At 71.3% G+C, this 53973-nt stretch carries 60 protein-coding genes (2 of these 60 cut by a window edge); 43 read left to right on the forward strand and 17 right to left on the reverse strand.

Annotated features, from left to right (window positions below; translation table 11 throughout):
- The 10 genes from M6I34_RS01800 to M6I34_RS01845 all read left to right on the forward strand — a co-directional run.
- A protein-coding gene (locus tag M6I34_RS01800) for an acetyl-CoA C-acyltransferase (RefSeq protein WP_272484007.1) crosses the window boundary here: on the forward strand, window positions 1–669 show its 3' portion. It extends 510 nt beyond the left edge of the window; the window shows 669 of its 1179 coding nt (coding positions 511–1179); the start codon falls outside the window, past its left edge; the stop codon is at window positions 667–669.
- 107 nt (window positions 670–776) lie between these two features.
- Complete coding sequence (locus M6I34_RS01805; protein WP_272484008.1) at window positions 777–2639, forward strand: acyl-CoA dehydrogenase; 1863 nt, start codon at window positions 777–779, stop codon at window positions 2637–2639.
- 28 nt (window positions 2640–2667) lie between these two features.
- A complete protein-coding gene (locus tag M6I34_RS01810; protein WP_272484009.1) occupies window positions 2668–3150 on the forward strand; it encodes a PaaI family thioesterase in 483 nt (160 codons plus the stop codon).
- Window positions 3147–4145: an NADP-dependent oxidoreductase gene (locus tag M6I34_RS01815; protein ID WP_272484010.1), complete on the forward strand. Its 999-nt coding sequence runs from the start codon at window positions 3147–3149 to the stop codon at window positions 4143–4145. Before M6I34_RS01810 ends, M6I34_RS01815 begins: the two co-directional genes overlap by 4 nt.
- Before the next feature lie 100 nt (window positions 4146–4245).
- Complete coding sequence (locus M6I34_RS01820; RefSeq protein WP_272484011.1) at window positions 4246–5328, forward strand: fatty acid desaturase family protein; 1083 nt, start codon at window positions 4246–4248, stop codon at window positions 5326–5328.
- Between the two features lie 82 nt (window positions 5329–5410).
- Window positions 5411–6181 (forward strand): class II aldolase/adducin family protein, encoded by a 771-nt coding sequence (locus tag M6I34_RS01825; protein WP_272484012.1) that lies wholly within the window; start codon window positions 5411–5413, stop codon window positions 6179–6181.
- Between the two features lie 10 nt (window positions 6182–6191).
- Entirely contained in the window at window positions 6192–7064 is an 873-nt protein-coding gene (locus M6I34_RS01830; protein ID WP_272484013.1) for an SDR family oxidoreductase, read from the forward strand.
- Window positions 7061–8005 carry an alpha/beta fold hydrolase gene (locus M6I34_RS01835; protein WP_272484014.1) on the forward strand — a complete coding sequence of 315 codons (945 nt, stop codon included), beginning with the start codon at window positions 7061–7063 and terminating at the stop codon, window positions 8003–8005. Before M6I34_RS01830 ends, M6I34_RS01835 begins: the two co-directional genes overlap by 4 nt.
- Window positions 7995–8957 (forward strand): alpha/beta hydrolase, encoded by a 963-nt coding sequence (locus M6I34_RS01840; protein WP_272484015.1) that lies wholly within the window; start codon window positions 7995–7997, stop codon window positions 8955–8957. Before M6I34_RS01835 ends, M6I34_RS01840 begins: the two co-directional genes overlap by 11 nt.
- Window positions 8954–9487 carry a GNAT family N-acetyltransferase gene (locus M6I34_RS01845; protein ID WP_272484016.1) on the forward strand — a complete coding sequence of 178 codons (534 nt, stop codon included), beginning with the start codon at window positions 8954–8956 and terminating at the stop codon, window positions 9485–9487. The genes M6I34_RS01840 and M6I34_RS01845 overlap by 4 nt, the downstream gene beginning before the upstream one ends.
- A 16-nt stretch (window positions 9488–9503) precedes the next feature.
- On the opposite strand, the gene M6I34_RS01850 is transcribed toward M6I34_RS01845, so the two are convergent.
- The 3 genes from M6I34_RS01850 to ygfZ are packed head-to-tail and all read right to left on the reverse strand — an operon-like array spanning window position 9504 to window position 11801.
- Entirely contained in the window at window positions 9504–10298 is a 795-nt protein-coding gene (locus M6I34_RS01850; RefSeq protein WP_272484017.1) for an NRDE family protein, read from the reverse strand.
- Between the two features lie 4 nt (window positions 10299–10302).
- On the reverse strand, window positions 10303–10638 hold the full coding sequence (locus M6I34_RS01855) for a hypothetical protein (protein ID WP_272484018.1): 336 nt from the start codon (window positions 10636–10638) through the stop codon (window positions 10303–10305).
- Window positions 10635–11801, reverse strand: coding sequence for a CAF17-like 4Fe-4S cluster assembly/insertion protein YgfZ (gene ygfZ, locus M6I34_RS01860; protein WP_272484019.1), 1167 nt, complete (start codon window positions 11799–11801; stop codon window positions 10635–10637). Before ygfZ ends, M6I34_RS01855 begins: the two co-directional genes overlap by 4 nt.
- Before the next feature lie 58 nt (window positions 11802–11859).
- On the opposite strand from ygfZ, the gene mltG reads away from it, so the two are divergent.
- The 10 genes from mltG to M6I34_RS01910 all read left to right on the forward strand — a co-directional run bounded on the left by mltG (window position 11860) and on the right by M6I34_RS01910 (window position 22108).
- Complete coding sequence (mltG, locus tag M6I34_RS01865) at window positions 11860–12858, forward strand: endolytic transglycosylase MltG (protein ID WP_272484020.1); 999 nt, start codon at window positions 11860–11862, stop codon at window positions 12856–12858.
- A 37-nt stretch (window positions 12859–12895) separates the two neighbouring features.
- On the forward strand, window positions 12896–13507 hold the full coding sequence (gene tmk / locus M6I34_RS01870; RefSeq protein ID WP_272484021.1) for a dTMP kinase: 612 nt from the start codon (window positions 12896–12898) through the stop codon (window positions 13505–13507).
- A complete protein-coding gene (gene holB / locus M6I34_RS01875) occupies window positions 13508–14575 on the forward strand; it encodes a DNA polymerase III subunit delta' (RefSeq protein ID WP_272484022.1) in 1068 nt (355 codons plus the stop codon).
- Window positions 14576–14580: 5 nt separating this feature from the next.
- Window positions 14581–14958: a PilZ domain-containing protein gene (locus M6I34_RS01880; RefSeq protein WP_272484023.1), complete on the forward strand. Its 378-nt coding sequence runs from the start codon at window positions 14581–14583 to the stop codon at window positions 14956–14958.
- A complete protein-coding gene (locus tag M6I34_RS01885) occupies window positions 14958–15749 on the forward strand; it encodes a TatD family hydrolase (protein ID WP_272484024.1) in 792 nt (263 codons plus the stop codon). The genes M6I34_RS01880 and M6I34_RS01885 overlap by 1 nt, the downstream gene beginning before the upstream one ends.
- A 79-nt stretch (window positions 15750–15828) precedes the next feature.
- Window positions 15829–16962 (forward strand): ankyrin repeat domain-containing protein, encoded by a 1134-nt coding sequence (locus M6I34_RS01890; protein WP_272484025.1) that lies wholly within the window; start codon window positions 15829–15831, stop codon window positions 16960–16962.
- On the forward strand, window positions 16962–18704 hold the full coding sequence (locus M6I34_RS01895; protein ID WP_272484026.1) for an FAD-dependent oxidoreductase: 1743 nt from the start codon (window positions 16962–16964) through the stop codon (window positions 18702–18704). The genes M6I34_RS01890 and M6I34_RS01895 overlap by 1 nt, the downstream gene beginning before the upstream one ends.
- A 39-nt stretch (window positions 18705–18743) precedes the next feature.
- Complete coding sequence (locus M6I34_RS01900; protein ID WP_272484027.1) at window positions 18744–20042, forward strand: efflux RND transporter periplasmic adaptor subunit; 1299 nt, start codon at window positions 18744–18746, stop codon at window positions 20040–20042.
- Window positions 20042–20854 (forward strand): ABC transporter ATP-binding protein, encoded by an 813-nt coding sequence (locus tag M6I34_RS01905; RefSeq protein ID WP_272484028.1) that lies wholly within the window; start codon window positions 20042–20044, stop codon window positions 20852–20854. The genes M6I34_RS01900 and M6I34_RS01905 overlap by 1 nt, the downstream gene beginning before the upstream one ends.
- Window positions 20855–20875: 21 nt before the next feature.
- Window positions 20876–22108, forward strand: coding sequence for an ABC transporter permease (locus M6I34_RS01910; RefSeq protein WP_272484029.1), 1233 nt, complete (start codon window positions 20876–20878; stop codon window positions 22106–22108).
- Between the two features lie 12 nt (window positions 22109–22120).
- Here M6I34_RS01910 and M6I34_RS01915 read toward each other — a convergent pair whose 3' ends face one another.
- Window positions 22121–22933 (reverse strand): ZIP family metal transporter, encoded by an 813-nt coding sequence (locus M6I34_RS01915; protein ID WP_272484030.1) that lies wholly within the window; start codon window positions 22931–22933, stop codon window positions 22121–22123.
- 157 nt (window positions 22934–23090) lie between these two features.
- On the opposite strand from M6I34_RS01915, the gene M6I34_RS01920 reads away from it, so the two are divergent.
- From M6I34_RS01920 to M6I34_RS01960, 9 genes are all read left to right on the forward strand, one after another.
- Window positions 23091–23501 (forward strand): DoxX family protein, encoded by a 411-nt coding sequence (locus M6I34_RS01920; RefSeq protein ID WP_272484031.1) that lies wholly within the window; start codon window positions 23091–23093, stop codon window positions 23499–23501.
- Window positions 23502–23587: 86 nt separating this feature from the next.
- The gene (locus M6I34_RS01925; RefSeq protein WP_272484032.1) at window positions 23588–24469 is read left to right on the forward strand and encodes a helix-hairpin-helix domain-containing protein; all 882 of its coding nucleotides are present in this window, start codon (window positions 23588–23590) and stop codon (window positions 24467–24469) included.
- 256 nt (window positions 24470–24725) lie between these two features.
- Window positions 24726–25205: a GNAT family N-acetyltransferase gene (locus M6I34_RS01930; protein ID WP_272484033.1), complete on the forward strand. Its 480-nt coding sequence runs from the start codon at window positions 24726–24728 to the stop codon at window positions 25203–25205.
- Window positions 25206–25392: 187 nt separating this feature from the next.
- Window positions 25393–25863: a hypothetical protein gene (locus M6I34_RS01935; RefSeq protein ID WP_272484034.1), complete on the forward strand. Its 471-nt coding sequence runs from the start codon at window positions 25393–25395 to the stop codon at window positions 25861–25863.
- 383 nt (window positions 25864–26246) lie between these two features.
- Entirely contained in the window at window positions 26247–26780 is a 534-nt protein-coding gene (locus M6I34_RS01940; RefSeq protein WP_272484035.1) for a YeeE/YedE thiosulfate transporter family protein, read from the forward strand.
- Between the two features lies 1 nt (window position 26781).
- On the forward strand, window positions 26782–27408 hold the full coding sequence (locus M6I34_RS01945; RefSeq protein ID WP_272484036.1) for a DUF6691 family protein: 627 nt from the start codon (window positions 26782–26784) through the stop codon (window positions 27406–27408).
- 30 nt (window positions 27409–27438) lie between these two features.
- Window positions 27439–27753 carry a hypothetical protein gene (locus tag M6I34_RS01950; RefSeq protein ID WP_272484037.1) on the forward strand — a complete coding sequence of 105 codons (315 nt, stop codon included), beginning with the start codon at window positions 27439–27441 and terminating at the stop codon, window positions 27751–27753.
- The gene (locus tag M6I34_RS01955) at window positions 27732–28364 is read left to right on the forward strand and encodes a DUF6969 family protein (RefSeq protein WP_272484038.1); all 633 of its coding nucleotides are present in this window, start codon (window positions 27732–27734) and stop codon (window positions 28362–28364) included. The genes M6I34_RS01950 and M6I34_RS01955 overlap by 22 nt, the downstream gene beginning before the upstream one ends.
- Window positions 28365–28419: 55 nt before the next feature.
- Window positions 28420–29406 (forward strand): sulfurtransferase, encoded by a 987-nt coding sequence (locus tag M6I34_RS01960; RefSeq protein ID WP_272484039.1) that lies wholly within the window; start codon window positions 28420–28422, stop codon window positions 29404–29406.
- A gap of 94 nt (window positions 29407–29500) precedes the next feature.
- On the opposite strand, the gene M6I34_RS01965 is transcribed toward M6I34_RS01960, so the two are convergent.
- A complete protein-coding gene (locus M6I34_RS01965; protein WP_272484040.1) occupies window positions 29501–29779 on the reverse strand; it encodes a cupin domain-containing protein in 279 nt (92 codons plus the stop codon).
- A gap of 114 nt (window positions 29780–29893) precedes the next feature.
- Here M6I34_RS01965 and M6I34_RS01970 point away from each other — a divergent pair, with 114 nt between their 5' ends.
- The 4 genes from M6I34_RS01970 to M6I34_RS01985 are packed head-to-tail and all read left to right on the forward strand — an operon-like array spanning window position 29894 to window position 32561.
- On the forward strand, window positions 29894–30337 hold the full coding sequence (locus M6I34_RS01970) for a CBS domain-containing protein (protein WP_272484041.1): 444 nt from the start codon (window positions 29894–29896) through the stop codon (window positions 30335–30337).
- Between the two features lie 27 nt (window positions 30338–30364).
- Window positions 30365–31261 carry an alpha/beta fold hydrolase gene (locus tag M6I34_RS01975; RefSeq protein ID WP_272484042.1) on the forward strand — a complete coding sequence of 299 codons (897 nt, stop codon included), beginning with the start codon at window positions 30365–30367 and terminating at the stop codon, window positions 31259–31261.
- On the forward strand, window positions 31258–32304 hold the full coding sequence (gene rtcA, locus M6I34_RS01980; RefSeq protein WP_272484043.1) for an RNA 3'-terminal phosphate cyclase: 1047 nt from the start codon (window positions 31258–31260) through the stop codon (window positions 32302–32304). The genes M6I34_RS01975 and rtcA overlap by 4 nt, the downstream gene beginning before the upstream one ends.
- Window positions 32301–32561 (forward strand): DUF504 domain-containing protein, encoded by a 261-nt coding sequence (locus tag M6I34_RS01985; protein WP_272484044.1) that lies wholly within the window; start codon window positions 32301–32303, stop codon window positions 32559–32561. Before rtcA ends, M6I34_RS01985 begins: the two co-directional genes overlap by 4 nt.
- A gap of 49 nt (window positions 32562–32610) precedes the next feature.
- Here the strand turns inward: M6I34_RS01985 and M6I34_RS01990 are convergent, their stop codons facing one another.
- Window positions 32611–33087, reverse strand: coding sequence for a CBS domain-containing protein (locus M6I34_RS01990; RefSeq protein ID WP_272484045.1), 477 nt, complete (start codon window positions 33085–33087; stop codon window positions 32611–32613).
- Window positions 33088–33181: 94 nt separating this feature from the next.
- Between M6I34_RS01990 and M6I34_RS01995 the strand changes: the two genes are divergently transcribed.
- Complete coding sequence (locus M6I34_RS01995) at window positions 33182–34039, forward strand: Mut7-C RNAse domain-containing protein (protein ID WP_272484046.1); 858 nt, start codon at window positions 33182–33184, stop codon at window positions 34037–34039.
- Here M6I34_RS01995 and M6I34_RS02000 read toward each other — a convergent pair.
- Complete coding sequence (locus M6I34_RS02000) at window positions 34017–35360, reverse strand: NAD(P)-dependent malic enzyme (RefSeq protein ID WP_272484047.1); 1344 nt, start codon at window positions 35358–35360, stop codon at window positions 34017–34019. The genes M6I34_RS01995 and M6I34_RS02000 overlap by 23 nt on opposite strands.
- 90 nt (window positions 35361–35450) lie before the next feature.
- The gene (gene groL, locus M6I34_RS02005; RefSeq protein WP_272484048.1) at window positions 35451–37073 is read right to left on the reverse strand and encodes a chaperonin GroEL; all 1623 of its coding nucleotides are present in this window, start codon (window positions 37071–37073) and stop codon (window positions 35451–35453) included.
- Window positions 37074–37246: 173 nt separating this feature from the next.
- Between groL and M6I34_RS02010 the strand changes: the two genes are divergently transcribed.
- Window positions 37247–38284: an aldo/keto reductase gene (locus tag M6I34_RS02010; RefSeq protein WP_272484049.1), complete on the forward strand. Its 1038-nt coding sequence runs from the start codon at window positions 37247–37249 to the stop codon at window positions 38282–38284.
- A gap of 77 nt (window positions 38285–38361) precedes the next feature.
- On the opposite strand, the gene M6I34_RS02015 is transcribed toward M6I34_RS02010, so the two are convergent.
- Window positions 38362–39009 carry a SagB/ThcOx family dehydrogenase gene (locus M6I34_RS02015; RefSeq protein ID WP_272484050.1) on the reverse strand — a complete coding sequence of 216 codons (648 nt, stop codon included), beginning with the start codon at window positions 39007–39009 and terminating at the stop codon, window positions 38362–38364.
- Window positions 39006–39668: an alpha/beta hydrolase gene (locus tag M6I34_RS02020; RefSeq protein WP_272484051.1), complete on the reverse strand. Its 663-nt coding sequence runs from the start codon at window positions 39666–39668 to the stop codon at window positions 39006–39008. Before M6I34_RS02020 ends, M6I34_RS02015 begins: the two co-directional genes overlap by 4 nt.
- Before the next feature lie 222 nt (window positions 39669–39890).
- Here M6I34_RS02020 and M6I34_RS02025 point away from each other — a divergent pair, with 222 nt between their 5' ends.
- From M6I34_RS02025 to M6I34_RS02055, 7 genes are all read left to right on the forward strand, one after another.
- Complete coding sequence (locus M6I34_RS02025; protein ID WP_272484052.1) at window positions 39891–41432, forward strand: ABC transporter substrate-binding protein; 1542 nt, start codon at window positions 39891–39893, stop codon at window positions 41430–41432.
- Window positions 41433–41463: 31 nt separating this feature from the next.
- Window positions 41464–42381, forward strand: a complete 918-nt coding sequence (locus M6I34_RS02030) for an ABC transporter permease (RefSeq protein WP_272484053.1) — start codon at window positions 41464–41466, stop codon at window positions 42379–42381.
- Window positions 42382–42384: 3 nt separating this feature from the next.
- Complete coding sequence (locus tag M6I34_RS02035) at window positions 42385–43281, forward strand: ABC transporter permease (protein ID WP_418953422.1); 897 nt, start codon at window positions 42385–42387, stop codon at window positions 43279–43281.
- A gap of 2 nt (window positions 43282–43283) precedes the next feature.
- Window positions 43284–44285 carry an ABC transporter ATP-binding protein gene (locus M6I34_RS02040; protein WP_272484054.1) on the forward strand — a complete coding sequence of 334 codons (1002 nt, stop codon included), beginning with the start codon at window positions 43284–43286 and terminating at the stop codon, window positions 44283–44285.
- Window positions 44282–45295 (forward strand): ABC transporter ATP-binding protein, encoded by a 1014-nt coding sequence (locus tag M6I34_RS02045; protein ID WP_272484055.1) that lies wholly within the window; start codon window positions 44282–44284, stop codon window positions 45293–45295. Before M6I34_RS02040 ends, M6I34_RS02045 begins: the two co-directional genes overlap by 4 nt.
- A gap of 85 nt (window positions 45296–45380) precedes the next feature.
- On the forward strand, window positions 45381–46775 hold the full coding sequence (locus tag M6I34_RS02050; protein WP_272484056.1) for a M20 family metallopeptidase: 1395 nt from the start codon (window positions 45381–45383) through the stop codon (window positions 46773–46775).
- Window positions 46772–47974: a M20 aminoacylase family protein gene (locus tag M6I34_RS02055; protein WP_272484057.1), complete on the forward strand. Its 1203-nt coding sequence runs from the start codon at window positions 46772–46774 to the stop codon at window positions 47972–47974. Before M6I34_RS02050 ends, M6I34_RS02055 begins: the two co-directional genes overlap by 4 nt.
- A 10-nt stretch (window positions 47975–47984) precedes the next feature.
- Here the strand turns inward: M6I34_RS02055 and M6I34_RS02060 are convergent, their stop codons facing one another.
- The 3 genes from M6I34_RS02060 to M6I34_RS02070 form a co-directional block, all read right to left on the reverse strand.
- Window positions 47985–48815 carry a class I SAM-dependent methyltransferase gene (locus tag M6I34_RS02060; RefSeq protein WP_272484058.1) on the reverse strand — a complete coding sequence of 277 codons (831 nt, stop codon included), beginning with the start codon at window positions 48813–48815 and terminating at the stop codon, window positions 47985–47987.
- Between the two features lie 164 nt (window positions 48816–48979).
- Window positions 48980–49546, reverse strand: a complete 567-nt coding sequence (locus tag M6I34_RS02065) for a DUF4396 domain-containing protein (protein WP_272484059.1) — start codon at window positions 49544–49546, stop codon at window positions 48980–48982.
- A 117-nt stretch (window positions 49547–49663) separates the two neighbouring features.
- Window positions 49664–51052 carry a tetratricopeptide repeat protein gene (locus tag M6I34_RS02070; protein WP_272484060.1) on the reverse strand — a complete coding sequence of 463 codons (1389 nt, stop codon included), beginning with the start codon at window positions 51050–51052 and terminating at the stop codon, window positions 49664–49666.
- A gap of 143 nt (window positions 51053–51195) precedes the next feature.
- Here M6I34_RS02070 and M6I34_RS02075 point away from each other — a divergent pair, with 143 nt between their 5' ends.
- Window positions 51196–52263 (forward strand): GlxA family transcriptional regulator, encoded by a 1068-nt coding sequence (locus M6I34_RS02075; protein WP_272484061.1) that lies wholly within the window; start codon window positions 51196–51198, stop codon window positions 52261–52263.
- Here the strand turns inward: M6I34_RS02075 and M6I34_RS02080 are convergent.
- The 4 genes from M6I34_RS02080 to gshA form a co-directional block, all read right to left on the reverse strand.
- Window positions 52256–52612 carry a hypothetical protein gene (locus tag M6I34_RS02080; RefSeq protein WP_272484062.1) on the reverse strand — a complete coding sequence of 119 codons (357 nt, stop codon included), beginning with the start codon at window positions 52610–52612 and terminating at the stop codon, window positions 52256–52258. The genes M6I34_RS02075 and M6I34_RS02080 overlap by 8 nt on opposite strands.
- Entirely contained in the window at window positions 52609–52962 is a 354-nt protein-coding gene (locus tag M6I34_RS02085; RefSeq protein WP_272484063.1) for a GIY-YIG nuclease family protein, read from the reverse strand. Before M6I34_RS02085 ends, M6I34_RS02080 begins: the two co-directional genes overlap by 4 nt.
- Window positions 52959–53543 (reverse strand): DUF2239 family protein, encoded by a 585-nt coding sequence (locus M6I34_RS02090; protein ID WP_272484064.1) that lies wholly within the window; start codon window positions 53541–53543, stop codon window positions 52959–52961. Before M6I34_RS02090 ends, M6I34_RS02085 begins: the two co-directional genes overlap by 4 nt.
- Window positions 53544–53630: 87 nt before the next feature.
- Window positions 53631–53973, reverse strand: the 3' portion of a protein-coding gene (gene gshA / locus M6I34_RS02095) for a glutamate--cysteine ligase (protein ID WP_272484065.1). The gene runs 1253 nt beyond the window's last position; only the last 343 of its 1596 coding nucleotides appear in the window; the start codon falls outside the window, past its right edge; the stop codon is at window positions 53631–53633.

Raw genomic sequence — 53973 nt, forward strand, 5'->3', positions numbered from 1 at the left:
GTGCAGAGCCAGCAGCGCGCCTGCGCGGCGGCCGCGGCCGGCAAGTTCAAGGACGAGATCGTGCCGATCACGGTGAAGATGGCGGTGGCCGACAAGGCCTCCGGCCAGCTCGGCACCAAGGAAGTCACGCTGGCCGACGACGAGGGCCGGCGCGAGGGCACGACCTACGAGGCGGTGTCGCAGATCCGCTCGGCGCTGCCCGGTGGGGTGATCGCGGCGGGCAACGCCAGCCAGTTCTCCGACGGCGCCGGCGCCTGCGTGGTGATGGACGCGAAGCTGGCCGAGAAGAAGGGCCTGAAGCCGCTCGGCTATTTCCGCGGTTTCGCGGTCGCCGGCTGCGAGCCCGACGAGATGGGCATCGGCCCGGTCTTCGCGGTGCCCAAGCTGCTCGCGCGGGCGGGCCTGAAGGTCGACGACATCGACATCTGGGAGCTGAACGAGGCGTTCGCGGTGCAGGTGCTGTACTGCCGCGACAAGCTGGGCATCCCGAACGAGAAGCTCAACGTCAACGGCGGCGCGATCGCGGTCGGCCACCCGTACGGCGTGAGCGGCCAGCGCCTCACCGGCCACGCGCTGATCGAGGGCAAGCGGCGCGGCGGCAAGTGGGCGGTGGTCACGATGTGCATCGGCGGCGGCATGGGCGCTGCGGGCCTGTTCGAGATCGCCTGATCGGTCTCGCGCAAGCGGCGGGGCCCGGTTTCGGCCCCGTCCGCCGCGGGGCCGCGATCCGGCCCCGTTTTCGTTTTCAGCCGCCACCCAACCCCGGGCAAGTCACGATGGCCAAGGCCAGCATTCCCGTTCCGTCGAAGATCCTGTCGCGCCGCGACCTCGATTTCCTGCTCTACGAGTGGCTGGGCGCGGAGTCGCTGGCGCAGCGCGAGCGCTACGGCGACCACTCGCGCGAGACCTTCGACGCGGCGCTGGACACCTGCCAGAAGATCGCGACCGAGCATTTCTACCCGATCAACCGGCTGCTCGACCTGAACGAGCCGACCTTCGACGGCGAGCGGGTCCACACGCCGGCCGAGCTGAAGGCGGCGCTGAAGGTCTTCTGCGATGCCGGCCTGATGGCCGCCGGACAGGACTACGAACTGGGCGGCATGCAGCTGCCCTGCCTGGTCGAGAAGGCCTGCTTCGCCTGGTTCAAGGGCGCCAGCGTGGCGGCCTCCGGCTACCCGTTCCTGACGATCGGCAACGCGAACCTGCTGCTCGCGCACGGCACGCCCGAGCAGGTGGAGCGCTGGGTGCGGCCGATGATGGAAGGGCGCTTCTTCGGCACGATGTGCCTGTCCGAGCCGCAGGCGGGCTCGTCGCTTTCGGACATCCGCACCCGCGCCGAACCGCAGCCGGACGGCAGCTACCGCCTCTTCGGCAACAAGATGTGGATCTCGGGGGGCGAGCAGGACCTGTCCGAGAACATCGTGCACCTGGTGCTGGCGAAGATCCCGGGCCCGGACGGCAGGCCGGTGCCCGGCGTCAAGGGCATCTCGCTGTTCCTGGTGCCCAAGCTGCTGCTGAACGACGACGGCTCGCTCGGCGAACGCAACGACGTCGTGCTGGCCGGCCTGAACCACAAGATGGGCTATCGCGGCACGACCAACACGCTGCTCAACTTCGGCGAAGGCAGGTTCCGCCCCGGCGGCGAGGCCGGCGCGATCGGCTGGCTGGTCGGCGAGCCCGGCAAGGGGCTGGCCTGCATGTTCCACATGATGAACGAGGCCCGCATCGGGGTGGGACTGGGCGCGACGATGCTCGGCTACACCGGCTACCTGCACGCGCTCGAGTACGCGCGCAACCGGCCGCAGGGCAGGCCGCCGCAGGGCAAGGACCCTTCGGCGCCGCAGGTGCCGATCGTCGAGCATGCCGACGTCCGCCGGATGCTGCTCGCCCAGAAGGCGTGGGTCGAGGGGGCGCTGGCGCTGAACCTGTTCTGCGCGCGCCTGATCGACGACGAGCGCACGCACCCCGACGAGGCCGAGCGCGGCCGCGCCCACGCGTTGCTCGAGCTGCTCACGCCGGTCTGCAAGAGCTGGCCCTCGCAGTGGTGCCTCGAGGCCAACAGCCTGGCGATCCAGGTGCACGGCGGCTACGGCTACACCCGCGACTACAACGTCGAGCAGCACTATCGCGACAACCGGCTCAACCCGATCCACGAAGGCACGCACGGCATCCAGGGCCTGGACCTGCTCGGCCGCAAGGTGAGGCTGAACGACGGCGCGCTGCTGGCGGCCTTCGCGCGGCGGGTGCACGAGACGGTGGCGCGCGCCGCGCAGGCCGGCGACGAATGGCTGGCCGCAGGCCACGCCGTCGCCGAGACCGGCGAGCGGATCGCCGCGACCGTGTCGCGGCTCTACGGCGCCGGCGACCTCGACGTCACGCTCGCCAACGCCAGCGTGTTCCTCGAGGCCTTCGGCCACTGGGTCGTCGCGTGGACCTGGCTGGAGCAGGCGCTGGTCGCGCAGGCCGCGCTGGCCGCCGCCGGCGACGCCGCGCACGCGGCCGACCGCGACTTCTACCTCGGCAAGCTGCAGGCGGCCCGCTGGTTCATGCGCTGGGAGTTGCCGCGCGTGCGCCCGATGCTCGACCTGCTCGACTCCCTGGACACCACCACGCTCGCGATGCGCGACGAGTGGTTCTGACCGGGCACGAAACGCAACTCACGACATCATGTCCTCCAGCACGAAAGAGACCGAAGACCGGACCGGCGCCGATGCGCCGGGCGCCGGCGTGGCCGCGTCCGCCGAGTACCGCCCGCTGTCGCGGATTCCCTTCCTGGCCCACCTCGGGGCGCTCTGGCGCGACCTCGGCCCCGGGCGGTCCGAGCTGGTGCTCGACCAGCAGCCGCATCACTCCAACTCGCTCGACATGGCCCACGGCGGCGTGGTGATGACGCTGCTCGACGTGGCGATGGCGCGCGCCGGCAGCACGCTGGCCGACGCTTCGCGCGGCGAGCGCAGCACCCTGATCACGATCGAGATGAAGACGAGCTTCATGGCCCCTGCGATCGGCCGGATCCGCGCCGAAGGCAGGGTGCTGAAGCGGACCGCGTCGATGGCCTTCTGCGAGGCCGACCTTTTCGACTGCCACGGGCACCTGTCGGCCCGCGCGACCGGCACCTTCAAGTACCTGAAAGAGAGGAAGACCACATGACCGAGACCAACAAGCAGTTCCTGCTGGCGAGCAGGCCGCAGGGCCAGGTGAAGCCCGACAACTTCAGGCTGGTCGAGACGCCGGTTCCGGAGATCGGCGAGGGCGAGGTGCTGGTGCGCAACCACTACCTGTCGCTCGATCCCTACATGCGCGGGCGCATGGACGACGCGAAGTCCTACGCGGCGCCGCAGAAGCTCGACGAGGTGATGCAGGGCGGCACGGTCGGCAAGGTCGTCGCGAGCCGCAACCCGGCCTTCGCGGTCGGCGACGAGGTGCTCGGCATGCTCGGCTGGCAGCTGTACGGCAAGGCGCCCGGCAACGCGCTGCTCAAGCTGGACACCGGCAAGGTGCCGATGCAGGCCTTCCTCGGCTGCGTCGGCATGCCGGGCATCACCGGCTGGTACGGCCTGAACCGGATCATCGAGCCGAAGGCCGGCGAGACGATCGTGGTGTCGGCGGCCAGCGGCGCGGTCGGCTCGGTGGTGGGCCAGCTCGCGAAGCTGCAGGGCTGCCGGGTCGTCGGCGTGGCCGGCGGGCCGGACAAGTGCCGGGCGGTCACCGAGGAGTTCGGCTTCGACGCCTGCGTGGACTACAAGGCCGGCAACCTGCGGGCCGACCTGAAGGCGGCCACGCCCGACGGCATCGACGGATACTTCGAGAACGTGGGCGGTGAGGTGCTCGACGCGGTGCTGCGCCGGATGAACGCCTTCGGCCGGATCGCGGTCTGCGGGCTGATCGCAGGCTACGACGGCAATCCGATGCCGGTCAGCGAGTTCCGCTCGATCCTGATCAACCGGCTGAAGGTCCAGGGCTTCATCGTTTCCGAGCACATGGAGCTGTGGCCCCAGGCGCGCCGGGAGCTCGCGCAACTGGTCGGCGACGGCACGCTGAAGTATCGTGAGACGATCGCGCAGGGGTTGGAGTCGGCGCCCGAGGCCTTCATCGGTCTGCTGAAGGGGCGCAACTTCGGCAAGCAGCTGGTCAAGCTGGTCTGACGGCGCGCGAGCGGCCCCGGTACCGGACCGCTCGCAGAGGATCCTTCACGCGTTCGGGCAGCGGCGGCTGCGGCCGGCGATGTCCACGGGAGGCGAGGTCATGGAAGCGACGACGGAGCGGACCCGCGGCGAGGAGTTCCGCGAGGACCTGCGGGGCGCGACCGGCGCGGCCGTCCAGGGCCGCGCGACGCGGCGCCTGCTGAGCGCCGACGAGCTCGCGCCTTTCCTCGAGCTCGACGACCGGCGCTCGGCGCTCGCGGTGCTGCAGACCTTCGCGATCGCGGGCGGCGCGGTCGCGATCGCGCTGGCCGCCTGGGGCAACTGGTGGGTGGTCGCGGCCTGCGTGGCGGTGATCGCCACGCAGCAGCACGCGCTGTTCGTGCTGGCCCACGATGCCGCGCACTATCGGCTGTTCTCGTCGCGCCGCGTCAACGATGCTGTGGGGCGGCTGTGCGGCGTGCTGGGCGGCGTGTCGATGTGCACCTACCGCGTCACGCACCGCCTGCACCACAACCACCTTTACGGGCGCCAGGATCCGGACATCGCGCTGAACGGCGGCTATCCGCGCGGGCGCGCCTACCTGCTGAAGAAGCTCGCGGTGGACCTGACCGGCTGGACCGCGCCGAAGACCTTCGCGTACTTCTTCGGGGCGCCGTCGATCAACTCGGACACCAACGAGGCGCAGCGCCCGCTGAACGACACGTCGCCGGCGCTGCGGCAGGCGGCGCGTTCCGATCGCTGGCTGGTGGCGGGCTTCCACGTCGGCGCGCCGATCGCCTGCGCGGCGCTCGGCGGCTGGCCCGCGTTCTCGCGCTGGTTCGTGCTGTGGATGCTGCCGCTGCTCACGCTGCTGCAGCCCATCCTGCGCATGCGCGCGGTGGCCGAGCACGGCGCGCCGGCCGGATACGATTCGCCCTTGCGCGCCGCGCGCACCAACCTGCCCGGGCGCGGCCCGATGGGCTGGCTGGTGCGCGCCGTGTTCTTCCCGCATCACGTCAACTACCACGTGGAGCACCATCTCTATCCGGCCGTGCCGCACTACCGGCTGCCCGCGCTGCACCGCCTGCTGCGCGAGCGCGGCCTGCTCGACGAGGCCGAGGTGCGCCCGTTCGGCCAGACCCTGCGGCGGGTGTTCTCGCCGAGGGGTTCGATTCCGGAGGCGCTGCGCCCGGAGCGCGCCTGAGCCGGCGAGGCCGGCAGCGCGATGCGGGCAACGCCGGCCTCGCATTTCCCAGCATGCCAGACCAGACAACGAGGAGATTTCGATGAACGCCCCCCAGAAGACGATCCGCGAGCAGGTCAGCGCCGAGGAGTGGCAGCTGCGCGTTGACCTGGCCGCCTGCTACCGCGCGGTGGCGCTCTACGGCTGGGACGACCTGGTCTTCACCCACATCTCGGCCCGGATTCCCGGCCCAGAGCACCACTTCCTGATCAATCCCTACGGGATGATGTTCGAGGAGATCACCGCGTCCTCGCTGGTGAAGGTGGACATGGAGTGCCGGCCGCTGATCGACACGCCCTATCCGGTGAACCCGGCCGGCTTCGTGATCCACAGCGCGATCCACGCCGCGCGCGAGGACGTCGTCTGCGTGCTGCACACCCACACGCCGGCGGGCGTGGCGGTGGCCGCGCAGAAACAGGGCCTGCTGCCGATCTCGCAGCAGGCGAGCATCGCGCTGATGTCGCTGTCGTATCACGACTACGAGGGCATCGCGGTGCGCGACGACGAGAAGGCGCGGCTGCAGGCCGACCTCGGCGGCAGCATGAACTTCATCCTGCGCAACCACGGCCTGCTGACGGTCGGCTCCACGGTAGCCGACGCCTTCCTCGCGATGTTCAATCTCGAGCGTGCCTGCCAGATCCAGGTGATGGCCCAGTCGGGCGGTGCCGGGCTGGTGAACGTTACCCCCGAGGTGATGGGCGCGGTCGGCCAGGCCCTGACCGTGCAGCGCGTGGGTCAGGCGACGCCGGGCGGGCTGGCCTGGCCGGCGCTGCTGCGCAAGCTGGACCGGGTCAACCCCGGCTACGACGCCTGAGGAGCGCGCGATGAAGGATTTCGCAGGCAAGGTCGCGGTGATCACCGGCGCGGGCAGCGGCTTCGGTCGCGAGTTCGCCCGGATCGGCGCCTCGCTCGGCATGAAGCTGGTGCTGGCCGACATCCAGCCCGACGCGCTGGCAGCCACCGCGGACGAGCTGCGCGCGCGCGGCGTGGAGCTGATCGCCGAGCGGGTCGACGTCAGCAAGGCCGAGGACGTCGAGCGGCTGGCGCTGCGCACGAAGGAGGCCTTCGGCAAGGTCCACCTGCTGTTCAACAACGCCGGCGTGGCCGCCGGGGGCCTGGTCTGGGAGAACTCGGCGCGCGACTGGGAGTGGGTGCTCGGCGTGAACCTGTGGGGCGTGATCCACGGGGTGCGGTGCTTCGTGCCGATGATGCTGGAGCAGGGCGACGAGTGCCACGTGGTCAACACCGCGTCGGTGGCGGGCCTGCTGTCGACGCAGCTGATGGGCGTGTACAACGTCAGCAAGCACGGGGTGGTCACGCTCACCGAGACCCTGTACCACGACCTGCGGCTGAAGGGCGCGAACATCGGCGTGACGCTGCTGTGCCCGGCCTACGTGCCGACCAACATCAACCGCTCCGAGCGCAACCGGCCGGGCGGCGCCGAGGCCGAGGGCGAGCCCACCGAGTCGATGAAGGCCGCGCAGGCGGCGATGGACAAGGCGGTCACCTCGGGCCGGGTCAGCGCCGAGGACGTCGCGAAGATGACCTTCGACGCGATCCGCGAGAACCGCTTCTACGTGGTCACGCATCCGAAGATCCTGTCCTCGGTCGAGCTGAGGCTGCAGGACATCGTCGCGCAGCGCAACCCGAGCGACCCGTTCACGTTCAAGAAGGACGTGGCGGTGAAGAAGCTATGAGCGCGCCGGTGCCGTCGGGCGGGGCCTTTCCGGTCGTCGCGGGCCGCTTCGCCGAGGTGCAGCCCGGCGTCAGGCTGCACTACGCAAGTTGCGGCGACGCGTCGAAGCCGCTGATGCTGATGCTGCACGGATTTCCCGAGTTCTGGGGAGCGTGGCGGCACGTGATGCCGGCCTTCGCCGACGCCTTCCACGTGGTCGCGCCCGACCTGCGCGGCTACAACCTGTCGGACAAGCCGGCGGAGGTGGCCGACTACCGGCCCGGCAAGCTGATCGCCGACGTGGCCGGCCTGGTGCGCGCGCTCGGGCACGAACGCTGCGTGCTGGTGGCGCACGACTGGGGCGGCGCGATCGCATGGTCGGTCGCGATCGCGCACCCGGAGATCGTCGAGCGACTGGTGATCCTGAACGCGCCGCACCCGGTGCCGTTCGCGAAGGCGCTGGCCTCCGATCCTGCGCAGATCCAGGCCTCCCAGTACATGAACTGGCTGCGCCGGCCCGGCAGCGAGGCGCTGCTCGCCGAAGACGGCTTCAGGCGCCTGGAGGGCTTCTTCCTGAAGCTGGGCGGCCAGGCCTGGTTCGACGAGACGACTCGCGAGGCCTATCACGCGGCGTGGTCGCAACCCGGCGCGCTGACAGGCGGGGTCAACTGGTATCGCGCGTCGCCGCTGCATCCGGCCACCGAGTCCGAGCAGGGCGCGGCCAGGCTCGTGCTCGACCCGCAGGCCTTCGTCGTGCGAATGCCGACGCTGGTGGTCTGGGGCGACGGGGACACCGCGCTGCTGCCGGTGCTGCTCGAAGGGCTCGACGCGCTGGTGCCGGAGCTCAGGATCGTTCGCCTGCCCGAGGCCACCCACTGGCTGGTGCACGAGCAGCCGGCGCGCGTCGTGTCCGAGATCCGCGCTTTCCTGGGCCTGGGGCCCGGAGCGAACGATGCCGCTTGACCCGCAGGTCGAGAAGATCCTGCTCTGGGCCAAGCGCGCGAACGCACCGGCCTTCCACGAGATCGGCGCCGACGCGGCGCGGGCCCACTACGAGAAGATCGCCGGCACGCTGGACATCGTCGCGCCCGAGCTGCACGAGGTCGTCGACTTTCCGATGCCGCTGGCCGGCCGCACGCTGCGCGTGCGGCAGTACGCGCCCTGGCCGCACCACTGGGCCGAGCCGCGGCCGGCGCTCGTCTACTTCCACGGCGGCGGCTTCACGATCGGTTCGGTCGACACCCACGACCGGGTCTGTCGCGTGCTGGCGCGAGGCGGCGACTGCCTGGTCTTCTCGGTCGACTACCGGCTCGCGCCGCAGCACAAGTTCCCGGCCGCGGCCGACGACGCCTTCGACGCGCTGGCCTGGATCCGCGACGAGGCGGCCTCGCTGGGCGTGGACCCGGCCCGGATCGCGGTGGGCGGCGACAGCGCCGGCGGCACGCTGGCGGCGGCCTGCGCGATCCACGCCCGCGACCGAGGCTGGCCGCTCGCGCTGCAGCTGCTGATCTATCCGGGGCTGTCGCACGACCAGCAGACCGGGTCGCACCGCCGTTGCGCCAGCGGCTACCTGCTCGACGCCGAGACGGTCCAGTGGTTCTTCGCGCAGTACCTGCGCGGCCCGGAGGACCGCCTCGATTGGCGCTTCGCGCCGCTGATGGCGAAGGACCTCGCCGGTGTCGCGCCGGCCTGGATCGCGGCGGCCGAGTTCGACCCGCTGCACGACGAGGACCTCGCCTACGCCGAGCGGCTGCGCGAGGCCGGGGTGCCGGTCGAGCTGGTCGACTATCCGGGCATGATCCACTCGTTCTTCCAGCACGCCGGCTTCGTGCCTGCGGCCCGCCGCGCCCACGACGACGCCTGCGCTGCGCTGCGACGGGCCTTCGGCGGCTTCGACGACGACATCCTCGAATGAGCGGGGCGCCGGACCGGGCCGCGGCCGGGCGGCGCGCCGGGGCCGGCGAGTCGGCTTCGCTTGCCGCGGCGACGATCCGCTGCGGCGACTGGGCGAGCCTGCGCGACGCGGCGGCGGCGGTGCGCACCGCGGTCTTCATCGTCGAGCAGCGCATTCCGCCCGAGCTCGAATGGGACGAGGACGACCCGGTCTCGGTGCACTGCGTGGCCTTCGTCGACGGCGAGCCGGCGGCCACCGGGCGCCTGCTGCCGGACGGCCGGATCGGCCGGATGGCGGTGCTGTCGGCGAGGCGGGCGCAGGGGCTGGGCGGCGAGATCCTCGAGCGGCTGGTCGCGGTGGCGGCCGAGCGCGGGCACGCCCAGGTGCGCCTGAGCGCGCAGTGCCATGCCGAGGGCTTCTACCGGTGCCACGGCTTCGAGCCCGACGGCGCGGTCTTCGACGACGCGGGCATCCCGCACCTGCCGATGCGGCGAGCCCTGGCGCAGGCCGAGGGGCCGGGCGATCCGAAAGGGGGCGGCTCGAGCGGATGACCTCCGCTCGCGATCCTCAGCGCTCGTCCAGCGCGAAGGCGGCGCGCGATTCGCGCACCGGAGCGTCGCCGTCGGCCGACCAGGTCCGCTCGACGAACTCGACCCGCCCGTCGTGGCCGACCAGCACCAGCGTGGACGCCCGGGTGCCGTAGCCGTCGCCGCGTATCAGCGCCGGCGCGAGCAGCCGCTCGCGCGCCAGGCCGACGCCGGTGTCGGGCAGCTCGGCGTCGTCGGGGATGGCGCGGTCGGCCAGCGCCTCGAACAGCGGTCGCTCGGTCGCCGCGTCGTCGAGCGACGCGGCGACCCGTTCCCTGAGCCGGCGGACCTTGGGCCAGTCGGTGTCCAGCAGGTGATTGGAGACCGCGTGCACGCCGGGTTCGATCGCGGCCGGTACGTGCGATGCCCGATTGGACACGTAGCGCGCTCGCGGCGCCCGAGAGTCCTGCCGGCCGCCGAGATCGAACAGCAGCAGGTTGAAGCCCGACCACTGGCCGGCTTGCGCCGCCACGGCGCTCGCCCAGTCGTCGATGTCCTCGCTCGCGCCGACGAAGCCGGCGACCAGCTCGCCGCGCGAGCGCGGGCCCGGCGCGGCCCCGGGCTCGCGGAAGTTCGTGACCACGGCGAGTCGCCCGCGTCGGTCGAGCGCGAGCCAGCTGCCGCCGGCCTCGAGGTCGCGCCCGCCGAACACGCCGGGCGAGTCCGGCCACCAGGCGGCCGGCGCCGCGGGGCGGGCATGGAATTCGTCGCGGTTGCCGGCCAGCACCAGCCGCCAGCGCGGGTGGGCGAGCCAGGCGAAACCGATCAGGCACATCGCTTCAGCGCTCCCCGCCCAGCCATGCGAAGGACTCGACGTGCGCCTCGCCCTGCATCAGCGAGGGCAGGCCGGCGCTGCCGATCGCCTTGTGCAGGCGGTAGAGCAGGGCGTCGTAGCGCTCGGCCGGCACCGGCCCTGCGTCGAGCATCCAGGTCCGGTAGGGACGGTCTTCGTCGTGCCGGTGGCCGATGCGCGCGGCAGCGTCCGGGGAGATCGCGTCGACGACCCGGGCGAGGGCGCCGCGGACCGCCTCGTCGCTGGCGGGGTCGGCGCGGAACCAGAGCATCGCCGACACGCGCGTGGCATCGCCCGCCGACGTGACCGCGCCCTCGTTCATTGGGCGGCGGCCGGCGCGTCGGCTTCGAGCGGCAGCGGATAGGGCATCGGCAGGGGCTCCAGCGCGCGGCCGTCGGCGGCGCGCAGCCGTCCCTGCCGGGCCTCGTCGATCAGCGCTTCGTGCAGCACGACAAGGCCCGCCCCGTCGGGCGCCGGGGCGCTGGCCACCACCATGCCGGCCGGCTCGGCTGCGCCCTCGACCAGCAGGTCGGCGCCCGGCGCGGGCGCGGAGCCCGGCTCGCCGGCCAGCCTGGAGACGAAACTGCGCCGCTTCGGCTTGCCGCGATAGTGCATCCGGGCGACAACCTCCTGGCCCGGGTAGCAGCCCTTTCGGAAACTGACGCCGCCGATCAGCTCCCAGTTGACCGACTGGGGCACGAAGCTCTCGCTGGTGGCCGGCACGATCCGCGGCTCGCCGGCGAGGATTTCGCCGGCGCGCCACCAGGAAGACGAGGCCGGGGCGAGCCGCGCGGCCAGCCGGCGCCAGGTCTCGCCCAGCGTGTTCGAAGCCACGACCAGCCACCAGCGGGGGCCGATGCCCCCGACCGCCGGAAAACCGATCGCGAGCGGCCCGCCATCGCCGGCGCTCGCGCAGCGCATCGGCGCCGGCGGCTCCACGCCGAGCTCGCGCAGCGCGTCGGCCGCCGGCTCCCCGGTCAGCCCGAGGATCGCGAACGCATTCGACGCATCCTCGACCTTCGCCTTGGCCCGCAGCACGAACATCGACAGCCGCTTGCGCAACGGCTCGGCGAGCGGCCGCGACACCGCGAAGCGAAGGGCCTCGCCGTCGCGCCAGAGCGGGCCCGCTGCCAGCAGCCGGCCCTTCGGCGTGCAGTAGCCGTTCCAGCGGACCTCGTCGGCAGCCTGCGCCGCGACGTCGTTGGTGGTCTGGCCCTGCAGGAAGCTCACCGCGTCGGCCCCCGAGACCGACACCAGCCCCCAGTCGGCCAGCAGCGCGACGCGGCCGACCCCGGCGAGGGCAGTGGCCGGCGCGTCGCCGGCGGCGGTGGACGGGTCGCCGGCGGCGACAGGCGAGTCGCCGGCCGGTTGCGTCGGAAACTCGGCCTGCGGGCCGTGCGGATCGTCGCGAAAGCTCGCGCCGCACTGCGCGATCGCGTCGCGCACCGCGGATTCGTCGTAGGAAGGGGTCAGGATGCTGGTCATCGGTGGTGGCCCTGCTGTCAGGATTTATTATAGGGAGCTGTCGTAGTCCTCCCCGCCGATGCCCAGACTCAAGACCCTGTTGATCCTCGCCGTGTCGGCGGTCGCCGCGCTGCTCGCGGCCGGCTGGTACGCCTTCGAGCGGCACACGGTGCCGATGCCCGAGGGCGCGGTGCGGGTGCTGGTGCCCAAGGGCGCGAACGTGCGCTCGGCGGCCGCGGCGCTGCGCGAGCGCGGCATCGAGGTGTCGCCGACGCTGATGCTGCTGCGCTACCGACTGCGCGGGCTCGACGGGCAGCTGAAGGCCGGCACTTACGAGTTCGCTTCCCCGCAGACGATCGACTCGCTGCTCGACAAGATGGTCTCGGGCGACACGGTCGTCGAGACGATCCGCTTCATCGAGGGCTGGACCTTCCGGCAGATGCGCGCGGCGATCGACGCGCATCCGGAGCTGCAGCGAGACACCGCGGGCCTTTCCGACGCGGAGGTCCTGAAGCGCATCGGCGCGGAGGAAAGTCACCCGGAGGGCCTGTTCATGCCGGAAACCTACCGGTTCTCGCCCGGCGTGAGCGACCTGGAGATCTACCGCCAGGCCTACCGGCTGATGAAGCGAAAGCTGTCGGAGGCCTGGGAACGACGGCAGCCCGACCTGCCGATCGACAGCCCCTATGCGGCGCTGGTGCTCGCCTCGATCGTCGAGAAGGAGACCGGCAAGCCCGAGGAGCGTCCGAAGATCGCGGCGGTCTTCGTCAACCGGCTGCGGATCGGCATGATGCTGCAGAGCGACCCGACCACGATCTACGGTCTCGGGGATCGATTCGACGGCAACCTGCGCAAGCGTGACCTGCAGGCCGACACGCCGTACAACACCTACACCCGCGGCGGCCTGCCGCCCACGCCGATCGCGCTGCCCGGCCTGGCCTCGATCGAGGCGGTGCTCGCGCCGGCCGACATCAAGGCGCTGTACTTCGTCTCGCGGGGCGACGGGACCAGCGAGTTCTCGAACAACCTCGCCGATCACAACCGGGCGGTGGCCCGCTACCAACTGGGGCGCAAGTGAGAGCCGGGGCGCAGGCGCAGGCAAGGCGCGGGAAGGCATGAGCGGTCGCTTCGTCACCTTCGAGGGCATCGACGGCGCCGGCAAGAGCACGCACGTCGACTGGTACGTCGAGCGGCTGAAGGCCCGGGGGATCGACGCGATCCGCAGCCGCGAGCCCGGCGGCACGCCGCTCGCCGAGCGCTTGCGCGAGTTGCTGCTGACCCAGCCGATGTCGATGGACACCGAGCTGATGCTGATGTTCGCGGCGCGCCGCGATCACCTCGAACGGCTGATCCGGCCGGCGCTCGCGGCCGGGAAATGGGTGGTCTGCGACCGCTTCACCGACTCCACCTGGGCCTACCAGGGCGGCGGGCGGCGCGGGCCGGCCGAGCGGATCGCGTGGCTCGAGGCCTGGGTCCACGGCGACCTGCAACCCGACCGGACCTACCTGTTCGACCTGCCGGCCGGCATGGCCGCGCAGCGAAGGGCGGCCGCGCGCGACGCCGACCGCTTCGAGCGCGAGGACGAGGCCTTCTTCGAGCGGGTTCGCGAGGCCTATCGGGGGCGCGCCGGGCAGGCGCCCGAGCGCTTCCGGCTGATCGACGGCCGCCTGCCGATCGAGGATATTCGAAAAATACTCGAAGAAGACATCGCAAGTATCGGAAATTGAATGATTTATCCGTGGCATGAAGAAATCTTTCTTCGGCTGGTCGGAAGCGGCGGCCGGCGTCATCACGCCCTGCTGCTGAGCGGGCCGGCCGGCACCGGAAAGGCCGAGCTCGCGATGGAACTGGCCCGTGCGCGGCTGTGCGAAAGCCCGGCGGCGAGCGGAGCCGCGTGCGGGCGCTGCGATGCCTGCGGCTGGTTCGATGCCGGCAACCACCCCGACTTCAGGCTGCTGGCGCCCGCCGGCGACGAGCGGTCAGCCGCGGACGGCGAGGAGCCGGCGCCCGGCGCCGCGGAAAAGGGCGGCAAGGGCCGCGGCGGCAAGGCCTCGCGCGAGATCAAGGTCGAGCAGGTGCGCGCGCTCGATGGTTTCCTCGACGTCGGCGCGCACCGGGGCGGGCAGAGGGTGATCGTCGTCGATCCGGCCGACGCGATGAACGCGGTGGCCGCCAACGCACTGCTCAAGCGCCTGGAAGAGCCTCCGCCCGAGACCGGCTTCATCCTGGTGGCGAGCCGTCCGGCGGCCTTGCTGGCGACGATCCGCTCGCGCTGCCGAAAGGTTTCGCTGCCGCTGCCGCCGGCCGCGAAGGCGCTCGCGTGGCTGGTCGCCGAGACCGGCGGCTCGACCGAGCAGGCCGGGCTGTGGCTCGCGGCGGCCGGCGGCGCACCGCTCCAGGCGCGCCGCCTGGCGATGGACGGCGACGCCGCGGTGTACAGGCGGGTCGTCGATGCCTTCGCCGGCCTGCCCGAGACTGGTATCGTAGCGACGGCCGATGCGTTGAACGGCGTAGAGCCGCCCGACTGGGCCGGCGCCGCGCAGACCTGGGCGGCCGATCTCGCCAGGGTGCGCGCCGGGGCTCTGCCGCGGCGGCACGTCGACCGGGTCGAGCGCCTGCGCCGCGTGGCGGCCGGCACGACGCTGGAGCGCCTGGCCGGGCTCGAGGCCAGGCTCCGGGCGCTGCCGCGCGAGGCCTCGCACCCGCTGAACGCGCGCCTGCTTCTCGAGGACGTGCTGCTCGATTACCTTCGCGCGCTGGCAGTGCCGCAGCGCGGCCGACCGAGGACTGGCTGATCACGATGAGCAACGAACCGTCACCGAACACCGCGATCGGCGGAGGCGCCCGGCCCGGCGTCATCCAGCTGTCGATCAAGGAGAAGGCGGCGCTGTACGCCGCGTACATGCCCTTCATCGACGGGGGCGGACTGTTCGTGCCCACCACCCGTCCTGCCAGCCTCGGCGACGAGATCTACCTGATCCTGCAGCTGATCGACGACCCGAACCGGATGCCGGTCACCGGCAAGGTCGTCTGGATCACCCCGGCCGGCACGCCGGGGCGCCAGCAGGGGCTGGGCATCCAGTTCTCGAAGGACGAGGCCGGCGCCCAGGTCCGCGACCGGATCGAGACGCTGCTCGGCGGCGCGATGAAGGCCAATCGTCCGACCCATAGCCTCTGATGTTCGTAGATTCCCACTGCCACCTGGACTTCCCCGGGCTGGCCGAGCGCCTCGACGACGTCCTCGAGAACATGGCCGCCAACGACGTCGGCCGCGCCTTGTGCATCAGCGTCACGCTGCCCGACTTCCCGCGGGTGCTGGCGCTGGCCGAGCGCGATGCGCGGCTGCACGCGTCGGTCGGCGTGCATCCGGACTCCGAAGACACCGAGGAGCCCGATGCCGAGACGCTGGTCCGGCTCGCCGATCACCCGAAGATCGTCGCGATCGGGGAAACCGGGCTCGACTACTACCGCGAGCCGCGCGACGATCCCGATGCCTGCCGCAGGTTGCGCGAGCGGCAGCAGCAGCGCTTTCGCGCCCACATCCGCGCGGCCCGGCAGACCGGCAAGCCGCTGGTCGTGCACACCCGCTCGGCCTCGGCCGACACGATCCGCCTGCTGCGGGAAGAGGGCGCCGATGCCTGCGGTGGCGTGCTGCACTGCTTCACCGAGGACTGGGAGACCGCCAGGGCCGGACTGGACCTCGGCTTCTACGTTTCCTTCTCCGGCATCGTGACCTTCCGCAACGCCGAGCCGCTGCGCGAGGTGGCGGCCCGGGTGCCGATCGAGCGCATGCTGATCGAGACCGATTCGCCCTATCTGGCGCCGGTGCCGTTTCGCGGCAAGACGAACGAGCCGGCCTTCGTCCGCTATGTGGCCGAGCGGATCGCCGAGCTCAAGGGCTTGCCCCTCGCGCAGGTTGCCGAGAGAACGACGGAAAATTATTTTCGTCTTTTCAAGATCTTGAACTAGATTTCTGATGTCGATTCTTGGACTTGTCGATCGGCGTTCCGGCTGCCCTCCGACGCGGCCCGGCGGCGCTGCCGCAGCGGTGCGGCGGCGCTCGATCGCGTCCGCGCTCGTCTTCGCGCTGGTCGCCGCCTGCGCGGCCTGCCTGCTGCCCGGGGTCGGCACCGCCTGGGCGCAGTCCTCCGGCCCGGCCGCCTCCCAGGGTTTCTGGGAAGCGATCCGGCTCGACGACGTGAAGGCGATGGAGACCGAGATGCTGCGTGGCTCGAGCGCGAACGCGGTCCACCCGGAATTCGGGCCGGCGATCGTCGTTGCCGCGCGCGAGCGCTCCCCCAGGGCGCTCGCCTACCTCGCGCGACTGGCCGGCACCCGGATCGACGCGACCAACCGGGGCGACGAGACCGCGCTGATGCTGGTCGCGCTGCAGGGGGACCTGACGAGCGCGCGTCTGCTGGTGCAACGCGGCGCCGAGGTCAACCGGCCCGGCTGGACGCCGCTGCACTATGCCGCGTCCGGGGGGCATCTAGAGATGATCCGCTTCCTGCTCGACGAGAACGCCTACATCGATGCGCAGTCTCCGAACCGCACGACGCCGCTCATGATGGCCGCTCGCCAGAAGCACACGAACGCGGTCCGCCTGCTGGTCGAGGCCGGCGCCGACCCCACCCAGCGCAACGAGGCGGGACTGGGCGCGATCGAGTACATGGAGCGGCATGGCGAGACCGAACAGGTACGCTGGCTCAAGGAGCGGGCGGCCGAGTTCGAGCGCCGCTACGGCACGATCGAACGGCCTCGGACGGCGCCTGCGCAAGCGGAGGGCGTGCCGCCGGCCGCTCAGCCGAAGCCGCAGGCCGCGCCGGCGGCGCCAGCCACGACAGCCCCGGCGCCTCGCGCGGCTCCGCCGGCTTCGGCACCTCGCGCGGCGCCGCCGGCCCCGGCGGGCGGCGCCGCAGCCGGGGTCGCGGTCCGCCCGGTGTCGCCGCCTGCCGCGGAAGCGCTGCCGCCCCCGAGCGAGCTGGCCGTGCCGGTCCCGCCGATCGAACCGGCGGCTCCGGCTCCTGCCACGCCGTCTTCTCGCCGGGAGTCCCCGGCGCCGATCGAACCGTCGCGCGCGCTGCAGCCTGCGAAGGGTGCGACGCCCCTGCGGGCCGCGCCGCAGCAGGCGCCGATCCGGTCTTCGCAGCCCGTTCCCCCCCTGCCCGGCATGCGCGATTGATGGCCACGCCCTCCGAAGCGACCTTCGAGGTCGCGATCGCCGGCGGCGGTCCGGTCGGCCTGATGCTGGCGATCGAACTCGGCCGGCGCGGCGTGCGAACCCTGCTGCTCAACGATCGGCCCGACACTTCGCCGCACCCGCAGGCCAACGCCACGCAGGCGCGGACCATGGAGCACTACCGCCGGCTGGGTTTCGCCGACCGGATCCGCGCCACCGGCCTGCCGCCCGACTACCCGACCGACATCTGCTACTTCACCCGCTACGCGAAGCACGAGCTGGCGCGTTTCTCGCTGCCGTCCTCGCGCGACGCCCGGGCGATCGTCAGGCAGCTCGGCGGGTCCTGGAGCGCGGCCGAGTTGCCGCACCGGGGTTCGCAGATGTTCATCGAACGGGTGCTGCTCGACGAAGCGGGAAAGCTGCCTTCGGTGTCGCTTCGCTTCGGCTGGCGGTTGGCCGATTTCGAGCAGCGGGGCGACACCGTGGTCCTGGCGGCGGAACCGGTCGCCGGGGCGGCCATCGCCGGGTCGGCCGGGTCGGCTTCCGTCGCGACGGAAGCCCCTGGGCCGCAGCGCTTCGAGGCCGCCTGGCTGGTCGCCTGCGACGGCGCCCGAAGCGGAGTGCGCCGCGCGCTGGGCATCGGCTGGACCGGCGAGACCGGCGTGCAGCGTGATTTCATGGGCGGCAGGATGATGGCGATGTACTTCCGCTCGCCCGACCTGTACGCGCGGATCGCCCGCCCGCCGGCCTGGATGTACTGGACCTTCAACGCCGGTCGCCGCAGCTTCATGGCGGCGATCGACGGGGTCGACGCCTTCGTGTTCCACACCCAGCTTCGCGAGGGCGAGGATCCGGACCGGATCGACGACGAGATGCTGAAGGCGATGTTCTTCGAGACGCTCGGCGACCGCTGCCGGGTCGAGCTGCTGTCGCGCTCGTCCTGGCTCGCCGGACATGCGCTGGTCGCCGAACGCCTGCGCGATGGCCGCGTCTTCCTCGCCGGCGATGCCGCCCACCTGTTCACGCCGACCGGCGGCCTCGGCTACAACACCGGGGTCGAGGACGCGGTGAACCTCGGCTGGAAGCTCGCCGCGGTGATCCGCGACGGCGCGCCGCCTGCGCTTCTCGAAAGCTACGAGGCAGAGCGCAGGCCGGCCGCGATCCGCAACACCGGCTACGCCCGCGGCTTCGCCGACTCGATCGGCCTGTACCGGCCGGCCGAGGGGCTCGAGGACGAGGGCCCGCGCGGCGAGACGCTGCGCCGCGAGGCCGGCGAGCGGCTGCTCGCGCACGCCAGGGCCGAGTTCAACATCCCGGGCATCACCTTCGGCACCCGCTACGACGGCTCGCCGATCGTCGCGCCCGACGGCGAGGCGCCGCCGCCGGATCGCGCGGATGCCTACGTGCCGACCTCGATTCCTGGCGGGCGGGCGCCGCATGCGTGGCTGCCCGACGGCGCGTCGCTGTTCGACCGGTTCGGCTTCGGCTTCACGCTGCTCGAGGTCGCGCACGACGGGCGCGAACCGGTGCGCGACGCGCCCGGCGGGGAAGGGCTGGCGGTGCCAGCACTCCACGTTCCAGGCTTGAAGCACCTGCAGATCGACGGCGACGAGGCGCGGGCCGCCGGCCTGGAGGGCCTCTATCCGCGCCGCTACACGCTGATCCGCCCCGACCAGGTCGTCGCCTGGCGCGGCGACGATCTGCCCGGCGACGTGCGCCCCCTGATGTACGGCCCCGCCTGCTGAGCCCGGGTAAGCCGACTCGACGATTCGCGACCGCAGACGATGACCAAGACTGGAGTGGCAGGCCTGATCCTCGGCGCGGCGGTTCTCGCGGCCGGCGGCGCCTGGTGGTTCACGAAGAACGGGGGCGAGGTCGCCCCGCAGTACCGGACGGCGAGCGTCGAGCGAGGCCAGATCGTCGCGACGATCAGCGCGTCGGGAACGATCAACCCGGTGGGCAGCGTGTCGGTCGGCTCCCAGATCTCCGGCCAGCTGCGCGAGGTGCTGGTCGACTTCAACAGCGAGGTGCGCGCCGGCCAGGTGCTCGCGCGAATCGACCCGGAGACTTTCCGGCACCGGCTCGCCCAGGCCGAGGCCGATCTGCTCGCGACCCGGGCGCAGGTGGCCGTGCAGCAGGCCCAGATCGAGGCGCGCCGGGCCGAGCTCGCCCGCGTCGAGGTGAACCTCGACGAGTCGCGGCGCGACCTCGATCGCAAGCGCGACCTCGCGCAGCGCGGCTTCATCTCGACCGCCGAGGTCGACCGCGCGGCCGCGCTGGTGCGCGCCCAGCAGCAGGAGCTCGCCGCGGGCCGGGCGGCGATCGAGGTCGCGATCGCCCAGCGGCGCAACACCGAGGCGGTGGTGCGGCAGCGCGAGGCGGCGGTGGCGGCAGCCCGGGTGGATCTCGACCGCACCGTGATCCGCAGCCCGGTGGACGGCGTGGTGATCAAGCGCTCGGTCGACGCCGGGCAGACGGTGGCCGCCAGCCTGCAGGCGCCCGAGCTGTTCGTGATCGCCCGCAACCTGCGCGACATGCAGGTGGACACCAGCATCGACGAGACCGACATCGGCCGGATCGAGGTCGGCCAGAAGGCGAGCTTCACCGTCGACGCGCATCCCGGGCGCCGCTTCGAGGGCACGGTGTCCCAGCTGCGGATGGCCGCGACCAACGTGCAGAACGTGATCACCTACAACGTGATCGTCACCTTCTCGAACGCCGAGGGGCTGCTGCTGCCCGGCATGACCGCCAACGTGCGGGTCGTCGCCGAGCGGCGCGACGAGGTGCTGAAGGTTCCCAATGCGGCGCTGCGGCTGCGCATCCCCGGCCTCACCGATCGCGACACGGCTGAGGCGGGGCAGGGCGCCCGCAGCGGCGCTACGGGGCAAGGCGGGGCGCGCGGCCGCAGCGCGCGCCTGTGGCTGCTGGAAAACGGCGAGCCGCGGTCGATCGAGGTTCGGACCGGCCTCGGCGACGGCTCCAGCACCGAGGTGCATTCCCCCGAGCTCGCCGAGGGTGCGCAGGTGATCGTCGGCCTGCAGCCGGCGACCGGCCGCGGCCGGCCCGCGCTGCGGATGTTCTGATGCCGGCTGCGCTGATCGCGGTCCGCGACCTGGTCAAGACCTACCGGATCGGGGCGGGCGAGGTCAGGGCGCTCGACGGCGTGTCGCTCGAGATCGCGCGCGGCGAATGCGTGGCGGTCATGGGGCCGTCGGGTTCGGGCAAGTCGACCTTCATGAACGTGCTGGGCTGCCTCGACACGCCGGACTCGGGAAGCTACCGGCTCGACGGGCAGCAGGTCACGGGCCTGTCCGACGACGCGCTCGCCGCGATCCGCAACCGCAGCATCGGCTTCGTGTTCCAGCAGTTCAACCTGCTGGCGCGCACCCGGGCGATCGACAACGTCGCGCTGCCGATGCTCTACGCCGGCGTCGGACGCGCCGAGCGCGAGCGCCGCGCCCGCGCCCGGCTCGAGCAGGTCGGGCTCGGCGACCGGCTCGAGCACACCGCCGCCCAGCTGTCGGGCGGCCAGCAGCAGCGAGTGGCGATCGCCCGGGCGCTGGTCAACGACCCGCTGCTCCTGCTGGCCGACGAGCCCACCGGCGCGCTCGACACCCGGACCTCGCTCGAGGTGATGGCGCTGCTTCAGACCCTGAACCGGGCCGGACAGACGGTGGTGTTCGTCACGCACGAGGCCGAGGTCGCGCGCTTCGCGTCGCGGATCGTGCGTTTTCGCGACGGCCGCATCGAGAGCGACGAGCGCGCGGCGCCGGCCGATGCGGTGTCGCTCGCCGCCGCGCCCCGCCATGCGACCGGCGTCGAGCCGCGGACACCCGATGTCGAGCAGGGACCGGGCGGATCCAGCGTCGCGGCATCGGGCCGCGAGGCGAGCTGATCGGCTCGCCGGAGCTTAGCGATGGGATTCCTCGGAACGCTGGCGATCGCGCTGAAGGCGCTGGCCACGAACAAGCTGCGCTCGGCGCTCACCATGCTGGGCATCGTGATCGGCGTGGCCGCGGTGATCGCGATGATCGCGATCGGCCGCGGGGCGCAGCAGAGCGTCGCCGAGCAGCTTAGCGGGCTGGGCTCCAACGTGATCGTGGTCTGGCCGTCGTCGGCCAGCAGCGGCGGGATCCGGCTCGGCGCGAGCACCGCGCCCACGCTGTCGGAGGACGACGCGGCCGCGATCGCCCGCGAGGTGGCAGGCGTGCAGGTGGCGGCGCCGCTGGTCAGGGCGAACCAGCAGATCATCGTCGGCAACACCAACTGGCAGTCCAGCGTCCACGGCATCACCAACGATTACCTGGAGGCGCGCGACTGGTACCTGGCCGCGGGCAGGGCCTTCGAGCCCGGCGAGCTGAGCGGCTCGGGCAAGGTGGCGATCATCGGCAGCACGGTGGCCCGCGAGCTGTTCGGCGACGCGGACCCGATCGATCGCCAGATGCGGATCGGCCGGGTGCCGGTGACCGTGATCGGCGTGCTTGCGCCGAAGGGCCAGAGCGCCTGGGGCAACGACCAGGACGACGTCGTGATGGTGCCGATCTCGACGATGCGCAACCGGGTGCAGGGCCAGCCGACCGGGCGGCTCAAGCGGGTCGGCTCGATCAGCATCAAGGCGGCCAGCGCCGAGGCGCTGCCCGGCGTCATGGAGGGCACGCGGGCGCTGCTGCGCCAGCGCCACCGCCTGCAGCCGGGGCAGGACGACGACTTCTCGATGCGCAACCTGACCGAGATCGCCGAGACCCGCGAGGCGGCGAGCCGCACGCTGTCCTGGCTGCTCGCGGCGGTGGCCGGCGTCAGCCTGCTGGTCGGCGGCATCGGCATCATGAACATCATGCTGGTCAGCGTGACCGAGCGCACCCGCGAGATCGGCCTGCGCCGGGCGGTCGGCGCGCGGGCGCGCGACATCCTGCTGCAGTTCCTGGTGGAGGCGACCACGCTGTCGGTCATCGGCGGGCTGCTCGGCACGCTGCTCGGGACGGCCGCGGCGATCGCGGTGGCCGAGTTCGTCGGCTGGCGCACGCTGCTGGGCGTGGACGCGATCGCGCTGGCCGTGGGCTTCGCCGCCGCGATCGGGATCTTCTTCGGCTTCTGGCCGGCCCGGAAGGCCTCGCGGCTGCAGCCGATCGAGGCGCTGCGGCACGAGTAGGGCGGCGCAGGCTCAGGCCAGCGCGACGTCGAGGAAGAACATCAGCCCGAAGCCGACGAACAGCGCCGCGGTGGCCGAATCGCCGAAGCCGGCCCGGTGGGTCTCGGGAATCACCTCGTCGCTGATCACGAACAGCATCGTGCCGCCGGCGAAGGCCAGCGCGAGCGGCAGCAGCGCCTGCGAGATCGACAGCAGGCCCGCGCCGGCCAGCGCGCCGGCGATCTCGACCAGGCCGGTCAGCGCCGCCACGCCGAGCGCCTGCAGGCGCGAATAGCCGAGGCCGGCGAGCGACATCGCCACCGCCAGTCCCTCGGGCAGGTTCTGCAGGCCGATGCCGAGCGTCACGCCCAGCCCGATTCGCTCGTCGCCGCTCGCGGCGCCCACGCCCATCGACAGGCCCTCGGGGAAGTTGTGCAGGGCGATCGCCATGACGAAGAGCCACACTCGCGCGAGCCGCGAGCGGCCCGGGCCCTCGTGGCCCTTCTCGAAGTGCTCGTGGGGCAGCATCCGGTGCAGGCCGAACATCGCGAGGCCGCCGGCCATCATCGCCGCCACGACGGCCCCGGCGCCGGACTTCGGGCCGCCGAACAGCGGTTCGGCCAGCTCCAGGCCCGGCAGCAACAGCGAGAAGACGGTCGCGGCGAGCATCACGCCGGCCGCGAAGGCGAGCATCGCGTTGGCGGCGCGCTCGGAGAGCCGGCCGACGAACAGGGCGGGCAGGGCGCCCGCGGTGGTGGCGAGGAAGCCGCCGACGGTGGCGGCCAGCGCCGCGGCGAGCAACGGCGACGAGGCGGAGATGGCGGCGAAACCGGCGAGCGGATCCATCCGGCGATTCTAGTCCCGGCGGCCTCCGCGCACGGATCGCGGCCGGCCGACCGACTTGTCATTGGGACCCGTCGAGTCGCATCCTCGGACTATCAGTACAGCGAAAACTGTCTATGATCTCGGGACATAACAAACATCACCAACGAGGAGCCGGAACATGGACGCAGTCAAGAATTTCGCCCCCCTGCTTGGTCGCTTCCTGATCGGGGCCTTCTTCATTCCCTATGGCTGGACCAAGCTCTTCGGCTACGCGGGCACGGTCGCCTTCGCGACCAAGGCCGGCCTGCCGATGCCCAGCCTGGGGGTCGCGGTGGCGATCGCCGTCGAGCTGCTGTGCGGGTTGGCCGTGCTGATCGGCTGGCAGACCCGGATCGCCGCGGCCATCCTCGCGGTGTTCACCGTCGTGGCTTCCCTGTACTTCCACGCCTACTGGAGCTTCCCGGTCGAGCAGCAGATGGTGCAGTCCTTGCTCTTCAAGAAGAACATGGCGATCGTCGGCGGCCTGCTGTTCCTGGTGGGCTGGGGCGCCGGCGCCTTCTCGGTCGACGGCAAGCGCAAGTCTGGCTGACGAACCGCGCGCCCGGCGGCGGCCGGCACCGCACCGGGCTTGCGCGCGGCCAAGGTCCGGCGCGCAGGCGCTGTTAGGCTGAGCGCATGTCAGAGCCGATTGCACGCCCCGGGGCGCCGACCAATGCGGAGGTGGCCGCGCAGTTGCGCGAGATGGCGCAGCTGCTCGAGTCGCAGCACGCCAATCCTTTCCGCGTCGCCGCCTATATTCGCGGCGCCGACACGATCGAATCGCTGTCGGAGCCCGTGGCGGGCATCTTCGAAGCCCGGGGGCCCGAAGGGCTCGACGCGCTGCCTGCGATCGGGGAGGGGCTCGCGGCGGCGATCGCCGAGATCCTGATTACCGGGTCATGGTCCCAGCTGGAACGCCTGCGCGGCAGCATCGACGCGGCGGCGGTCTTCGAGCAGGTTCCCGGCGTGGGCAGCGAGCTGGCGCACGCGATCCACGACACCCTGCACGTGGACACGCTTGAGGCGCTGGAACTCGCCTGCAAGGACGGCAGGCTGGAGCAGGTGCCGGGCGTGGGCGAACGCCGCGCTCAGGCGATCTGCGATTCGGTGTCGGCGATCCTGGACCGGCGGCGCGGCGCGCGACGCCGTGCCCGGCCAGTGCCCGCCAGCGAAGAGCCGCCGGTGCGCCTGCTGCTGGACGTCGATCGCGACTACCGGGAAAAGGCGGCCGCCGGCAAGCTGCCGAAGATCGCGCCGAAGCGGTTTAATCCCTCCGGCGAGGCCTGGTTGCCGATCATGCACGCCAACCGCGAGGGCTGGCATTTCACGGTGATGTACTCGAACACGGCGCGCGCGCACGATCTGCACAAGACCCACGACTGGGTCGTCATCTACTTCTACGACGACGAGCACGCCGAGCGGCAACACACGGTGGTCACCGAGACGCGGGGCAGCCTCGAAGGCCTGCGCGTGGTTCGCGGCCGCGAGGCGGATTGCCTGCGGGAAGCCCGGCGATGACCAGGCCGCGGCGCAGGTAGGTCGGGTGGTCGAGCGATCGAAGGCCGGACGAGGAGAAGTCGGTCGACCAGGCGGGCTCGGGGGCAGTGGCCAGATTGGCGTCGGTGATCAGGCCGCGGACGAAATCGACGAGTCGGTTCATGTCTGTCTCCTTTGCTGAGAAAGACTGTACGAAAAAACAGTATTCGCCGCAAGGGGCGGTGTTGGCTGCTGCGCCGTGCGGGCCGGCGGCGCTGGCGACGGGATCGGGGCTGCGATGAGGCCGGAAGCCGCGATCCGGGCCGCGGAGTTTCCGCCGGACGCCGCCACGGTTCGCGCGCTGTTCACCGAATACGCCGAAGGTCTGGGCGTCGATCTGTGCTTCCAGGGCTTCGACGAGGAACTGGCCGGGCTCCCCGGCAAGTACGCGAGGCCGGCCGGTTGCGTGCTGCTGGCCTGGTCCGGCCGCGAGGCCGTCGGCTGCGTGGCCATGCGGCCGATCGACGCCTCGCGCTGCGAGATGAAGCGGCTCTACGTGCGGCCGGGCGCCCGGGGCGGGCTGGGGCGGCAGCTTGTCGAGCGGGTCTGCGCGGAAGCGCGCGCGGCCGGGTACCGGCAGATCTGCCTCGACACATTGCCGAGCATGGTCGCCGCGGCCAGGCTGTACGAGAGCATGGGTTTCGCGCCGATCGATCCGTACGTGTTCAATCCGGTGGCCGGGGTGCGATTCCTCGGCCTGGAGCTGATGCAGGCCTGAATTGCGCATAATGTATATTATGTCAAATCAGCAATTGAGCACGCCCCAGTGCCGGATCGTCGCCCGGCTGGCGCCGCTCGTCGACCGATGCTTGGCCCCCTGCCTCGCGGTCCGGATATAACCGTTCTGGTGTCGCTTCGAACGGAGGCCATCGTTCCAGGCCTCGCAGCGGCAGTCGGAGTCGTCCGTGAATCCCGAAGGCCTTCAATTCGTACCCGTGAGTGTCGACGAGGCGCGCGATGCGCTCGATCGCTTCGTCGTCGAGCCCCGCCGATCGGTCGAGAATCCCGCGAAGATGCGCGCGCCCGAGGACCCGTCGGAACTCGTGCTCTCCGAGGTCGCCCTGCGCTGGCGCGCCGATCTCCCGGACCACGTCCGGCCGATCGCCCTCGTTCGCGATTTCGCGCGGATCACCAACCGCATCGCCCAGTTGTGGCCCGATGCGGCCCGATGCGTGCGATACCTCGACTCGCTGGTTTTCAGCGATCGCTCCGCGCGGCGTGGCTTCCCGGAGGAAGTCGGCCTCGAGATCGCGGTGCTGCGCGAGCACCGCATGTCTGCGGGCGGTTCGGGCACGGTCGGTCAGCCTTCCGATGCGTGGGCGCAGGTGGAGGGGTTCGAGCGGATCGACCGGCGAGGCGCGCCGAAGGGCGCCTGAGGCCCCTTCCCGCGCCGATCGGGGCGACACGCGAGCCGATCGCCTCGATGGCGCCCTCCTGGATGCCGTCCTAGGCGGGGGGCGGACCGGTTTCACGCTCGGGCACACGGATGGCTCGGGCAAGGATGCCTTGATCGGAATCGCGGCCCACCCCAGGCCGTCGACAGGCACCGCAGTCTCGGGAGTTCCGCCTCACCCCACGGTCACGAAGCGCTCCCGCGGCCCCGGGTCACGCCGCGCGGCGCCAGGCATGGCATCGCCGGGGTTCAAGGGCGGAGAGTGCCCGGGTCCGCCCGGTTCTGGATTCGGCAGCCTCCGCGGACCTTGTCATCGCGAACTTCGCTTCTGTATACTCTAAGGAGTATATGAAGCCAGGAGTTCCGATGTCGTACGCCGTTCCGTCCTCGGGCCACCGGCCCGTCAAGCCGTTCTGGCCGCCCTTTGCCGCAGGCGTGGCCCTCGGCCTGGTGCTGCTGCTCACTTTCGTTTTGACCGGCCACGGTCTCGGCGCCACAGGGGCGTCCACGCGCCTCGCCGCCTGGCTGGGCATGGAGGTCGCGCCGGCCGCGACCACGGCCAACGAGTACCTCGGCCCGATGACCGAGGGCGGTAACCCCCTCTCCTCCTGGATCAGCTGGCAGGTGGTCGGCGTGGCGATCGGCGCGCTGGTCGCCGCCTTCCTGGGCGGACGGCTGCGGATCCAGTTCGACGGCGCGCGCAGCGTCGGCACCGGCAAGCGCGTCGTCACCGCCCTGGTCGGCGGCCTGCTGTCGGGCTTCGGGGCACGGGTCGCGGCCGGCTGCACCAGCGGGCTCGGGCTGTCGGGCGCGGCCACGCTGGGCATCGCCGCCTTCGTGTTCCTCGGTACCTTCTTCGTGTTCGGCCTGGTCGTCAGCCGCCTGGTCAGGGGAGTCTGAGATGTTTCCTTTCTACGATGCGGGCGCGATCTCCGCGCTGGTGTGCGGTGCCCTGTTCGGCTTCGTGCTCGAGAACTCGGGCTTCGGCAGTCCCTGCAAGCTGACCGCGCAGTTCCGGCTGAGCGACTGGTCGGTGCTCAAGGTGATGTTCACCGCGATCGTCGTCGCAGCCACCGGCCTGTGGCTGATGCGAGTCGCCGGCCTGATGGAGGCCGACGCGGTCTACGTGCCCACCTCGCTGCTGGTCGCGTCGGCGATCGGCGGCGCGCTGGTCGGCGCCGGCTTCGCGGTGGGCGGCTACTGCCCCGGCACCTCGGTCGTCGGGATGTTTTCCGGACGGATCGACGCGCTGGTGTTCATCGTCGGCCTGGTGCTCGGCACATTCGTGTTCGCGGGGCTCTACGGCCCGGCGATCGAGGCGATCATGGCCATGGGCGAGGTCCAGACCGGCGACACCTTCAGCGATGCCTGGGGCATTCCCGACTGGTTGCTGATCGCGATCATGGCGGTCGCGCTGGTGGCGGTGTTCCATTTCGGCAGTTGGTTCGAGCGGCGCAGCCGCGGACCGGTCGCGGCCGACGAGGCGGTCGCCGGAGCCGGCCCGGCCGACGTCAGCGACCGTGCCTGATTTCTTTAATTACTCCAGGGAGTGTCACTCATGAGCAGGAAATCCTCGAGGCAGGGCCTCGCGCAGGCGCTTTCGGCCCTGACCGTGGCGGCGGCCATGGTCGCGCCCGCCCCGGCCGCGATGGCGCAGGCGCAGGCGCAGAGCCAGACCCAGACCCAGACCCAGACCCAGACGCAGGCCCAGGAAAAGGCCCGCACCCAGGCCCAGGAGCGCGAAGCCGCTTCCGGCAAGGCCGCCAACCCGTGCGGGCCGGCAAACCCCTGTGGCCCGGGCAAGAAAAAGAAGAAGAAGGGCTCGGACAACCCCTGCGGGCCGGGCAATCCGTGCGCGCCGAAGAAGAACTGAACGCCGGTCCGGCCGGCTGGGCGCGGACGGCCCTCGAGGTGCCGCTGCGGTACGCGAAGGCGGGCAGCAGCCTCGCGTGGGCCGCGCTGGCCGGCGCCCGCCGGTTCGACGAATTCGCGCATCACCCGCGCAACGACGTCGTGGACGCGCTCCATCGGACCCGCTTCTACTATCACGCGCACGACGCGCATCGGTGGAACCAGGCCGAGCACGGTCACTTCCACCTGTTCGTCGACGGCGACGCGCCTGGCGATTTCATGCACCTGGCCGCGCTGTCGCTCGACGCGCGAGGCCAGCCGCAGCGCTGGTTCTCGACCAACGGCTGGGTGACCGGCGAGCGCTGGCGGCCGGCCGACAAGGCGATCGCCGCGCTGAAGGACTTCCGTGTGTCGACCCCCGGCCGGCTCGCGCCGGTCGCGCGCTGGCTGACCGCGATGGTGGGCCTGTTCGCCACCGACCTCGAGGGCATGCTTCGCGCCCGAGATGCCCGGCTCGCCACGCGACTTTCGCGCGAGCCGATCGAGGCCGTCTGGTCCGATCGTTCGCTCGACGTCCTGAGCGAACGACCGGCAGGCCTGCAGCAGCGTCTGGCTGCGCTCGGCTTGGTCTGAGCGGCCGGCCCGTTCGATCGAATCCCGTCAACTCGTTCAGATGAGGAATCCCGACATGAAATCCTGGATACGCAAGATCGGCGCGGCCGCGGCCGTCGCCCTCAGCGCCTTCGGCGCGATGGCCGCCCCCCTTCCCGGCCCCTTGGTCGATGTGTCCTGGCTCGCCGAGAACGTCGACAAGGTGAAGGTCCTCGAGATGCGCCCGGATCGCGAAAGCTTCACGGTCGCGCCCGAGTACGTGGTGAACAAGAAGACCGGCAAGAAGGTCCTCTCGGAGGTGGGCGGGCACATCCCGGGCTCGGCCTGGGTCGACGGCTCGAAGATCCGCGTCGACGTCACGGTCGACGGCCAGAAGGTCCGCTACATGCTGCCCCCGAAGGCGGAATGGGAGAGGCTCGCGCAATCCTGGGGCGTGAACAAGGGCGATGCGATCGTGATCGTGTCGCTCGGCGAGAGCGTGGCCGACCTGAACGAGGCCGCCCGCCTCTACTGGCAGTTCAAGTACTACGGCGAGGACAATGTCGCGATCCTCAACGGCGGCTCGGTCGGCTGGCTCGCGGCGGAGAGGCCGGTCAGCACGACGATCGATGAGCCGAAGCCGGGCAACTGGACGGCCAGCGCGGAGCGCAGGGAGATCCTGGCGACCAGCGAGGAGGTCGCGGCCGCTTCCGAACAAGGGAAGTCGCAACTGGTCGATGCCCGCCCGATCGCTCAGTACTACGGGCTGAACAAGAGCGGCGCGGTCACGCATTTCGGCCACGTCGCGAACGCGAAGCTCGCGCCCCAGGAGCTGCTTTCCAGGGCCTCGGGACCGGCCTCGTTCTATATGGACGCGCAGACCTATCGCAACCTTTTCAAGGAGCTCGGCATCTCGACCACGGAGCCCACGGTCACGTACTGCAACACCGGCCACCAGGCCAGCGGCTTCTGGTTCCTGATGAGCGAGGTGCTCGGGAACACGCAGACCAAGCTCTACGACGGCTCGCTGCACCAGTGGACGCTGGAGAAGCGCCCCCTGGTCGGCGCGGTCCTGGCCAGGTAGGCCTGCCAACGGCCCAGCGTCATCGGCTTCCGGCGAAGCCGATGGCCCGAGCCCGCGGCGCCGGATGGGCTTCCGGCGCCGATCTTAGGCCGGCTCAGCCGGGGTGCCGCCGGCCCACCAGGAAGGTGTAGCCGTCGGGACCGTAGCGCTCGACGTGCTGCCGCCCGGCAGCCACCTCCAGCACGTCGCCCGGGCCGTACTCGCGCTCGGGCTCGCCGCTGCAGGCGATCCTGGCGGTGCCGGCCAGCACCAGCGCCCGCACGTCGTACGGATGGCTGTGCATGTCGATCACCAGGTTCGGCTCCATCGTCTTCTCGACGATCTCCAGGTAGCCGTCGGCCAGCAGCTGGCGCTTGAAGGCTTCGATGTCCATCGGCTCGATCTCCTGATTCCGGACTGTGGCGATCGCGCGAGCATATCGCGCGCGGGCCCGAAAAGCGGGAAGATCCCCTGATCGACACGTGCGCCCCGCGCGAAGGAGCCCGCCATGAAACCGGTATCCACGATCCTGAAGGCCAAGCCTGACAATACGGTGCACACGATCGGGCCCGGCGACTCCGTGCTGGACGCGATCACGAAGATGGCCAGCGAGAGCGTCGGGGCGCTGCTCGTCTGCGAGGAAGGCGGCCGGATCGCCGGCATCGTCACCGAGCGCGACTACGCCCGCAAGGTGATCCTGAAGGGGCGCTCGTCGAAGGACACCGCGGTCCGCGAGATCATGACCTCGCAGGTCATCTGCGTGAGCCCCGCGCACACCAACGAGCAGTGCATGGCGCTGATGACCGAGAACAGGCTGCGCCACCTGCCGGTCATCGACGGCGGCAGGCTGGCCGGGATGATCTCGATCGGCGACCTGGTCAAGGACATCATCTCGGAGCAGCAGTTCGTGATCGACCAGCTCCAGCACTACATCATGGGGGACCGGGCCTGACGCCCTTCCCCGCCGACAGGAGACTTCATGCCCTACGCCCCTTCCGACGGCGCCCGGATCTGGTACGAAGAGACCGGGGCCGGCCGGCCGATCGTGTTCGTCCACGAGTTCGGCGGCGACCTGCGAAGCTGGGAGCAGCAGGTCCGCCAGTTCTCGCGCGACTACCGCTGCATCCGCTTCAACGCGCGCGGCTATCCGCCTTCGGACGTGCCCGAGGCGGACTCGGCCTACGGCCAGGCGCACGCGGCCGACGACATCGCCGCGGTGCTGGACGCGCTGGCCATCGAGCGCGCGCACATCGTCGGCCTGAGCATGGGCGCTTTCGCCACGCTGCACTTCGGCCTGCGGCATCCGCAACGCGCCACGGCGCTGGTGGCCGCCGGGGTCGGTTCTGGCGCGCCGCGCGAGCAGCGCGCGGCCTTCGCCGAGCAGTCGCGGGCGGCCGCGCAGCGCTTCCTGGACGAGGGCAGCGCCGCCGTCGCGCCCGAGATGGGCATGAGCGCCACCCGGATCCAGTTGCGCAACAAGGACCCGCTCGGCTGGGCCGAGGCGATCGCCCAGCTCGCCGAGCACTCGGCGCTCGGCTCGGCGCTCACGCTGCGCAACTACCAGGCCTTGCGGCCCTCGCTGTACGACCTGGAGGCCGAGCTGGCCGCCTGCGCGATCCCCACGCTGCTGATCGTCGGTGACGAGGACGAGCCCTGTCTCGACGCGAACCTGTTCCTCAAGCGCACGATGCGCAGCGCGAACCTGCTGATGCTGCCCGGCACCGGCCACGCGGTGAACCTGGAGGAGCCCGCGGCCTTCAACGACGCGGTGGCCAGGTTCCTCGCCAGCGTCGAGCGCGGCAGCTGGCGCCCGCGGGACCCGCGCGCCGTGGTGGGCGGCGCCAGCCTGCCGATGGGGCGCGCCGCCGTCCGGTGACCGGTCCTCTGGAACTCGACGGCGCCACCGGCGAAGGCGGCGGCCAGCTGCTTCGCACCGCGGTCGCGCTGTCGGCGATCACCGGCCGCAGGCTGCGCCTGGGCCGGATCCGGGCCGGTCGTCCGAAGCCGGGGATGGCGCCGCAGCACCTCGCGGCAGTCCGGGCCGTGGCAGCGCTGTGCGGGGCTCGGGTCGAGGGGCTGGAGCCGGGCTCGCAGCGAATCGACTTCGATCCGGGCGCGTTGCGTGCCGGCGAGCACGTGTTCGAGATCGGCACCGCAGGCAGCGTCACGCTGGTGCTGCAGGCGCTGATGCCGGTGATGGCCTGCGGGCCCGGGCGCGCCAGGGTGAGGGTCGTCGGCGGCACCGACGTCCGCGATGCCCCGCCCTTCGACTACCTGGGCCTGGTGCTGCTGCCGTTGCTCGAGAGACTGGGACTGCGAGCGAAGCTCGACTGCCCACGGCGCGGCTACTACCCGCTCGGCAACGGCGAAGTCGCCTGCGAGATCGCGCCCTCCGCCCTTCTCGCGCAGGACCTGTCCGACCCGGGGCCGATCGAGGCCATCGCGATCCGGTCGCACGTCGGCAACCTGCCCGGGCATATCGCGCAGCGGATGGCCAGCGCGGCAGCCGACGGACTCGCCGGACTGCCCGAGCCCTCGCTGCGGGTGGACGCGCTGGGCCCCGACGCGGCCTGGGGTTCCGGCGGCGCGGTCGTGCTGACCGCCCGCACGGCGCGGTCGGTTCTGGGCGCCGGCCGGGTCGCGCTGCGCGGCGTGCCGGCCGAGCGGCTCGGCGCCGAGGCGGCGGCCGAGCTGCGCGCCGACCTGACCAGCGGCGCCGGGCTCGACGTCCACGCCGCCGACCAGTTGCTCGTCTGGATGGCGCTCGCAGGCCCGGGCGGGCGATTCACGGCCCGCGCGCTCAGCAGCCACGCCCGCACCGCGATCTGGCTGATCGAGCGCTTCCTGCCGGTGCGCTTCGTCGTCGAGCAAGGGCCGGGGCGCGTCAGCGTGACGGTTGCCGAGGCGGGCTCGCGATGATGCCGATCCACGAACTGCTTTCCCGGATCCGCTGGGACCCGGCATTCGGCAGCGCCGACTTCACGCTCGGCTACTGGGACCGGGTCCAGGAACGGATCGTGACCGTGCCGCTGCGCGAGGCGACGATCGACCCGCAGGACCACTTCGCCTTCGACGTGGTGGACGACGAGGGCGAGGTCCACCACGTGCCCTTTCACCGGGTCAGGCAGGTGTTCCGGAACGGGACCCTGATCTGGGAGCGCCCGGCGCCGCCCTGAGCGCGCCGGCGCTCGAGCGTCCGCGCGCCGCGATGGCGCGCGCCCGGGCTCAGCCTGCGTTGGCGCCGCGCGTGGCCCGCTCGCGCGTCTGTTCGGCCTTGATCACCCGCACCAGGCCGTCGACCTCCTCGGCCAGCACTTCCCACAGGTTGTCGGCGGACACGATGCCGCACAGCGCGCCGTCGGCCCCCACGACCGGCAGGCGGCGCACACCGCGCTCGCGCATCGTGGCGAGCACCGCCAGCAGGTCTTCGGTCTCGGTGGCGGTCGCCGGGTCGCCGCTCATGATGTCGCCGGCGGTCAGCGCGTCGGGCGCGGTCTCGAACGCGACGACCTCGATCGCGATGTCGCGGTCGGTCAGCATGCCGACCGGCACCTTGCGGCCGTTCTTCATCTCGATGACGACCAGGCTGCCGACGTGGGCGTCGTGCATCAGTTTTGCGCAGTCCACGATCGGCATGTCGCGGTCGACGGTGACGACCTCGCGGACGCAGTAATCGGCAACGGTGCTGCTTCGGGCTCGCATGGCGGATCTTCCTCGGAAAATGGGGGCGGCCGGTGCATGAACGGCCGAGGGGGCGGCCGACGCACGTCCGGTCGAGGCCGGCGGAGTGCCGACGATGCGCGAATGCTCGCACGCGGGCCGGTTCGGCGGCTTGAGAGCGGTCAACGCCGGGGCGATCGGCGCGACTTATCGTAAGCCGATGACCCGGATCCGCTTCCACGGCGAGCTCAACGACCTGGTTCCCCGCCGCGCCCGCAACCGGCCCTGCGAGTTCCGCAGCGCCGAGAACGCGACGCTGAAGCACGCGATCGAGGCCTTCGGGGTGCCGCACACCGAGGTCGGAACGGTGCTCGTGCACGGGGCGCCGGCCCCACTCGATCGCCGCGTGGAACCGGGCGACACGATCGACGTGCACCCCGCTCCTGCCGTCGAGCCTGCCGACGGGCCCCCGGAGTCGGCCGAGGCGCCGCTGGAGCCGGCCGGGGCGCGCGCCCAGCCTGCCGAACGCCCGGCCTTCCTGGCCGACGCGCACCTGGGCGGCCTGGCCCGCCGCCTGCGCCTGCTCGGCTTCGACACGCTGCTGGCCGACGACGCGCCCGACGAGATGCTGGCCGAGCGGGTCGACGGCGACGGCCGCGTGCTGCTCAGCCGCGATCGCGAGCTGCTCAAGCACCGCAAGGTGCTGCGCGGCCGCTACGTCCGCGCGCAGCGCACCGACGAGCAGGCGAAGGAGGTGATCCGGCATTTCGGGCTCGCTCCGCTCGCCCGGCCGTTCAGCCGCTGCCTCGAGTGCAACGCGCCGCTGCGGTCGGCCACGCGGCAGGAAGTGCTCGAGCGCCTGCCGCCCGACGTCGCGGCGACCCACGACGCCTTCACGTTCTGCACCGGTTGCGGACGGGTCTACTGGCCCGGCTCGCACTGGCGCCGGCTGCAGGCGGTCGTGCGGGCGCTCATTTCGGAGGCGCCGCGATGATCCCTTCGCGCATCAGCGCCTCGGTGGCCCGCCGGGCGTCGCCGATCACCCGCGTCGCGTGGTCGATCAGCGCGTCGCGGGTCGCGGAAAGTCGCGCCACGCCTTCCCCCTGGGCAGCCATGCCCGTCGCCGCGGCCACCCGGGGATAGACCGCCCACTCGCTCATCTTCGGCACGATGTCGGTCTCCGAGATGCCGCGCTCGCGCGCGAAGGCTGCCAGCTCGCGGGCCGCGGCGATCGCCATCGCGTCGCTGATCGTGCGGGCGCGCACGTCGAGCACGCCGCGGAAGATCGCCGGAAAGCAAAGCGAGTTGTTCACCTGATTCGGGAAGTCGCCGCGGCCGGTGGCCACGACCCGCGCGCCGGCTTCGCGGGCCGCGTCGGGCCAGATCTCTGGCACCGGGTTCGCGCAGGCGAACACGATCGCGTCGCGCGCCATGCCGCGCACCCACTCGGGCGCGATCGTGCCAGGCCCCGGCGTCGAGAAGGCCAGGCAGACGTCGGCGCCGCGCAGCGCCTCGGCGATGCCGCCCTGCACTCCCTCCGCATTCGATTCGAGGCAGATGCCCCACTTCTTGGCGAGCTCGACCGGCCTGGCGGCAATATCGGCCCGACCGCGGTGCAGCGTGCCGCCGGTGTCGCAGGCCACGATCCGGCCCGGGTCGACGCCGACCGCCTTCAGCAGCCGGTAGCTGGCGTTGTTGGCCGCGCCGATGCCGACCATCGCGATCCGGACCTGGTCGAGCCGCTTGCCGACGACCTCGAGCGCATTCAGCAGGCCGGCCAGCACGACCACCGCGGTGCCCTGCTGGTCGTCGTGCCAGACCGGGATGTCCATCGAGCCGCGCAGCGCGTCGAGGATCCGGAAGCAGCGCGGCTGGGCGATGTCCTCGAGGTTGATCGCGCCGAACGAGGGCTCGAGCATCCGCACCGCCCGAACGAACTCGTCGTCGTCGCGCGGGCGCAGGCACAGCGCGACCGCGTCGACGCCGCCGAGGTACTTGAACAGCAGCGCCTTGCCCTCCATGACCGGCAGCCCCGCCTCGGGCCCGATGTTGCCCAGGCCCAGCACGCGGCTGCCGTCGGAGACCACCGCGATCGTGTTGCCGCGGTTGGTGTGCGCCCAGACCTGCTCGGGGTCTCGCTGGATCGCCCGGCACGGCTCGGCGACGCCGGGGCTGTACCAGACCGAGAAATCCGCCGCGCCGCCGATAGGCACCTTGGGCAGCTGCTGGATCTTGCCGCCGTAGAACGGGTGCAGGCGCAGCGCCCGCTCGCCGGGCGACTCCGCCTTGGGCCGATCCTCGTTGTCCGGGCTCATTCGATTCTCTCCTCGTTCCGGTTGCTCGCATTCCCGCTCGTGCGCGGCCGTGCGCGCGTTTCCGCGCCCGCGCGGCGCCCCCGGCCCGCCCTACATCTCTGGCGCGCCCATCGGCATCTGCCCCGTGCCGGGCGGCTGCGGCTTGCGTGCCACCATGCAGGCCGTGGTCAGGATCAGCCCAGAGATCGACGCGGCGTTCTGCAGCGCGGTCCGGGTGACCTTGCACGGATCGAGCACGCCCATCTCGACCATGTCGCCGTACACGTCCTTCGCCGCGTTGTAGCCGAAGTTGCCCGATTCGCCTGCCACCCGGTTCACCACGACCGAGGCCTCGACGCCGGCGTTCTCGACGATCTGCCGCAGCGGATCCTCGAGCGCGCGGGCCACGATGCGGATGCCGGCGTCCTGGTCGAGGTTCTCGCCGCGCAGTTCGTCGAGCGCCGAGCGGGCGCGGATCAGCGCGATGCCGCCCCCCGGCAGGATGCCCTCCTCGACCGCCGCGTGCGTGGCGTGCAGCGCGTCCTCGACCCGCGACTTGCGCTCCTTCATCTCCATCTCGGTGGCCGCGCCGACCTTGACCACCGCCACGCCGCCGGCCAGCTTGGCCGCGCGGGCCTGCAGGCTCTCCTTGTCGTAGTCGCTGGTCGCTTCCTTGACCGCCTGCCGGATCGTGGCGATCCGCGCCTCGATCGCGGCCGCATCGCCGGTGCCGCCGATGATCGTCGTGTCGTCCTTGTCGATCTCGACCCGCTTGGCGCGGCCCAGGTCGTCGAGCTGCGCCTTCTCGAGGGACAGGCCGGCCTCCTCGGCGATCACCTTGCCGCCGGTCAGCACCGCGATGTCCTCGAGCATCGCCTTGCGCCGGTCGCCGAAGCCCGGCGCGCGCACCGCGCAGGCCTTCAGGATGCCGCGCAGCGCGTTGACGACCAGCGTGGCCAGCGCCTCGCCCTCGACCTCCTCGGCCACGACCAGCAGCGGGCGCCCCGACTTGGCCACCTGCTCCAGGACCGGCAGCATCTCGTGGATGCCGCTGATCTTCCGGTCGAACAGCAGGATGTACGGGTCCTCGAGCACCACCCGCTGCTTGTCGGCCACGTTGATGAAGTAAGGCGACAGGTAGCCGCGGTCGAACTGCATGCCCTCGACGACCTCGAGCTCGCTGGCCAGGCCCGAGCCGTCCTCCACGGTGATCACCCCGTCCTTGCCGACCTTCTCCATCGCGTCCGCGATCAGCGCCCCGATCGACGCGTCGTTGTTGGCCGAGATCGTGCCGACCTGGGCGATCTCGGTCTGGGTCTCGCAGGGTTTCGCCAGCCGCTTGAGCTCGGCGATCACCGCATCGACCGCCAGGTCGACGCCGCGCTTGAGGTCCATCGGGTTCAGGCCGGCGGCCACATGCTTCATGCCCTCCAGCACGATGCCGCGGGCGAGGATCGTGGCGGTCGTCGTGCCGTCGCCGGCGATCTCGGAGGTCCGGGCGGCCACCTGGCGCACCATCTGGGCGCCCATGTTCTCGAACGGGTCCTCGAGCTCGATCTCGCGGGCCACGATCACGCCGGAGTTGATGATCGTCGGCGGGCCGAAGCTGTTCTCGAGCACCACGGTGCGGGCCTTCGGGCCCAGCGTTACCTTGACCGCGTCGGACAGCGTGGTCACGCCGCGCACGATCTTCGAATGGGCATCCTCGTCGAAAAGAACGATCCTGGCGGGCATGTCGTCACCTCCTGCGCGGGCGTACCGGGACCGGGAAAACTTAGCAGCGCGCGCGCGCGGCAGGCTTGCGGCGCGTCAAGCCCCGCCCATGCCGGTTTCGGCGCGCCGCCGGCGGCCCGGACCGGCGATTTCGATTAGGCTTTCGCCTTTCAAGAGACTCCGGCCGACACGCGATGAAATACCGCACCCTGCCCAGCACGAACCTGAAGGTCTCCGAGGTCTGCCTCGGCACGATGACCTGGGGCCAGCAGAATTCCGAGGCCGAGGCCCACGAGCAGCTCGACTACGCGATCTCGCAGGGCATCAACTTCATCGACACCGCCGAGATGTACCCGGTGCCGCCCAACGCGACCACGCAGGGCCGCACCGAGACCTTCCTGGGCAGCTGGCTGGGCCGCCGTCCGCGCGGCGACCTGGTCATCGCCACCAAGATCGCCGGCCCGGGGCGGCGCGACTGGATCCGCAACGGCCGCACCGACGTCACGCCGGCCAACATCGCCGAGGCGGTCGACCTGAGCCTCGAGCGGCTGCGGATCGACTACATCGACATCTACCAGATCCACTGGCCGCAGCGGAACGTGCCGATGTTCGGGGCGGTCGAGTTCGATCCCTCGAAGGAGCGCGACGGCCCGTCGATTCGCGAGCAGGTCGAGGGCATGGCGGCGATGATCGAGGCCGGCAAGATCCGCCACTACGGGCTGTCCAACGAGACCACCTGGGGCGTGTGCGAGTTCCACCGGGTCGCGAAGGAACTCGGCGTGCCCGGTCCGGTCACGCTCCAGAACAGCTACAGCCTGGTCTCGCGCAACGTCGACGGCGACCTGGCCGAGGCGCTGTTCCGCGAGAGGATGTCGCTGCTCGCCTACAGCCCGCTGGCCGGCGGCATGCTGTCGGGCAAGTACCTGAACGGCGCGCTGCCGCCGAACACGCGCTTTGCGCTGTTCGACACGCTGGGCCAGCGCTTCCGCAAGCCGCAGGTGGTCGAGGCGATCGCCGCCTACGCGCAGCTCGCGGAGCAGCGGGGCATCACGATGGTCCAGCTCGCGCTCGGCTACGTGAAGAGCCGCTGGCACCTGGGCTCGTCGATCATCGGCGCGACGACGATGGCCCAGCTTCGCGAGGACATCGCGGCCGCGCAGTTCGAGCTCGACGCCGAGACCCTGAAGGAGATCGAGGCGATCCAGGCGCGCTTCCCGAACCCGGGCGCCTGAGAGGCGGCAGGGCCCTGCGCGCCGCCGGCCGGCGCCGGGCCTGGCCGGCCCGGGCGATCACTGGCCGGCCGGCGCGATCAGGCCTTCGGCAGGCCGACCGTCTGCGTGAGCACGATCTGCTGGTCGGGGCCGAGCGCCATCGCCCGCCCCAGCGCGCCGCGATCGAACCAGGCGCGGGTCACGGTGGCCAGTCCGGCCGACGCGCAGTACAGGTACAGGTTCTGCGCGATCGCGCCGGCCGCGACCGACGCATAGGCTTCGCGCTTCGACGCGGGCACCATCTTCATCCGGGCGTGGTCGGCCACCAGCACCAGGTCCAGCGGCGCCTCGTCCACGAAATCCTGGTAGCCGGTGACCCGGCGGACGTCGCTGGCCGCCACCCGGCGCAGCCGGTGCGCCACGGCCTCGTACAGGTACAGGCCGTCGGCCATCGCGGCGTACAGGTCGATCTCCTGCGCGTTCAGCGCGCTCGGCGCGGTGCGCCCGCCCAGCTCGGGACGATTGACGCCGAAGCCCGCCCAGAGCAGCCCGGACAGGGTCTGCGGCGGCAAGGGATCGGGGCGGAACTCCCGTTGCGACTGGCGCTTCGCCAGCGCCTCCATCAGCGGCAGGCCGCCGGCACGCTCCGGCTCCGGCAGTTCGATCACCGGCGCCGCGTCGTCGGGAGCGGGCCGCGGCCCGAGCTGGCCGAGCATTCCCAGCGCCAGTTTCGTCAAGGTGCTCATTGCAGGACCTCCAGCAGCCAGTGGTTCAGGTCGCCGACCTCTTCGGCGCAGACCTCGTGCTCCATCGGATATTCGTGCCATTCGACCGGATGGTCCAGCGCGCGAAGGATCTCGCGCGTCGCGTGCGCGCGGTCGATCGTCACGATCGGGTCGTGCGTGCCGTGGGCCAGGAAGATCGGCAGGCCCGAGTTGGCCTCGCTGCACTCCTCGGGGAGCGAATCGGCCAGCGGCAGGTAGCCCGACAGTCCTGCGATCCCGGCGAGCCGCTCGTCGAAGCGCAGGCCCGCCATCAGCGCCATCGCGCAACCCTGCGAGAAGCCCATCAGCACGATGCGCGAAGCGTCGATGCCGCGCGCCATCTCGTTGCGGATCAGCGATTCGACGATCGCCTGGGATTCGCGCAGCCCGTCCTCGTCCTCGCGCCGGTCGGCGCCGAGGTTCAGGATGTCGTACCAGGCGCGCATCCGGTAGCCGCCGTTGATCGTGACCGGCCGCACGGGCGCATGCGGCAAGACGAAGCGCACCGGCCCCGCCGCGGACAGGTCCAGCGCCTCGCAGACCGGCACGAAATCGTTGCCGTCGGCACCGAGGCCGTGCATGACGATGACCGACGCACCGGGATCGCTCCCGGACTGCAGTTCGACGACTTCGATGGACATCGGGTCTGGCTCCGATCGCACCCTCGGGGGGCGCGGGCGCGGTGGCAAGCGGGTTTCGAAATGGCGGTGCCCCGGCCGGGTGCGCAGGGCTGCCGCGGCACCGCAGCGCATGTTAACTTCCCGGCTCGCCCGTGCAGAGCGGCGGGCACAGCCCCCCGCGCAGCGCGCCGGGTACAACGCCCCGCGCAGCGCGCCGGGTCCAAGGATTCCAGGGAGGAAACGATGAAGCTCGAATCTCTGCGCCGCACGGGCGCCAGGCTCGCAGTCGGCTCGCTGTTCGCCGCGCTGCTGGCCGCCACCGGCCCGGCCCTCGCCGGCAAGAAGGACGACACGCTGCGCTTCGCCACCGACCAGGCGCCCGAGAGCGTCGACCCGTTCTTCAACAACGTCCGGATCGGCGTGATCCTCGGCGCGCAGATCTGGGACACCCTGGTCTACCGCAACCCGAAGACCAACGAGTACGTCGGCAACCTCGCAAAGAGCTGGAAGCAGATCGACGACCGCACGCTCGAGTTCGAGCTGCGCGAGGGCATCAAGTTCCACAACGGCGAGGAGTTCGACGCCGACTCGGTCGTCTACACGCTGAACTTCGTCGCCGACCGCGACAACAAGGTCACCACGCAGCAGAACGTCAACTGGATCGAGAAGGCCGAGAAGCTCGACAAGTACCGGGTGCGCGTGGTCTCGAAGAAGGTGTTCCCGGCGGCGATCGAGTACCTGGCGGGTCCGGTCGTGATCCACCCGGCCAAGTACTACGCCGAGGTGGGCCCGAAGGGCATGAACGCCAAGCCGGTCGGCACCGGGCCGTTCAAGGTCGCGGCCTACACGCCGGGCAAGTCGATCACGCTCGAGCGCAATGCCGACTACTTCAAGGATTCGCCCAAGGGCACGCCGAAGATCGGCAAGGTCGAGATCCGCTTCATTCCCGACCGCCAGACCCAGATGGCCGAGGTGCTGTCGGGCGGCGCCGACTTCATCATGCACGTGCCGAAGGACCAGGCCGAGCAGGCCAGGCAGGTGCCGCACCTGCAGGTGGTCAGCGGCGAGACGATGCGGATCGTGTTCCTGCAGATGAACACGAAGGACGACGCGCCGACCCCGGCGCTCAAGGACCTGCGCGTGCGGCAGGCGATCGCCCACGCGATCGACCGCGAGTCGATCGTCAAGAACATCGTCGGCGCGGGCTCGCGCGTGCTGCACACCCAGTGCTTCCCGTCGCAGTTCGGCTGCACCGACGAGGGCGCGCCGCGCTACGCCTACGACCCGGCCAAGGCCAAGAAGCTGCTGGCCGAGGCCGGCTTCCCGAACGGCTTCGAGACCGAGATCTTCGCCTACCGCGAGCGCAACCAGACCGAGGCGATCATCAACAACCTGCAGGCGGTCGGCATCAAGGCCAAGCTGACCTTCTCGCAGTACGCGGCGATGCGCGACGCGGTGCGGGCCGGCAAGTCCTCGCTGTCGCACCAGACCTGGGGCTCGTTCTCGGTCAACGACGTGTCGGCGTCCACGCCGGTGTACTTCACCTTCGAGGCCGACGACATCACCCGCGATCCCGAGGTGCGCGACCTGCTGGTCAAGGGCAACAACTCGGTGGACCCGAACGTGCGCAAGCAGGCCTACCAGCAGGCGCTCAAGCGGATCTCCGACAACGTGTACTCGGTGCCGCTGTGGTCGCTGCCGGTGTTCTACGTGGCCACCAAGGACCTCGCCTTCTCCGCCTATCCCGACGAGATGGTCCGGTTCTGGGAGATGAGTTGGAAGTGACGACGGCGCTTCGCCGAACCGGTTCTCGCCGATGTTCGCCTACGTCCTGAAGCGGCTGGGGCTGGCCGTGCTGGTCGCCCTGGCCGTGTCGATGATCGCCTTCCTGCTGCTGCGCCTGTCCGGCGATCCCGCGATCGCGATCGCCGGCGAGGGCGCGCAGCAGGCCGACATCGAGCTGATCCGCCAGACCTACGGCTTCGACCGGCCGCTGCCGGTCCAGTACGTCGACTGGCTGGGCAAGTCGCTGCGCGGCGACTTCGGCGACTCGATCTACTTCAAGACGCCGGCCGCGCCGCTGATCTTCGCCAAGCTGCAGACCACGCTGCTGCTCGGCTTTTTGGCGCTGGCCTTCGCGCTGTTCGTGTCGATCCCGCTCGGCGTGCTGGCGGCCATCTACCGCAACAGCTGGCTCGACCGGCTCTGCCTGGCGGTCGCGGTCGTGGGCCAGGCGCTGCCGAACTTCTTCTTCGCGCTGCTGCTGATCATGGTGTTCTCGATCTCGCTGCGCTGGCTGCCGGTGTCGGGCAGCGACAGCTGGGCGCACTTCGTGATGCCGATGATCGCGCTGGGCTACTACGTGGCGCCGGCCTTCATGCGCCTGATCCGCGCCGGCATGATCGAGGTGCTCGAGGCCGACTACATCCGCACCGCGCGCGCCAAGGGCCTGCCCGCGTCGGTCGTGGTCTTCAAGCACGCGCTGCGAAACGCGGTGGTGCCTGTCGTGGCGCTGGCCGCGGTTCAGCTCGGTTTCCTGCTGGGCGGCTCGGTCGTCGTCGAGACCATCTTCGCGCTCGACGGCCTGGGCTACCTCGCCTACCAGAGCATCACCTACAAGGATTTCCCGGTCATGCAGACGATCGTGCTGCTGCTGTCGGTCATCTACGTGGTGCTGACGCTGGCCTCCGACATCGCCAACGCGTGGCTCGACCCGCGCATCAGGGTGGCCTGAGCGATGGCCTCTTCCCTGCCCTCGACCACCGCCGCCGCGGTCTCCGTGGCCGGGCCCGGCATGCTGCGGCGGGTCTGGCGCAACAAGGCGGTCACCGTCGGGGTCGGCCTGCTGCTGCTGATCCTGCTGGTGGCGATCTTCGCGCCCTGGCTGTCGCCGCACGATCCCTACTTCCAGGACCTGACCAACCGCACCGTGCCGCCGATCTGGCACGAGAAGGGAACCTGGACGCATCCGCTGGGCACCGATCCGCTCGGGCGCGACTACCTGTCCCGCCTGCTCTACGGCGCGCGCATCTCGCTGCTGATCGGCGTGGCGGTCGCGCTGATCTCCGGCCTGATCGGCACGACCATGGGCATGCTGGCCGGCTACTTCGGCGGCAAGACCGACATGGTCGTGTCCTTCATGGTGACCACTCGCCTTTCGATGCCGGTCATCCTCGTGGCGCTGGCCACGGTGGCGCTGATCGGCGGCTCGCTGTGGGTCGTGATCATGGTGCTCGGCCTGCTCAAGTGGGACCGCTTCGCGGTCGTGATGCGAAGCGCCACCCAGCAGGTCCGCTCGCTCGACTACGTGGCCGCGGCGCAGGCCGCCGGCGCCTCGACGCCCCGCGTGCTGCTCGGCGAAGTCCTGCCCAACGTGCTGCCGCACCTGGTGGTCGTGGCCACGCTCGAGGCGGCCAGCGCGATCCTGCTCGAGGCCGCCCTCTCCTTCCTCGGGCTCGGCGTGCAGCCGCCGCTGCCGTCCTGGGGGCTGATGATCTCCGAGGCCAAGGCCTACATGTTCTTCTCGTTCTGGCTCATCGCGATTCCCGGCACCGCGCTGGCCCTGCTGATCTTCGCGATCAACCTGGCCGGCGACGGCCTGCGCGACCTGTTCTCGCCGGAAGGCAGGGCCTGAGCATGAGCGCGCAAGCCAATCCGCAGGTTGCCGCCGACCTGGTTCTCGACGTCGAGGGCCTGAGCGTGGACATCGCCACGCCGCGCGGCACGCTGCACGCGGTGCGCGACGTGTCCTTCCAGGTGCGCCGCGGCGAGACGCTTTGCATCGTCGGCGAGTCCGGCTGCGGCAAGTCGATCACCTCGCTGGCGATCATGAGCCTGCTGCCCAAGGCGGCCCGGCGCAGCGCCCGGCGGCTGGCCTTCCTCGGCGAGGACCTCGCCGCCGCCGGCCCCAGGCGCATCAACGCGCTGCGCGGCGACCGGATGGCGATGATCTTCCAGGAGCCGATGACCGCGCTGAACCCGGCCTACACGATCGGCAACCAGCTGATGGAGCCCTGGCTGCACCACCGGGGCGGCAGCAAGGCCGCGGCCCGCGAGCGGGCGATCGAGCTGCTCGGCAAGGTCGGCATCGCGTCGGCGGCCGAGCGCCTGGGCCAGTATCCGCACCAGCTCTCCGGCGGGCTGCGCCAGCGGGTGATGATCGCGATGGCGCTGATGTGCGGCCCCGAACTGCTGATCGCCGACGAGCCGAGCACCGCGCTCGACGTGACGATCCAGGCGCAGATCCTGCGGCTGCTCGCCGACCTGCAGCAGGAGCTGGGCATCGCGATGGTGCTGATCACCCACGATCTCGGCGTCGTCGCCCGCATCGCCCACCGGGTGGCGGTCATGTACGCCGGCGAGGTCGTCGAGGAAGGCTCGGCCGACAAGCTCTTCGCGAAGCCGCGCCACCCGTACACCCGCGGCCTGCTCGGCTGCATCCCGGTGCCCGGGCGCACCGAGCGCGGCGGCCGGCTCGGCACGATCGCGGGCGTCGTGCCCTCGCTGATCGGCGAGTTCCGCGGCTGCGGCTTTCGCGACCGCTGCGACTTCGCGCGCGAGGGCTGCGACCGGACGGTGCCGGTGCGCGACGCCGACGGCCACCGCTGGCGCTGCGTGCTCGACGAGGTGCCGGCATGAACGCGGCCGCCTCTCCCGTGGGCGCCGCGCCTGCCGCGGACGCGCCGCCGCTGATGCAGGCGCACGGCCTGACCCGTTCGTTCGCGATACGCGCCGGCGCATTCGCGCCCAAGCGCACGCTGCACGCGGTGAACGGCGTCGACCTGGTCCTCCGCAAGGGCGACGTGCTGGGCATCGTCGGCGAGTCGGGCTGCGGCAAGTCCACGCTCGCGCGGATGCTGCTCGGCCTGACCCCGCCCACGAGCGGCTCGATCACCCTCGACGGCGAGGACATCCGCAAGCTCGGGCGGCGCGCGGTCGCGCGCCGCGTGCAGCCGGTATTCCAGGACCCCTATTCGTCGCTGAATCCGCGCCGGGGCATCGCGGCCATCGTGGCGCTGCCGCTCGAGGTGCACGGGATCGGCACCGCCTCCGGGCGCCGTGCCAAGGCGATCGAGATGCTCGAGCGGGTCGGCCTGCCGGCGCGCTACGCCGACAACACGCCGGGCCAGCTGTCGGGCGGCCAGCGCCAGCGGGTGGCGATCGCCCGCGCGCTGGTGATGAACCCGGAGATCGTCATCTGCGACGAGCCGACCTCGGCGCTCGACGTGTCGGTCCAGGCGCAGATCCTGAACCTGCTGATGGACCTGCGCCGCGAGTTCGGCCTGACCTACGTGTTCATCAGCCACAACCTGGCGGTCGTCGAGCACATCGCCACCCAGGTGGCGGTGATGTACCTCGGCAAGGTCGTCGAGCAGGCCGAGACCGCGACCCTGTTCGGCCAGCCCCGCCATCCGTACACGCAGGCCTTGCTGGCCTCGGTGCTGACCCCGGAGCCGGGCCTCGGCATCCCGGACACCGGCCTCGGGCTCGCCTTCCCCGATCCGCTGAACCCGCCTTCCGGCTGCCCCTTCCATCCGCGCTGCGCGAAGCGGCTGCCCGATTGCGACGCTCGGGTGCCGGCGCTGGCCGAGGGGCCGCTGGGCAAGGTGGCCTGCCACCTGCATCCCGGCGACGGGCCGCGACCCTGAACGGGCCCGCTCGCCGGGCAACGAACCGGACGCCCCGAACCGGACGGACTCCACGACCGGATCCACGCATCACAGGACCAATGAAATGACCCGCGAAGCAGCCATCGCCCGCGCCGAGAAGCAGTTCGATTCCGGCGAGTTCCGCGAGATCCTCGCCCGCCGTATCGCGATCCCCACCGAGAGCCAGAACCCGGAGCGCGCTCAGGCGCTGGCCGACTACCTGTCGAGCGAGATGCAGCCGGCCTTCGAGGCGATGGGCTTCGAGTGCCGCACGCTGACCCACCCGAAGGCCAAGGCGCCCTTCCTGTTCGCGCAGCGCATCGAGGATCCCGCCCTGCCCACGGTGTTCGGCTACGGCCACGGCGATGTGATCCGCGGCCTGGAGCCCGAGTGGAAGGACGGCCTGTCGCCGTGGAAACTGACCCAGCACGAGGGCCGCTGGTACGGCCGCGGCATCGCCGACAACAAGGGCCAGCACTCGCTGAACATGGCGGCGATGGCCAACGTGCTGGCCGAGCGCGGCCGGCTCGGGTTCAACGCCAAGTACCTGATCGAGATGGGCGAGGAGACCGGTTCGCCGGGCCTGAAGGCGCTGTGCGAGGCGCACCGCGAGGCCTTCGCCGCCGACCTGCTGATCGCCTCCGACGGCCCGCGCCTGCGGCCCGACCGGCCCACGGTCTTCCTGGGCTCGCGCGGCAGCATGAACTTCGACCTGACGATCGAGGCGCGCCAGGGCGGCCATCACTCCGGCAACTGGGGCGGGCTGATCTCGAACCCCGGCATCCAGCTCGCGCACGCGATCGCAAGCATCTGCGGGCCCACCGGCCAGATCCGGATCCCGGAGTGGGTGCCGGACGAGCTGCCGGCCTCGGTGCGCCGCGCGCTGGCCGACTGCGAGGTCGACGGCGGCGCCGACGGCCCCGAGATCGAGCCCTGGTGGGGCGAGCTGGGCCTGTCGCCGGCCGAGCGGGTGTTCGGCTGGTGCTCGTTCGAGGTGCTGGCGTACAAGACCGGCAACCCCGACACGCCGGTCAACGCGATCCCGCCGCGCGCCTGGGCGCGCTGCCAGCTGCGCTTCGTCGTCGGCATCGATCCGGCGCGGATCCTGCCGGCGCTGCGCAGGCACCTGGACCGCCAGGGTTTCCCGATGGTCAAGATCGCCGCGACCCGCGAGGAGATGTTCCACGCCACCCGGATCGACCCCGACGACGCCTGGGTGCAGTGGGCGGTGGCCTCGATCGCCAGGACCAGCGGCAAGAAGCCGGCGGTGCTGCCAAACCTGGGCGGATCGCTTCCCAACGACATCTTCACCGACGTGCTGGGGCTGCGCACCGTGTGGGTGCCGCACTCCTACCCGGGCTGCTCGCAGCACGCGCCGAACGAGCACCTGCCGCCGGAGATCCTGCGCGAAGGGCTGGCGATGATGACCGGCCTGTACTGGGACCTCGGGGCCGGCGGCACGCCGAAGGATGCCGCATGAACGCCCGCTACGCCTGCTTCTGCCAGCTCGGCGACCTGTCGGGTTCGGCCGAGTTCCTGCGCCAGACCCGTCACCTGCTGCACAGCAAGCCGGAGCTGTCCTTCCACGAGCTCGAGACCTCGGAGCTGGTGGCCACGCTGCTCACCGAGTGGGGCTACCGGGTGACCCGAAACGTGGGCGGCCTCGGCGTGGTCGGCACGCTGCAGGTCGGCGAGGGCCGGCGCAGCGTGGCGGTGCGCGCCGACATGGACGCGCTGCCGATCGTCGAGGAGACCGGCAAGCCGCACGCGAGCCGGGTGCCCGGCGCGATGCACGCCTGCGGCCACGACGGCCACACGACGATGCTGCTCGGCGCCGCCCAGCAGCTCGCGAAGACCCGCAACTTCTCGGGCACGGTGCACCTGGTGTTCCAGCCGGCCGAGGAAGCCGGCCAGGACAGCGGCGCGCAGCGGATGATCGCCGACGGCCTGTTCGAGCGCTTCCCCTGCGACGCGATCTTCGGCCTTCACAACCACCCCGGCGTGCCGGCGGGCACCTTCCTGTTCGGCGCGGGGCCCTTCATGTCGGCTTCGGACACCGCGAAGATCACGATCCGCGGCAAGGGCGGCCACGCGGCCCGCCCTCACCTGTCGGTCGACCCGGTGATGATCGCCGGCAGCCTGATCATGGCGCTGCAGACCGTCGTGTCGCGCAACATCGACCCGACCCAGACCGCGATCGTGACCATCGGCACCGTGCACGCGGGCATCGCGGCCAACGTGATCCCGGACTCGGCGACGATGGAGCTGAGCATCCGCTCCTTCGATCCGGACGTGCGGGCGCGGCTCGAGGCGCGGATCACCGGGCTGGTGAAGAGCCACGTGGAGGGCTACGGCGGCGCGGTCGAGATCGACTACCAGCGCGGCTACCCGGTCGTCGTCAACAGCGCGGCCGAGACCGGGTTCGCGCTGGGCGTGGCGAGGGAACTGGTCGGCGAGGACAAGGTCGTCGCGCCCTTCGGCCCGGTCACCGGCAGCGAGGACTTCGGCTTCTACCTGCAGCACAAGCCGGGCTGCTTCCTGAGGCTCGGCAACGGGGTCGACAGCCCGATGCTGCACAACCCGAGGTACGACTTCGACGACGCGAATCTCACGGTCGGCGCCGCCTTCTGGACCCGGCTGGTCGAGCGATTCCTTGCCGAGGCGCCGGCGACGGGCTGATCCGGCCTCGTCAGCGTCGGGCGATCATCTCGACCGGCGCGATCAGCCCGGCCTCGATGTTGGCGACCATGTTGCCGATCTTCGTGGGCGTGTCCGCGCCCATCACGAGGTGCAGCCCCAGCGGCGGCGGCCCCTTGGCCGATGCCAGCCGCGCCCGCAGGCGCGCGAAGAAGTCGAGCGCGAACTGGCGTCGCGCGCGTTCGGCGAGAAGCACGAAGCCGGCGGCCTCGAGCGCCTCGCGGTAGGCATCCGGCGCCGCGACCGCGCAGGTGGCGGCGGTCGTCGCCCAGGGCAGCGGATAGGCCAGCGACCCGCCGTCGCCGGCACGCATGACGTCGTAGACGCCGAAGGACGCCCCCGGCCGCAGCACACGCGCCACCTCGGCGAACAGCGCCCGCTTGTCCGCGATGTTCATTCCCACGTGGATCATGTAGGCGGCGTCGAAGCTGGCGTCGTCGAAGGGCAGGCTCAGCGCATCGGCGACCCGCAGGTCGACCGCCCCGTCGAGCGCCGTCCAGCGCGTCAGTTCCTTGCCCGCCTCGATGTAGGCCGGCGTCAGGTCGACGCCGCTGACCAGGACCCGGTACCGGTCGGCGGCGAATCGCGCCGGGCCGCCGAGTCCGCAGCCGACGTCGAGCACGCGCTGGCCGTCCGCCAGCCCGAGCTGGTCGAGGAACTCGACGCTGGCTTCGCGGCCGCCGATGTGGAATTCGTCGGCCGGCGCGAGATCGTCGATCGAGACGGTGGCCGGAGACTTGCCGAGCGCCGCGAGGCCCGCCTCGAACGCGGCGAGCAGGCCCGCGCGCTGGTAGTGGGCGGCGACTGGATCGGTGCCTTTCATGGGCAACCTCCCGGCAACGCATGCGCCCGAGGAACCCTCCGGCGTTCGCGACATTGCCTTGTGAATCCGGATTATGCGCCGCGCACCGGCCGGCGCAAGAGGCACGCGAGCGGCGGCCGGACACATCCGTTCGAGGCCGACGCGCCGACCGTCCCGAACGATCCTCAGCAGGCCTCGCAGTCGTCGAGCTCGCGCAAGGCGCTCGGAGGCAGACCGGGCTTGCGCTCGCCGGCAACGGCCGTCGACGGGGCGTGCGTCGCATGTACCAGCGCGTGCCCCCTGCCCCGTCCGATCAGCCAACGGTTGACCGGGAAGGCGGCCAGCCCGGCGATCGCCAGCGCAATGGCCAGCGAGCTCCAGAAGAGCGGAGAGGACAGCGGGGCATCCATCGCTCCCGGGATCGCGAGCATGATCAGGTTGTCGATGACCTCCATGATCAGGATCGAGGCCGAGTCGGCGGCCAGCGCGAGCCGCCCTGCTTCGCGAACGCCCATTCCGGCGCGAAGCAGCGGCGCCATCGTGAACGCGTAGCCGAAAGCGAAGGCCAGCAGGACCGCCAGCGCGATCGTCGCGCCGTTGGACAGGCCCAGGGCGGTGCCCAGCACCATGCCCAGGACCTCGCCGATCGCACAGCCCGACAGGCAGTGAAGCGTCGCCGAGACCGCGAGTCGATTCAGCCCTCGTTCATCCAGGCGGGCGTGATGTGAATGATCCGGGGTCGTCGGATTCATCGTGGCTCTCCTGTTCCGTATGCGGGGAAGTGGCGCGCGGCGAATACCGCGCGCATCGGAGAGTCACTCTCGACCTTCCCACGATGGTAGGGTCAAGCTTTTCCTCCAGCCCGCCGTTCAGAGGGGCTCGGCCAATAGCCTGGCCGCGCGCGCTGCGCTGCCCGCCGAGCTCGCTCCGCCCGAGGCAGCGGCGACACTGGCTGCTCGCGCTGCGAACAGCCGGCTCAGCGGGCTGGTCGGGCGCAACGCGACCCGTTCGTTGACCAGCGCCCTGGCCAGCGCCGGGTCGTCGCTTCGCAGCGCCGCCTCGATCAGCGTCAGGTCGATCACGTCGCGCTGTGCGTGGCTGCCGCCGAAACGGTGGGCGATCGAACGGATCGAGCGCAGCAGCCGGATCGCCTGCGCGTAGTCGCCCTCGCCGAAGGCGCGGATCGCCAGCGTGGCCGGGCGGCCGGCCTCGCGGGTGAAGGCGGCGTTGTCGGCATCGCCCGCCAGCGCGGCCTCCTGCGCGTCGAGCACCTGCTGCTGCGGCGCCAGCTGGCCGGTCGACACGAAGGCCATCATCGCGTGCATGTCGTTGAACGCGTAGTTGCCGGCGCCGGCGATCGGCGCCCAGTTGTCGGCCACCGCCTGCCAGCGATCGCCGACGTCCACGCCGCGCATCTGCAGGCGCCACAGCATCGCGCTGGCGTCGATCATGTCGACGACCACCGTCGAGCGCGCGCCGAAGATCGGTCCGTCGAACAGGCGCAGCACCTCGTCGATGTCGCCCAGCTCCAGGTGGTACAGCGCCAGGTGCCACCAGTTGTGGACCGCCAGGAAGCTCTCCGGCGCCCAGCTGGCCGAGTTCGGCTGCAGCCAGGCGATGCCGTCGCGCGGCCGGTTGCGCATCTCGATCACGTGGGCGACCGCGTGCCAGCCCCAGCCGTCGCGCGGCTCGAGCTCGACGCAGCGGCGCCCCTGCCGCTCGGCCTGCTCGTAGTCGGCGGTCTCCTCCAGGCCGAAGGCGTGCATGCCGAGCACCGCGTGGTAGCCGGGCATCGTGCCGCTCCAGGCCGGCAGCGCGCGGGCGATCCGGTCGCGCAGCATCCGCGAATTGCCGGTGAAGAAATCGATCTGGTGCCCGGCCTGCAGCGCCAGCGGGTCGCGCGGCCAGGCGATGCTCAGGTCCTCCAGCACGCGCCCGGCGGCATGCCAGCGACCGTCGACCAGCAGGCGGATCGCTTCCAGGTGCGCGCGCTCGCGCTCGGTGGCAGGCAGGTTGGCCGCCGCCTCGTGGCAGGCCCGCGCCACCGGGATGCCCTCGGGCTCGGTGCCCAGCAGGTGCAGCCAGGCCTTCAGGACGTGGGCCATCGTCATGTCGGGGCTCGCATCCAGTGCGCGGTCGACGGTGGCCACGGGGTCCGCGATGAAGCAGCGAAGCTCGTGCGAAGCCTGCTCGAAGCAGGCGAGGCTCTCGGGGCTCGCCCCCGAGACTGCGTGTCCGTACTGGTCGGTCAGGGTCATGATGTCCTCTCCGTTTGCGTCGCGGCCGGGGATTCGGCCTTCGGGAGCGTCGCGGTGGCGAACGCTCCGGCGATGAACGAAGTGTCCCGCCGCAGGCAGGTTTGGACTAAAGTGTTTTCTGCAACGAAACGGACATTCGTGCCATGACCGAAGCGTCCAGACCGATCGTCGTCGCGCTGCTCGCGGTTCCGGATGTCACCGCGGCCACCCTGTACGGCTTCCACGACACGCTCTGCGGCGTCGCGCGCGACTGGCAGATGGTCCACGGCGGCGCGGCGGCGTCGCCGTTCCGGCCGCTGGTCGTGTCGGCCGACGGCAAGCCGTTCGCCGCGGCCAACGGCGTTCGGATCACGCCCGACGCCGCGTTCGCCGACTGCCCGAAACCCGACATCGTCTGCATCACCGACCTGGCGATCGCACCCGGCGCGCAACTGGACGGCGTGTACGACGCGGCCGCGGACTGGATCCGCGAGCGCCACGCCGGGGGCGCGCTGCTGGCGTCGGCCTGCTCGGGGGCGGCGCTGCTGGCCCGCACCGGCCTGCTGGAGGGGCTGGACGCGACCTCGCACTGGGCCTATTGCGATGCGCTGCGCGGACAGTATCCGGGCGTGCGCTGGCATCCGGACCGCGGCCTGGTGATGAGCGGCGCCGGCCAGCGGATCGTGATGGCCGGCAGCGGCATCGCCTGGCACCAGCTCGCGCTCGCGCTGATCGCCCGGCACGCGGGCGCCGAGGCCGCGATGCAGGTCGCCCGCATCAACATGTTCGACTGGAACCCGACCAGCCCGATCGCCTACGCGTCGCTGACCCGCGGCGAGCCTGCCTCGGATCCGGTCATCGCCCGCTGCCAGCAGTGGGTGGCGTCGAATTACCACTGCGAGTCGCCGGTTGCGCAGATGGCGGCGCTGTCGGGGCTGCCCGAGCGCACCTTCAAGCGCCGCTTCGCGCAGGCCACCGGCATGAGCCCGATCGAGTACGTGCACACGCTGCGGCTGGAGGAGGCCAAGCAGATGCTCGAGGCCAGCGACGCGCCGGTCGAGGCGATCGCGCTGGACGTCGGCTACCAGGACGCCAGCTTCTTCGGCAGGCTGTTCCGGCGCCACGTGGCGCTCACGCCGGCCCAGTATCGCCGGCGATTCGGCAACCTGAAGCGCCGGTTGGCCGAGGCTCAGTCGCCTGTCGGCAGCGCGCCGGCGGCGCCCCTCAGCTGAGGGTCAGCTCCGCGCAGGCGGCGGCCGCGGTTTCGCGCGCCTCCCGGAGCAGGCGCCGGCCGGCGGGGCTCAGCTTCACCGGCCGCGCGTCGTCGCTGCCCACACGCGAGACCAGTCCCAGCTTCTCGAGTGGGCGCGTGCGGAGCAGCAGTCTCGATCGGAGCATGCCGAGCGCGCGCGCCAGTTGCGCTTCGGGAACGCCAGCCGGCTCGCTGTCGAGGCGCTGAAGGAGGACGAAGTCCGACCACGACAGGCCGTGGTGCGTGCCGAGCGCCTCGTCCAGATGGAACCTGGCCAGCGCATGCGCGCGTTCGCGCTCGAGGAGGGATTGCAGCTTGCCGAGCGTCATGCCTCGCTCCTGGTGCAGAGTTCGGCCCGGTAGAGCTCCTCCAGCGCGCTGAGCTCTGCCGAGTAGTCGAAGTCGGGATCGGTGCGCTCCTTCACCAGTTCGAGCACCTCGAAGGAGATCGCTGCCGGATTCAGTTTCCAGTCCGCCTGCAGCGCCTTGTCCGGATGACTTCCGAGGCGCAGCTCGAACTCGATGCGATTGATCGCCCCCGGCACGTTGCGGCTCGAGGCGACGCGCACTCGCCCACTGGCCTCGCTCCGGATCGCGTAGACGCCCATCCGGGGAAAGGCATCCCGGGCCTCGCGGGAAATCCGGCGCCGCTCGGCGGCCGAAGGGACGAACGTGTTCATTCTGAACTCCTCGAGCTCGGGTCGTAGTCGGGGTCGGCGAGCCGCAGCACGTGCTCGCGTATGTCCGGGGGCCAGCCTTCGGTCCTGCCGCGCAGGGCCTGCGGGTCTCCGGCGAACAAGGCCCGGGAGGCTTCTTCGAAGCCGGGCCGGTCCCCGGCCAGCGCCACCATGAGCTTGTAGCTGCGCTCCTGGGCGCGGCGCAGGCGTTCGCGACCCGCTCCGGCGCGGCGCGCTTCCTGGACGAGCTTGCGCAGCGCCACCGAGGCCCCCCCGGGTTGCGATGCGAGCCACTCCCAGTGATCGGGCAGGAGAGTGACCTCGCGCGAGACCACGCCCAGGCGCGGTCGGCCGCGGCCCCGCGGGACCGGTTCCTTTGCGATTGCGGCGGGCACCCGGTAGCGGCGCCTTACGTCCTGCTCGCCACCTCTCAGGTCCAGGTCGATCTGGCTGCCGGTGGCGTCGTCGAACACGAGCACGCCCTTCGCCGCTTCCGAGGCGCGCTTTGCGGCGACAGCGACTTCCTCCAGGGGGCCAGTGGCGATTCGGCGGGCACCGCAGAAGGCGCTGTACGTATGCTCCATGTCCAGATCCATGGAGCTAATATTACCCGGATATAAATGGGCCCGTCAATTATGTCCGGGTAAATTTCCGCACGCGCAGGGGCAGCTTCAGTCGTCCCCGATCGGCAGCGTGCCGGCCAGGTAGCGCTGGCGGTATTCCTCGAAGGGCATCGAGTTGGCGGCCTCGATCGCCTGCTGCTCGGCGATCGATTCCTCGGCCAGCCGCTCGAAGTGCCGCTGCGTCTCGCGCGGGAACGGCAGCGCGAGGACAGCCTCGCGGTTGCGTTTCGACGCGTCGAGCGCGAACGCCGGAAACGCGTTGTCGAAGTCGCGGGCCATCGCATCGAGCACCCGCGCCGATGGCGTCAGCGAAGGATCGGCAAGCGCCGCCTCGGCTGCGGCGAGCGCCTCGCGATGCGCCGCCGTGCCCCGTGCCTGATCCAGCGCCGCG

It is taken from the genome of Zeimonas sediminis, from assembly GCF_023721795.1.
In the GTDB taxonomy this organism is placed as follows: Bacteria; Pseudomonadota; Gammaproteobacteria; order Burkholderiales; family Burkholderiaceae_E; genus Zeimonas; species Zeimonas sediminis.

Coding starts and splice junctions, on each gene's coding strand:
- M6I34_RS01805 (WP_272484008.1), top strand. CDS start 777: ATGGCCAAGGCCAGCATTCCCGTTCCGTCGAAGATCCTGTCGCGCCGC.
- M6I34_RS01810 (WP_272484009.1), top strand. CDS start 2,668: ATGTCCTCCAGCACGAAAGAGACCGAAGACCGGACCGGCGCCGATGCG.
- M6I34_RS01815 (WP_272484010.1), top strand. CDS start 3,147: ATGACCGAGACCAACAAGCAGTTCCTGCTGGCGAGCAGGCCGCAGGGC.
- M6I34_RS01820 (WP_272484011.1), top strand. CDS start 4,246: ATGGAAGCGACGACGGAGCGGACCCGCGGCGAGGAGTTCCGCGAGGAC.
- M6I34_RS01825 (WP_272484012.1), top strand. CDS start 5,411: ATGAACGCCCCCCAGAAGACGATCCGCGAGCAGGTCAGCGCCGAGGAG.
- M6I34_RS01830 (WP_272484013.1), top strand. CDS start 6,192: ATGAAGGATTTCGCAGGCAAGGTCGCGGTGATCACCGGCGCGGGCAGC.
- M6I34_RS01835 (WP_272484014.1), top strand. CDS start 7,061: ATGAGCGCGCCGGTGCCGTCGGGCGGGGCCTTTCCGGTCGTCGCGGGC.
- M6I34_RS01840 (WP_272484015.1), top strand. CDS start 7,995: ATGCCGCTTGACCCGCAGGTCGAGAAGATCCTGCTCTGGGCCAAGCGC.
- M6I34_RS01845 (WP_272484016.1), top strand. CDS start 8,954: ATGAGCGGGGCGCCGGACCGGGCCGCGGCCGGGCGGCGCGCCGGGGCC.
- M6I34_RS01850 (WP_272484017.1), bottom strand. CDS start 10,298: ATGTGCCTGATCGGTTTCGCCTGGCTCGCCCACCCGCGCTGGCGGCTG.
- M6I34_RS01855 (WP_272484018.1), bottom strand. CDS start 10,638: ATGAACGAGGGCGCGGTCACGTCGGCGGGCGATGCCACGCGCGTGTCG.
- ygfZ (WP_272484019.1), bottom strand. CDS start 11,801: ATGACCAGCATCCTGACCCCTTCCTACGACGAATCCGCGGTGCGCGAC.
- mltG (WP_272484020.1), top strand. CDS start 11,860: ATGCCCAGACTCAAGACCCTGTTGATCCTCGCCGTGTCGGCGGTCGCC.
- tmk (WP_272484021.1), top strand. CDS start 12,896: ATGAGCGGTCGCTTCGTCACCTTCGAGGGCATCGACGGCGCCGGCAAG.
- holB (WP_272484022.1), top strand. CDS start 13,508: ATGATTTATCCGTGGCATGAAGAAATCTTTCTTCGGCTGGTCGGAAGC.
- M6I34_RS01880 (WP_272484023.1), top strand. CDS start 14,581: ATGAGCAACGAACCGTCACCGAACACCGCGATCGGCGGAGGCGCCCGG.
- M6I34_RS01885 (WP_272484024.1), top strand. CDS start 14,958: ATGTTCGTAGATTCCCACTGCCACCTGGACTTCCCCGGGCTGGCCGAG.
- M6I34_RS01895 (WP_272484026.1), top strand. CDS start 16,962: ATGGCCACGCCCTCCGAAGCGACCTTCGAGGTCGCGATCGCCGGCGGC.
- M6I34_RS01900 (WP_272484027.1), top strand. CDS start 18,744: ATGACCAAGACTGGAGTGGCAGGCCTGATCCTCGGCGCGGCGGTTCTC.
- M6I34_RS01905 (WP_272484028.1), top strand. CDS start 20,042: ATGCCGGCTGCGCTGATCGCGGTCCGCGACCTGGTCAAGACCTACCGG.
- M6I34_RS01910 (WP_272484029.1), top strand. CDS start 20,876: ATGGGATTCCTCGGAACGCTGGCGATCGCGCTGAAGGCGCTGGCCACG.
- M6I34_RS01915 (WP_272484030.1), bottom strand. CDS start 22,933: ATGGATCCGCTCGCCGGTTTCGCCGCCATCTCCGCCTCGTCGCCGTTG.
- M6I34_RS01920 (WP_272484031.1), top strand. CDS start 23,091: ATGGACGCAGTCAAGAATTTCGCCCCCCTGCTTGGTCGCTTCCTGATC.
- M6I34_RS01925 (WP_272484032.1), top strand. CDS start 23,588: ATGTCAGAGCCGATTGCACGCCCCGGGGCGCCGACCAATGCGGAGGTG.
- M6I34_RS01930 (WP_272484033.1), top strand. CDS start 24,726: ATGAGGCCGGAAGCCGCGATCCGGGCCGCGGAGTTTCCGCCGGACGCC.
- M6I34_RS01940 (WP_272484035.1), top strand. CDS start 26,247: ATGTCGTACGCCGTTCCGTCCTCGGGCCACCGGCCCGTCAAGCCGTTC.
- M6I34_RS01945 (WP_272484036.1), top strand. CDS start 26,782: ATGTTTCCTTTCTACGATGCGGGCGCGATCTCCGCGCTGGTGTGCGGT.
- M6I34_RS01950 (WP_272484037.1), top strand. CDS start 27,439: ATGAGCAGGAAATCCTCGAGGCAGGGCCTCGCGCAGGCGCTTTCGGCC.
- M6I34_RS01960 (WP_272484039.1), top strand. CDS start 28,420: ATGAAATCCTGGATACGCAAGATCGGCGCGGCCGCGGCCGTCGCCCTC.
- M6I34_RS01965 (WP_272484040.1), bottom strand. CDS start 29,779: ATGGACATCGAAGCCTTCAAGCGCCAGCTGCTGGCCGACGGCTACCTG.
- M6I34_RS01970 (WP_272484041.1), top strand. CDS start 29,894: ATGAAACCGGTATCCACGATCCTGAAGGCCAAGCCTGACAATACGGTG.
- M6I34_RS01975 (WP_272484042.1), top strand. CDS start 30,365: ATGCCCTACGCCCCTTCCGACGGCGCCCGGATCTGGTACGAAGAGACC.
- M6I34_RS01985 (WP_272484044.1), top strand. CDS start 32,301: ATGATGCCGATCCACGAACTGCTTTCCCGGATCCGCTGGGACCCGGCA.
- M6I34_RS01990 (WP_272484045.1), bottom strand. CDS start 33,087: ATGCGAGCCCGAAGCAGCACCGTTGCCGATTACTGCGTCCGCGAGGTC.
- M6I34_RS01995 (WP_272484046.1), top strand. CDS start 33,182: ATGCGCGAATGCTCGCACGCGGGCCGGTTCGGCGGCTTGAGAGCGGTC.
- M6I34_RS02000 (WP_272484047.1), bottom strand. CDS start 35,360: ATGAGCCCGGACAACGAGGATCGGCCCAAGGCGGAGTCGCCCGGCGAG.
- groL (WP_272484048.1), bottom strand. CDS start 37,073: ATGCCCGCCAGGATCGTTCTTTTCGACGAGGATGCCCATTCGAAGATC.
- M6I34_RS02010 (WP_272484049.1), top strand. CDS start 37,247: ATGAAATACCGCACCCTGCCCAGCACGAACCTGAAGGTCTCCGAGGTC.
- M6I34_RS02015 (WP_272484050.1), bottom strand. CDS start 39,009: ATGAGCACCTTGACGAAACTGGCGCTGGGAATGCTCGGCCAGCTCGGG.
- M6I34_RS02020 (WP_272484051.1), bottom strand. CDS start 39,668: ATGTCCATCGAAGTCGTCGAACTGCAGTCCGGGAGCGATCCCGGTGCG.
- M6I34_RS02025 (WP_272484052.1), top strand. CDS start 39,891: ATGAAGCTCGAATCTCTGCGCCGCACGGGCGCCAGGCTCGCAGTCGGC.
- M6I34_RS02030 (WP_272484053.1), top strand. CDS start 41,464: ATGTTCGCCTACGTCCTGAAGCGGCTGGGGCTGGCCGTGCTGGTCGCC.
- M6I34_RS02035 (WP_418953422.1), top strand. CDS start 42,385: ATGGCCTCTTCCCTGCCCTCGACCACCGCCGCCGCGGTCTCCGTGGCC.
- M6I34_RS02040 (WP_272484054.1), top strand. CDS start 43,284: ATGAGCGCGCAAGCCAATCCGCAGGTTGCCGCCGACCTGGTTCTCGAC.
- M6I34_RS02045 (WP_272484055.1), top strand. CDS start 44,282: ATGAACGCGGCCGCCTCTCCCGTGGGCGCCGCGCCTGCCGCGGACGCG.
- M6I34_RS02050 (WP_272484056.1), top strand. CDS start 45,381: ATGACCCGCGAAGCAGCCATCGCCCGCGCCGAGAAGCAGTTCGATTCC.
- M6I34_RS02055 (WP_272484057.1), top strand. CDS start 46,772: ATGAACGCCCGCTACGCCTGCTTCTGCCAGCTCGGCGACCTGTCGGGT.
- M6I34_RS02060 (WP_272484058.1), bottom strand. CDS start 48,815: ATGAAAGGCACCGATCCAGTCGCCGCCCACTACCAGCGCGCGGGCCTG.
- M6I34_RS02065 (WP_272484059.1), bottom strand. CDS start 49,546: ATGAATCCGACGACCCCGGATCATTCACATCACGCCCGCCTGGATGAA.
- M6I34_RS02070 (WP_272484060.1), bottom strand. CDS start 51,052: ATGACCCTGACCGACCAGTACGGACACGCAGTCTCGGGGGCGAGCCCC.
- M6I34_RS02075 (WP_272484061.1), top strand. CDS start 51,196: ATGACCGAAGCGTCCAGACCGATCGTCGTCGCGCTGCTCGCGGTTCCG.
- M6I34_RS02080 (WP_272484062.1), bottom strand. CDS start 52,612: ATGACGCTCGGCAAGCTGCAATCCCTCCTCGAGCGCGAACGCGCGCAT.
- M6I34_RS02085 (WP_272484063.1), bottom strand. CDS start 52,962: ATGAACACGTTCGTCCCTTCGGCCGCCGAGCGGCGCCGGATTTCCCGC.
- M6I34_RS02090 (WP_272484064.1), bottom strand. CDS start 53,543: ATGGAGCATACGTACAGCGCCTTCTGCGGTGCCCGCCGAATCGCCACT.